Genomic DNA, 57,671 nt, shown 5'->3' with positions numbered 1-57,671 from the left:
CGCGCGTCCCCTCACCGCTGAACCCTCCTTCTCCGTACGGCCCACACGGCCCCGCCCCCGACGATCAGCGCGGCGACGGACGCGCCGAGCGGCACGAGGACACCGGAGCCGGTGGAGGCGAGAGCGCCGGTGGCCGTGGCCGGCGTACGGCCGCTGGACGGCGCTGCGGACGTGGGACCCGATGGTGAAGCGGACGGCTCCGCGCTCTGGGCGGCGCCGGGGCTCGAACTCGCCCTCCCCGACGGCGATTCGGAGCCGGACGCACCGACCGTGGGCGTCGCCGTGGCCTCGCTCCCCGCCCCCGGCGTCATCGTCGACGGATCGACGTCGTCGCCCACCACCCACGCGATGGTCGCCGTGTCGCTGACCTCCGTCCCGTCGGCGAGGGTCGCGCTCACGGTGAACTTCGTGCGGTAGACGCCTTCTTGGGTGAAGGCCCAGTACGAGTGGGAGTGCGCGTCGACGCTGTGATGGAAGCTGTCGGGCAGCCCGTCGCCGCTGTTGATCCAGAGGTCCCAGCCGCTGAGCGAGCCGCCCGAGAAGACGGCCATGGTGCCCGGGCCCTGCAACGAGTCCACCCGGTAGGTGACTTGGCCGTCGAGCGCGGACGGTTCCCACTCCTCGGTGTTCCAGCCCGGCCAGAGGATGCCCGAGACCTGGGCGAGCGGCAGCCACCAGACGGGGTCGCCCTCCGCGCCGAGGAAGGCCGTGTCGCTGGTGATCTTCTTCTTCGCGGCTGGGACGACATGCAGCACGACCTCGTCGGGCTCGTACCACTCGTAGTCGTACGCCGTGCCCTCCTTGATCTGGAACTGCAATCCGCCGTCGACGGGCCGGGCGGCGAGGTCCAGGTGCCCGTCGTCGATGACATGAGGGCCGGAGCCGGTGGGCGTGCTGGTCCCTGTAGGGCTGGGGTCGGCCGTCGGTGACGATCCGTCGCCCGGTAGTACGGCCGTCGGGTCCACGTTCCCGACCGCGACCGCGAGGGTCTCGGTGTCGCTGGAGACGGTGCCGTCGGCGAGGGGGGTGCTTGCCCGCAGGGTGAGCCGGTAGACGCCTTCGGTGCCGAACGCCCAGGTGGGGACTGCGTGTTCGGTGTTCTTGCCCAGCGTGTAGGAGGTGTTCGCGGCAGGGTCGGAGGCGAGGTGTACGTCCGGCGGGATGTCGTTGTAGGAGTCGTCCTCCAGCCAGTCGTAGAGGGCGAAGCCGCCCGGGCCCTCGAAGCCGGTGAGCGTCACCTCGGTGTCGGACCCGGCCTCCGTGCCGTTCCAGCCGGGTTCCAGGGCGAAGATCTGGTCCGCCTCCCAGCCGTTGAGGTACCAGGCGTCCATCAGACTGCCCAACGGCCCCTGGAGCGGGCCCTCGACGAACGACTTCGCCTCGGGTACGACGTGCCAGACGACCTCGGACGGCTCGCGGACCACCTCGGTGTCCGTCGTCCGGTCGTCGATCTGTAGCTGGAGTTCGCCGTCGACGAGCCGGGGCGTGAGATCGACCGCCCCCTCGTCGAGGACGACGGCGCCGGACGCGGCCCGGGCGGGCGGGGTGCCGCCCGCCACGAGCCCCGCCGCGCCGGTGAGTACCGCCGCCGCGGTGATCACCGCGGCGGCGTAGGTGTGTCCTTTACTCATCGGCCCGGATCAGCCCGACACGACGAAGGTGAGGGTCTGCTGCTCGGAGGTGACCGTGCCGCCGCCGACCGTGCCGCTCACGGTGAAGGTGACCTGGTAGGTGCCCGCCTCCTCGAAGGCCCAGTTGGGGTGGTTGTGGGCGCCGACGGTGAACGACTCGGAGCGGTTGGCGGTGCTGCCGCTGTCGAAGTAGCGGTTCACCGAGCCCGAGGCGTCGCTGTAGACACTGAAGTCCTCGGTGGTCGCGCCGTTGCGGGTCGCGCTCACCAGGGTGTAGGTGACGGTGTTTCCGGTGAAGGTGCCGGTGGTGAGGTGCTCGGTGGAGACGCCGGCGAAGAGCACGCCGGCCGCGGTGGCCTCGGCCTCCGTGTCGGGCAGCAGCCACACCTGGGTGCCGGTGCCGAGGAAGCCGTAGCCCGGGTTGGTGACCTTCGCCGCCGCCGGGACGGCCAGGGTCACATCGGCCGGCTCGTACTCGGTGTCGGTCACCTCGTCGTGCACGTGCAGGTGCAGGGCGCTGCCGTCCCACTCCGAGTCGAGTACGTCGACGTGGCCGGACGACAGCGTTGTCGCGGCGAAGGCCGACGTGTTGAGACCGGCCGCGGCGAGAGCGGCGGCGGCGACACCGGCAACGGTCAGCAGGCGCTTGCGGGTACGCAAAATAGACCCCCCTGAGTCATGTACATGCCCCCCATGGGCACGTAAAGACGATAATCATTTTCAGTAAAGGTGCGCAAGGGGGTCCTGTGAGAGGGGTGACCTGTTGTGCGCGGGGGAGTTGGCGGCTACCGCCGCAGCGACTGCCCGAAGCCCGCCGCGAGCGGCATCCTCAGCCCCAGTGGCGGAGGCGCGGCGAACGCGTCCTCGACCGGGCGTGAGAAGGAGCGCCCGAACAGCGCGCCCAGGACGAAGTCCTCGGCGAGAGCAAGGACTTCGCTCCGGTGCTGCTGCAGTGCGTGCCCGTCGGAGTGGACCTCGAAGCGGCAGATGTCGCGGTTGGCCTTCTTCGCGCGCGCCGCCAGACGGAAGGACAGTTCCGGGTCGGTGCGCTCGTCGTTCGTGCCGTGCACGATCAGTACGCGTCGCCCGGCCAGCTGCTTCACCGGTTCGGGTGGTGCCGCCACGTCCTCCTCGGGCAGCCAAGGGGCAAGCGCGAGAACGGAGTTGACGGCGCTGTGGCCGCCCGCGTGCAGCGCCGCACGGCCTCCCATGTCGACGCCGGCCAGGCACACGGGGACGTCTCCGTAACGGCGTACGACCTCGTCGGCGGCCCAGGACGCGTCGGCCGCCAGCTCCGCCTCGGGGCCGTTCCAGCCCCGGACCCGGTAGTGCACCACATGCGTGACCAGGCCCTCCGTGCGTCCCGCGCGGGTCAACCGGCGCCCCAGCGTGTGGACGGAGGCAGCCGCCAGCATCGAGGACGGTCTGCGGGCGGAGATCTCCTCGCCACCCGGGAGCAGCAGGACGACCCCGCTGACCGCCGTCGGCTCCGAGCCGAGCGCCCTCCCCAGCCGGGCTCTGCGAACCGGCGTCGCTTGGTGTGCCATGACAGAACAGTCTCAGAAGCGGCGGTGTACGCCACCCGTCCGCAGGGTCACCGTTACGTATCGACGGATCTGCCCGACAGGAGATCTACGCGCGTAGGGACTAGAGTGCGAAAATGACGAGCCAGATCCCGAACACCCCGAGCTCGGAGCAGATCCGCCGGGCGCCCAAGGTCCTGCTGCACGATCATCTCGACGGGGGCCTGCGCCCCGGGACGATCGTCGAACTAGCCCGTGACACGGGCTATTCAGGTCTCCCCGAGACCGACCCCGACAAGCTCGGCATCTGGTTCCGCGAAGCCGCCGACTCCGGTTCCCTCGAGCGGTACCTGGAGACCTTCGCCCACACCTGCGCCGTCATGCAGACCCGCGACGCGCTCGTCCGGGTCGCGGCCGAGTGCGCCGAGGACCTCGCCGAGGACGGCGTCGTGTACGCCGAGGTGCGCTATGCGCCCGAGCAGCACCTGGAGGGCGGGCTCAGCCTCGAAGAGGTCGTCGAGGCGGTCAACGAGGGCTTCCGGGAAGGCGAGCGGCTGGCCCGGGAGAACGGCCACCGCATCCGCGTGGGCGCCCTGCTCACCGCCATGCGGCACGCCGCCCGCGCCCTGGAGATCGCCGAACTCGCCAACCGCTACCGGGATCTGGGTGTCGTCGGCTTCGACATCGCAGGCGCCGAGGCCGGGTTCCCGCCCACCCGGCACCTCGACGCGTTCGAGTACCTCAAGCGCGAGAACAACCACTTCACCATCCACGCCGGCGAGGCCTTCGGGCTGCCCTCGATCTGGCAGGCGCTGCAGTGGTGCGGCGCCGACCGGCTCGGGCACGGGGTGCGGATCATCGACGACATCAAGGTCCACGAGGACGGCACCGTGCAGCTCGGACGGCTCGCCTCGTACGTCCGTGACAAGCGCATCCCCCTTGAGCTGTGCCCCAGCTCCAACCTCCAGACCGGTGCCGCCGACTCGTACGCCGCCCACCCGATCGGGCTGCTCCGGCGGCTGCATTTCCGGGCCACGGTGAATACGGATAATCGGCTCATGTCCGGTACCAGCATGAGCCGGGAATTCGAGCACCTTGTCGAGGCGTTCGGTTATTCGCTCGACGACATGCAATGGTTCTCCGTCAATGCTATGAAGTCAGCATTCATTCCTTTCGATGAACGACTGGCCATGATCAATGACGTGATCAAGCCTGGTTATGCCGAGCTGAAATCCGCCTGGCTGTTCGAGCAGACCGCTTCCACCAGCGGTTCTGTGGAGGATGAGGGCTGATTGGGCGTGGCGGGAAGCGGTCGGGTCTTCACTTGTTCTCCATGACTCGGCCGCTTTTCGATGTTTGCAGAGGGCCGCTTTACGTGTTTACGGTCTTGGACCGCTCACATCCCCGTCTCACGTATCCAAGGACGCATTCAAAATGAAGCAGTCTGCTGCCAAGACCCTCGGTGTCGCCGCTCTCGGTGCCGCCTTCGCCGCCGCGGGCGCGGGTGCCGCGAGTGCCGCGCCGGCCGTGCCGGACGCCTCCTCGGCGCTGGACACGGTCACCTCGACGCTGCCCGCGGAGAACGTGACCAAGGCGCTCCCCGGTGCGGGCGAGGCGATCGCCCAGGGGCAGGGCGCGCTCGGCGCGGGCGTGGCCGCGGCCCAGCCCGCCGTGGCGAAGGTGCTCGCCGACGGGCCGACCGCTCCGGTGGCCGGTCTGCTCGGCGGTCTGCCGGTGCAGGGCCTGCCCACCCACGGACTGCCGGTGAACGGTCTGCCGCTCGGCTGAGGCCGCTTGCACGGACGAACGCCGGTGGGGCGCACCCAAGTCGGGTGCGCCCCACCGGCGTTCCGTCGTGCGGCCGTGGTCACCAGGCCGTGGTGCGGGCCTTGTCCTCCGAGGGGAACAGGATCCACAGCGCTATGTAGAGCAGGAACTGCGGGCCCGGGAGCAGACACGACAGGACGAAGATCACGCGCATCGTGGTCGCGGAGGTGCCGAAGCGCTGTGCCAGCGCTGCGCACACTCCGCCGATCATGCGGCCGTTGGTCGGGCGGGCAATGGCGCTCATTCGGGGCTCCTTCGCGAACCGTCGGTCAGGCGACTTGTTCGCCTCGGTGACCGTGTCTCTGTGCCTTCAAAGCTACGGAGACGAAGCGGGCGAAGCGTCGCTCTACGGTGCGATCCCGACCCTGGGAATCGTCGGGGTCCGACCCTGAGCCGCGTCCTCCGGGCGGAGGGCGGCGCGTCGTCGCTTCTCCGCCCGGCGGCGGAACCCGGCCCGGGTGGCGGGCACGATCGCGAGGTGGGCCAGGGCGACACCGACGGTGTTGAGCAGCAGCGAGTCGACGTCCACCACCTGGCCCGGGACACCGGTCTGCAGCAGCTCGATGCCCAGCGAGAGCAGGGCGCCCGCGGCGATCGTACGGACGAGGGAGCCGAGCGGGGAGGCGGCGAGCCTGCCGCCCGCCATCGGGAGCAGGACGCCCAGCGGGGCCAGCAGGACCAGGCCCTCGCCGATGCGGCGGGCCGCTTCCCGGGGTCCCAGCGCGAGATCCGCCCTGATACCGGCGAAGGGCCGCAGGTTGGCGGCGCTCACCCAGGGGACGTCCAGGGGGCGCAGGGTGATCCAGGCGACGAGGGCGAGGTGCGCGAGGAGGAGGACACCTCCTGCCACACGGACACGGATCGCGGCACTGCCGCCGCCTGAGCCTTCACGCTGCACGTTCCCCAAGACGCGGGGTTCGGCGCGATCGGTTCCGGGTTGGTGGGGAGGTTGGGGCTGAGGGGTGAGGCATGCGCCACACGACACGCTCCACGCGTACAGCTGTACGAGTGGAGCGGGCTAGGGCCTGTCCGGCGGGTCAGGTCGGAGGAAATCGGCGGTGCCTCATTTGACGCAGGTGAGCGGGGCGTGGTGCGTCGAGCTGCAAGGCGGAGGAGGGCGACGACGCGGAGCGTCGGCAACCGACGACAACGCCGCAGATTGGCGTGCCACGCCCCGCGTCTCCGGCCTGATCCGCCGGACAGGCCCTAATCCTCAGGTGCCCTCGACGGCTGTCGAAGCCAGGGACTCCGTGCCCGGGCTGGAGCGGACCTCGGGTGTGCACTCGTAGCGGTTGAGGGGGCCGGCGGCGGGGCCGCCGAGGATGACCGAGCCGTCGTCCTGGGCGGCGGCGGAGTCGGCGAAGGTGCAGACGATCTGGGCGAGGGCGAAGCGGGTGAGGTCGCTCGGCGGGGTGCTCAGCCGGAGGGCGTCCTCGGGGTCCTTGGCGTGCGGACCGCTCACCGTCATGCCGCCGCGTACGTCCGTGGCGTAACCGGCCTGCCGCTCGGCCGTGGACGGCGTCTCGGCGAGCTCGTCGAGCAGCCCCTGGGCCACCAGGACGCGCCGCGCGGCCTCCTCCGTGCCGGCCGGGATGGTGACGGCCCTGTCGACCGTGACGAGCTGCGCGGAGCAGAGCAGGAAGACCTGGACCGGGACACCCCCGGAGGTCTGCGTGGAGATGTCCCCGGACAGGGCACAGGGGACCAGGGAGGGCGCGGGGCCGAAGTCCGTGGGCACCTGGGTGGAGCGGATGCCGCAGCCCGCGAGCAGCGCGGCCAGCAGGCCGACGGCCGCCCAGGAGCGGACGGAGCGGCGTCTTACGGTCGTCATCCGGCGGTCGCCTCCGTGCCGTTCCCGTTCTCGTGCTCGTCGCCGTCGTCGCCGTTCCGGTCGCGCGGGTCGTCGGCGAGCAGCACCGGCGCGTCCTGCGGGAGGCGGAGCGTGAAGACGGCGCCGCCCTTGGGCGCGTTCGCCGCGGTGATCTCGCCGCCGTGGATGTGCGCGTTCTCCAGGGCGATGGACAGGCCCAGGCCGCTGCCCTCGGAGCGGGGGCGGGAGGCGCTCGCCTTGTAGAAGCGGTCGAAGACGTGCGGCAGCACGTCCTCGGGGATGCCCGGACCGTGGTCCTGGACCTCGATCAGCAGCGCGTCGGCCTCCTTGCGCACCGAGACGCGTACCGGCGAGCCGCCGTGCTTGAGCGCGTTGCCGATCAGGTTCGCCAGGATCACGTCCAGGCGGCGCGGGTCCAGGCGCACCATGACACCCCGCTCGGCGTCCAGGTCCACCGCGTCCAGCCAGGCGCGCGCGTCGATGCACGCGGTGATCTGGTCGGCGATGTCCACGTCGTCCAGGACGAGCCGGGCGGTACCCGCGTCGAAGCGGGTGACCTCCATGAGGTTCTCGACGAGGTCGTTCAGCCGGCGGGTCTCGCTGACGACGAGCCGTACGGCCGGTTCGATCATCGGGTCGACGCTGCCGGTCTCCGCGTCCAGTTCCTCTTCCAGGATCTCCGTGACGGCGGTGATCGCGGTGAGGGGCGTACGGAGCTCGTGGGACATGTCCGCCACGAAGCGGCGGGAGGCCTCGTCACGGGAGCTCATGTCGGCGACGCGTTTCTCGAGTGCCTCGGCCGTGTGGTTGAACGTACGGGAGAGGTCGGCGAGTTCGTCCGTGCCGGACACCCGCAGGCGGGTGTCGAGTTTGCCCTCGCCGAGGCGGCGGGCGGCGATACCGAGGCGGTGCACCGGCTTGAGGACCGTGGTCGCGGCGGCCTGGGCCAGCAGCGCGGAGCCGATCAGGGCCAGACCGGTCGCGATACCCAGGGACCAGGCAAGGGAGTTGAGATCCTTCGCCTCGGGTTCGAGGGACTTGAGCATGTAGCCGGTCGTGCTGCCGCCGATGACCTTCGCGCCGCCCACGAGGTACGGCTTGTCGTCGTCGGTGACCCGCTGCCAGTACAGGTGGTACGCGGACTTGTTGTTCGAGGAGAGCGGCTGCTTCTTGTTCACCGCCGTCTGGAGGGACTTGGGTACGTCCTCCAGCGTGAAGGTGTCCAGGGCGGAGTTACCGGTGATCTGCTTGCCGTCCGCGGCCTCGGCGACCAGGAGCACGCTGAAGCGCTGGCTGCTCGCCGACATCTGCCCCGCTGTGCGCTGGAGTTCGTCCTGAGCGGGGTGCACCGGCAGCATGCTCGCGCGGTTGTTCATCTCCTGCTGGAAGTCACGCAGCACCGCGTCCTGCGTACGCGTCAGGACGGCCTCGCGGTTGAGCCAGTACGCGATGCCCGACGCCGACACGGCGGCCGTGAGCGCGACGAGCCCGAACACCACCACCAGGCGCAGCCGCAGACTGGTGAAGCGCAGGCCGGACAGTATCGCCTTGCGCGCCGCCGCCCAGCCGCGGAGCTTGTCCTGCGGTTTGGTCACTGAGGATTGTCCAGCCGGTAGCCGACTCCGCGCACCGTGCGGATGAGAGTGGGGGAGGAGGGTACGTCCTCCACCTTCGCGCGCAGCCGCTGCACACAGGCGTCCACCAGACGCGAGTCGCCGAGGTAGTCGTGCTCCCAGACCAGGCGCAGCAACTGCTGGCGGGACAGCGCCTGTCCGGGCCTGCGGCTCAGCTCCAGGAGCAAGCGCAGCTCGGTGGGCGTCAGTTGCAGGTCCTCGCCGTTCTTGGTGACCGTCATGGCGGCGCGGTCGATGACGAGGGAGCCGAACGACGCCGAGTCGTTCGCCTCGCGCTCACCACGCCGCAGCACGGCCCGGATCCGGGCGTCGAGCACCCGCCCCTGCACGGGTTTGACCACATAGTCGTCGGCGCCGGACTCCAGGCCCACCACCACGTCGATGTCGTCGCTGCGCGCGGTCAGCAGGATGATCGGCAGCTGGTCGGTGCGCCGGATGCGCCGGCACACCTCGAATCCGTCGATGCCGGGCAGCATGACGTCCAGCACGATCAGGTCGGGCCGCTGCTCACGCAGCAGCTTCAGACCGTCCTCGCCGGTGGCAGCTGTGGCCACACGGTGCCCCTGGCGCGTCAGCGACAGCTCCAGGGCCGTACGAATGGCGTCGTCGTCTTCGATCAGCAACAGGGAAGGCACGGACGTCATTCTGGCCCATCGAACGGTGGTGTATCGACCGTTGGAGCGCTCCCACTCATCTCCGGCACACGCGGAGGTCCCGCGCGAGCCCCCAAGTGGTCATCCGAGTAGTCGTACCGCTCTTCTCTGTGATCGCGCTGTGACCCTGCCGTGACGTGCCTGCGGGCGGGCCCTGTGACAGGTCTGTGACAGTCGGCGGACACCGTCATGAAGTGGCCCGGGCAAGCTTTTCGACACAAGCAAGACAGCACGGCGGAACGAACCGAAGAACCGGGATTCCACGACGGGGGGCGCGAGATGAACACGCTGCACAGCACCAGCACTAGCGCAGTAGTCACGCGTCTGCACGACGTCACAGTCTCCCGGAACACGGAGAAGTCCGGTGCCGTGAGCGGGCGGGGGTGCGCTCGCGGCACCGGGCGTCAGCACACCGGGTACATGACGGTGGTTGACGCGGGGGGACAGGCTCACGGGGGAGCCGCGTACGGGGAGGGCACGGGGGAACGGCGCTCGGTGTCGGAGGCGGAGTTCACCGCCTACGTCCAGGAGCGCCGGGCCTCCCTGTACGCAACCGCCTACCACCTGACCGGTGACCGCTTCGAGGCCGAGGACCTGCTGCAGAGCGCGCTGTTCTCGACGTACAAGGCCTGGGACCGGATCAGCGACAAGGCCGCGGTCGGGGGCTACCTCCGCCGCACCATGACCAATCTGCACATCAGCGCGTGGCGCCGCCGCAAGCTGAACGAGTACCCGACCGAGGAACTGCCGGAGACCGCCGGTGACACGGACGCGATGCGCGGCACCGAGCTGCGCGCCGTGCTGTGGCAGGCGCTCGCCCGGCTGCCCGAACTCCAGCGCACCATGCTGGTCCTTCGTTACTACGAGGGCCGCACGGACCCGGAGATCGCGGAGATCCTCGACATCAGTGTCGGCACGGTGAAGTCGAGCATCTGGCGGTCGCTCCGCCGGATGCGTGAGGACGAGGTCCTCAGCTTCGGACGTGACGAGGAGGAGTCCTTCGGGGAGCTTGTCGCCTGAAGGTCTGGGGGGAAGTAAAGGGAAACAGGTAACACGGGGGAGCGGTTCCGGGGGGAACCAACGGGTCGGGGGACCCACCACGGGGTCGGGGGACCACGTGGGAGCACGGGGGAAACGAGAAAGGTCCAGGCGGACTGGGGGGTCCGCCTGGGCCTCTTTTCGTTGTGTGCGTACGTCCGGGGCGCTACGCCGTTGCCGGGCGCGGGGTCGAGCAGCGGCCGGCCGCCGCCGCGGTCAGGCGGCCGAGGGCCTCGTCCTTGTCGCAGGGGTGCGCGCCGAGGGCGGTCTGGCGGGCCACGATGGAGCGCTCGGCGCGCATCAGGCGCCAGCCGCGGCGCAGCAGGAAGGGGACCGACTTGCGGCCCTCCTTGAGATCCCGCAGGAAGCGGCGGCGGAACGTCGTCACCGGGCCGCGCGACAGGCACAACGCGTCCGCCAGCACACCCAGTTCCCGGCAGCGCCCGACGATCTCGGCGGCGAAGATGCCCTCCGCGATGAACAGCGGAGTCCGCTCGATGTGTAGCGCCTCCGTGCCCGTACGGGCGCTCAGCGCGATGTCGTACACGGGGATGGTCGTACGACCCGTGCGGCACAGCTCCTCGATCGCGGTGACCGCGGTGTCCGCGTCCCAGGACAGCGGGTGGTCCCAGTCGATGTCCGCGCTGCCCTCCACCTGGGGCAGCGTCGGGTCCGTGCCCTCCTTGTAGAAGTCGTCGAGGCGGAGCACGGGGAGGCCGGAGTCGGCCGCGAGAAGGGACTTCCCAGAGCCGGAGGGGCCGCAGAGCAGCACCACACGGGTGGGTATCGGGGGATGGGAACCCAATTCTCAGTTCCTTCTCTGACTCGACCTGGCCTCGCCGCCTGCCGGCAACGTCCAGGACATTATCCCTGCCGCGGGACCCTTGTTCCGGTCAGTGGGGCGAGGGCTCCGTCACGGAAAAAACCGACGCGGAGTTCAGGGCGTCAGCAGCAGCTTGCCGGTGGTGGCGCGGCTCTCCAGGAGGCGGTGTGCCCTGGCGGCCTCGCCCAGCGGGAGGGACGCGTGGACCAGGGGCTTGAGGACGCCGTCCGCCACGTACGAGAAGACGGCGCCGCCCGCCGCGCGCAGGGTCTCGGCGTCGTACACGTGGTCCTTCATGGTCGGCCGGGTCGGGAACAGCGACCCGCCGTCGCGCAGCAGCTCGACATTCAGGGGCGGCACCGCGCCGCTGGACAGGCCGCACAGCGCGAGCGTGCCCCGGCGGCCGAGGCTGCGCAGGCCGGCGAGGTAGGTCGCGGCGCCCACCGAGTCGTACACGACCTGGGCGCCCTTTCCGCCGGTCAGTTCGCGTACGGACTCGTTGAACCTGTCGTAGCCGACGGTGTGTTGGGCCCCTGCCTCGCGGGCGATCCGCTCCTTCTCCGGGGTGGAGGTGACGGCGATGACGGTCGCTCCGCGGGCCACGGCGAGCTGGACCAGGAGTCGGCCGAGGCCGCCCGCCGCGGCCAGGACCACGACGGTCTCGCCCTTGGCGACCGGGTGCGTCTGGTGGGTCAGGTAGTACGCGGCGATCCCCTGGAGGGTGACGGCGCCGGCGTCGGTCAGGTCGACGCCGTCGGGGACGGGGATCAGCTTGTCCTCGGGCACCACGGTGTACTCGGCGTACGCGCCCAGCTGGGTGGCGTACGCGACGCGGGCGCCCGGAGTGAACGCCGTCACGCCTTCGCCGACGGCCTCGACCACTCCGGCGCCCTCCTGGCCCGGGGTGAAGGGGTATTCGGCGGGATAGGTGCCGTCGCGGTAGTAGACGTCGATGAAGTTGACGCCGGCGGCCGTGTTGCGGACCAGGACCTGGCCGCTGCCGGGGCGGGGCGGCTCAACCTCCTCCACGTGGAGTTCGGAGGCGTCGCCGGGCTTGGTCACGCGAATGGTCTGCATGGTCTCTGCCGACTGATCTTCTGTGTTTGTTTGTTCCTGGGACTGGCGCTGATATGCCTGTTGGGCCGCACAGGGGAATCAGCCGCCAGGACCGCCCGGAAGAGGACCCGAGTCAACTACTCTGCGTGTCAATCAAGTTGCTCTCCGAATAGGAAATGTGATGGCGCGACACGCAGACCAGCTGACCACCATGGCGCGCAGGACCGCGCGCATCGCCACCGCGGCCGGCGTGGTCGTTGCTGCCGGTGCGGCCGTCGCCGCCCCGGCCGTCGCGGACGCGGACCCCGTTGTGGACGTCGTGCGCACCCGGCCCACCTCGATCGGCAACATCGACCCTCAGGCGGGTCTGGGCGCGCTGACCGGCACGGTCGGGTACGTCACAGGGCCGGTCGCGGGGCTCAAGCCCAACCCGCTGGCGGGCACCGGCGTCGACCCCCTCGACAACGGGGTCGCCACACAGCTGGCCGACTTCAAGCCGCTGTCGTCGCAGGCTCTTACGGGGCCGCTGGCGCAGGCGCCGTCGGTGGGCAGCATCCCGGTGCTCGGGCAGGCGGCAGGGCTGCTGCGCTGAACGAGAAGAGAGCCGCGCTTCCCCTGGACGGAGGGGAGGCGCGGCTCTCTTGTTTGACTGAACCCTCAAGCCGTGCGGCCGAGGTGGGTGATCACGATGCGGATCACGTTGTGTTCGATGACGTACAGAACCCGGTAGTCGCCGACATGCAGCCGGCGGACGTCGGGTGATCCGTAGGGAATCGACGCAGCTGGCCGAGGGTCATGGGCCAGTTTGTCGATGGTGTCGAGGAGTAGAGCGAGACCACTCGGGTCTTCCTTCAGGAACCGCACTGCGGAGTCGAGGGCGCGCGGTTCGAAGATGATCTCGTAGGTCACTGCTGTTCAAGCCCCAGTCGCCTGCGGACCTCGGCCATGGGGATGCCCGGCTCAAGCGTTCCCTCGGCCTTGCGTCGCTGATAGTCGGCGAGGGCGAGGGCGTCCTCGAAATCCTCTATCACCTGAGGTGATACGAGGAGGGCGGCGACGTGGCCGTGGTCGGTGAGGGCGATGGTCTCGCGGCCGTGGGCGGCGCGGCGGACCAAGTCGCCGAGCTGGGAGCGGGCGGCGCTGATGGCGATCTCAACCATGTGCACATGGTGGCACGAGATTACTCTTGTGTGCAATTCATTCGACTGTATGTATATGCGGGCGTGGCTGCTGTGCAGGGATCCAGGCGTTCCGTCGAAACGGAAGGAACACCTGTCGGCTGCCGGGATAGCCTCGTCGGCGGCGGCGCTCGGAAGGGCGTGCCGTCTCGAATGAATTCATGAAGTCGGGGGGAACCCGTGGCGTACCCGGTTCAGGTCCGGAACCTGCGCAGGAAGCTGACTGATCGGTTCCGGTCGCTGGTCGACATGGAGGATGTCGCGGAGCGGCCGGATGAGGAGCACATGTTCCTGAGCCGTGCGGTGGCCGCGCTGGCGGTCAAGATCGAGACGGCATGTTCCGACGAAGAGGCTGCCCGATCCGTGATCGACAGCTCTACGGACAAGGGCATCGACGCGGTCGCGGTGCAACAGCGAGGCGACCGGCAGCAGGTCACCCTTGTGCAGGCGAAGTGGAGTGACAAGGGTGAGGCCGGCTTCGGCGAGCATGATGCCGCCGCGTTGATGCGTGGGCTCGACTACCTGCTGGAACTGGAGTTCCATCGCTTCGGCAGCAAGATCGACCGGCATTCGGCCGCCATAGACGCAGCGCTCAACAGCCCCTCGCCCAAGGTGACCCTGGTGCTGGCGCTCGTGACCGGCACCGATCTGCACCAGAACACCAAAGACTTCCTCAACGAGGTGGTCGACAAGCACAACCTCGATGACGACCTCGTGGAGCTCAAGGTCATCAACCTGCGCGATCTGCACCGGGAGATCCTGGGCGAGCATGCCGAGCGGAAGGTCGACTTGGACGTGCAGGTCGACGGCGTAGGGAAAATCGATTCCCCTTACACCGCCTACTACGGAACGGTCTCCGCCGAGGCGGTCGCCGGGTGGTACGACGATCACGGGCGTCACCTCACGGCGCGCAACATCCGCGACGCTCTCGATGTCAGCGACGTCAACGACAAGATTCGCGCCACCCTGGTCAAGGAGCCTGAACACTTCTGGTACTTGAGCAACGGGATCACGCTGCTCTGCGACCGGATCCGCAAGCACGGCAAGGGTGCCCCGGTGGCGGGGGCCGGTGCCGGCTTCCGGCTGGAGGGCGCCAGTCTCATCAACGGAGCGCAGACGGTGAGCGCCGTGCACCGCGCGATGCGGCAGAAGCCCGGCAAGGCCGCCCTTGGGCGACTTCTGGTGCGGATCATCTCCTTGGAGGACTGCCCCGAGGACTTCGGTGACCGTGTCACCGTGGCCGCCAACACCCAGAACCCCACCCAGGAGCGGGACTTCCGGTCGCGCAGGCCCGAACAGTTCGATCTCCGGCACGACTTCGCACTCTCGCTGGGCCTCCAGTACGTGATCAAGCGTGGGGAGCCCGACCCTGCCCACGACGAGGGGTGCACGATGGAGGAGGCGGCCATCGCCCTCGCCGCCGCCCACTCTCCCGCTCTCGCCGCTCAGGCCAAGCGGGACGCCTCGGCCCTGTGGGGAGCAAGCACCTACCGGCAGCTCTTCGGGCCGCAGCCGACCGCCCATCGGGTGTGGCGCTGCGTCCAGATGCTGCGCGAGGTGCGGGAGGCGCTGGAACGGGAGAAGGAGAGTGCCATCGGCCGCCTGGCGGGTGCCGCCTCCTACGGGGATCTGCTGATCACTCATGTGCTCTACCGGGCGATGGGCGTCGCGGACCTCGATGAGGAGAAGGAGGCGGACGTGGCGTGGGAGGCACGTCTCGCCGAGGTGCCGGACCGGGTGCGGCGCGCCCTCGCCTGGATGGTGATCGTCATCGACGGCGCGTACGGCCGCAACAGCCAGCTCGGTACGGCGGTCCGGGCTGAGGATCGTGCCCTGCTGGTGACCGATGGCCTGTACGCCCGGGTCCTCGGCAACGAGGAACCGCCCAGCGACGCGGAGTCCAGGCTGGACCAAGAGCCCGGAACCGGTGGGCGTGTGACCAACGCGGTATGGGTGATCGTCGACGCGGAGCACCTCCAGGACGGGACGGTCCTGGAGTTCCGTCCGGTGACCGGTCCGGAGCGCAGGCAGCTGCCCCGGTGGATTGAGGAGGACCCGACGAGGGCTCGGGCCACCTGGCAGAACAACAAGGTCAAGCCGCTCGTGTGGGCTGCGGACGGCAAGGCGTACGCCCCCTCCACGCTGGTGCGTCTGATGCGGCGGACGGCGATGGGCAACGATCAGCAGGTGCAGGGCACCCGGCATTGGCATGTGCCGGAGCTCGGGGCGCTGGTCGACATCGCGAAGGGGCTGAGGGAGAACGGCGGCGCCGCCGACTGACGCGACTGGCGGGCGTGACGGCAGGTGTTCGACGTGGAACGGAGAGGAACCGGTTCCGCGCTGCCCTAGTCTTGGGCGATGCCGCCGGATGACGCAGGCGGTGTGAAGCGTGGTGATACGGGACAAGGTGGACGCGGGCGCGATGAGTGAGGAACAGCTGGGCTTCGACATTCCCGGAGAGGGCGGGCGGAGGCCGGCGCCGTCGGCCAAGGCGAGGCCGAAGGCGTCCGGCAGGGGGCGTGCGCAGTCGGCGTCGGAGGAGAGCGCGGGGCCGCGCAAGCTCCAGGACGACGAGATCTTCGACTACATCTCCGGCGAGAAGGTCGTCAAGCACACCCCGATGGAGGAGGTCCGGCAGCGCATCGCCCGGGCGCTCGTCCATCAGTACGGCATCGACCCGCGCGACATGCGGGCCGACTTCCCGCTCCAGGTGGAGAATCGGAAGACCGGCCGCAAGTCGCGCAAGCGCGCGAGTATCGCGATCTTCGAGCACGGCTCGATCAAGCCCGGCACGGAGCCCAAGCGGGAGGACATCCGCCGGATCGTAGTCATCAAGCCGCCCCGCAACGACAGTCGTACCGTCTCCAAGATCCGCACGTTCGCGCGGGCCAAGGAACAGATCGACGAGGTCGCCGACCTGATGCACGCGGCCGGGCCCGAGTGCGTGTACGGCATGTGGACGGACGACAAGGACCTCTACTTCATCCGCCGCGACCCGAACCGCTTCGAGGACGAGTACCTGCCGCTGGCGAACTGGCCGCGCGGCGACGCCACCCTCTTCGACGCCCAGGGCAACATCTCCTCGCTCGGCATCATGCGCAGTGCCGACGAGACGATGCTCAAGTTCGCGTTCCGCCGCTGCCACGACTTCATCCACGGCAACGAGGGCCTGCCCAAGGACGCCGCGTTCTGGCAGTTCCTCTACGTCCTGTTCGCCAAGCTGCACGACGAGAAGCTGGTGCGGGAGGGACAGGACCCCCGCTTCTACGTCGACACCACGGAGCTGGTGGAGCTGGCGAAGAGCGACGCGGGCAACCCCGCCGTCGCCCAGCGCGTGAAGGACCTCTTCGAAGAGTTCAAGAAGGACCATACGGACGAGTTCAGCGAGTACGACCGGCTCACTCTCAACGAGGCCGCTCTCACCTTCATCGCCGGTGAACTGTCCACGTACACCCTGCTCGGCACCTCCCTCGACGCGCTCGGCACCGCCTACCAGGAACTCGTAGGCGATAACCTGCGCGGTGACCGCGGCCAGTACTTCACCCCGAACGTCGCGACCCGCTTCATGGTCGAACTGCTCGACCCCCAGCTCGACGAGACCGTTCTCGACCCGTGCTGCGGCACCGGCGGCTTCCTGCGCGAGACGCTGCTGCATGTCCTTCACCGGGAGGCGCTGCCCGACTTCGGACGAGGCCTCTCCGTGCAGGAGAAGGCCGAGGAAGAGACGAAGTACCGCCCGGAACTCGCGCGGTATGCCAAGGACCGGGTCTTCGGCATGGACTTCGACCCCTTCCTCACCCGCGCCGCCTCCTTCGGCCTGATGATGCTGACGGAGGCCAAGGGCAACACCTTCCAGGTGGACTCCCTCAGGTTCCCCCGCGGGAGCCAGGACAAGCCCGGCCACGGGCCCGCCATGGAGCGTGAGAACCGCGTCGGCATCGGACAGGTCGACGTCCTGCTCACCAACCCGCCCTTCGGCACCGACATTCCCGTCACCGGGTCGACCCTGGAGCTGTTCCGGACGGACGAGTTCGGCGGGGAGAAGCAGGCAAGCATCGCCTACGACTGGACCAAGGACAAGGAGAAGGGCGACGGCTCGCTCAAGCGCGGCAAGGAGGCATCCTCCGTCCCGCCCGAGCGGCTCTTCGTGCAGAAGTGTGTGGAGTGGGTCAAGCCCGGCGGGCGCATCGGGATCGTCCTGCCCAACGGCATCCTGTCCAACCCCGGCCCCGACGACGAGGCGGTACGGCGGTACATCCTTGAGGAGTGCTGGGTGATGGCCAGCGTCGAACTCCCCGTGGAGCCCTTCGTGTTCGGCGCCGGCGTCAACATCCTCACCACGATGCTGTTCCTGCGGAAGAAGACCGAGCAGGAGAAGACCGAGGAGCGGTTGTACGGCCCCGCCGACTATCCGGTGTTCATGGCCGTCGTCGAGAAGGTCGGCCACGACCGGCGCGGCAACCGGCTGTACGTCCGGGACGCGCGCGGCGAGTACGAGTGGCAGCAGTACACGGAGAACGACGACATCTACATCGGGAACGTCGTCGTCCCCCGGCAGATCGAGCGGCGCAAGCGGATCCCGGACAACGACCTCATGGCCCTGCGGGACCGGGGCGCGCAGGACGTCGTGCGGCCCAACGTGATCGACTCGTACCACGAGTTCTTGAAGGAGCATGGGCATGAGCTCCCCTGGAAGAAGGGGGAGACGGCGTGAAGGTCGCCGAGGCGGGGAATCCGGCGCGGCGGGGGTGGATGGTTCGGCAGGGGCTGCGGCTGGACGCCAAGCCCTATCTGTCGGGGGCGTTCACGACGCAGCGGCTGCTGGAGCGGCTACCGGTGGAGAAGGTTCCGTTGAAGGAGGTCACGGCGGGGCATGCTGGGGGCATCTTCAACGGGCCGATGTTCAAACGGGTGTACCTCACCGATCCCGGCCACAGCGTGCCGTTCATCGGTAGCAAGGACATGCTCGTCGCTGACCTGGGCGGGGTTCCCCGGCTCAGGAAGATCGATGCAGAGTCGAGGCAGCTGCATTATCTGAAGCTTGAGCCCGGGATGACCTTGATCGCCTGCTCGGGGTTCAACGCCGGGCGGAGAGCGTACGCGCGTCCGGACATGGCCGGTGCCTGGTCCTCGCAGCACGTCATCAAGGTCGCACCTGATCAGGACAAGATCCAGTCTGGGTACTTGTACGCCTTCCTCGCCAGTCGGTTTGGTGAAGTGCTCGTCAAGGAAGGGGTGTACGGATCGGCCGTCAAGCACATCGAGCCGCACCACATCGAGGACCTGCCGGTACCGCGCTTCGGGGACGCCGTGGAGAACGAGATCCACGAACTCATCCAAGGCGCGGCCGAGTTGAGGGCGGAGTCCCAGGCGGGGCTTGAGGTTGCGACGCGGGATCTGTTTCATACGGCCGAGATTGAGGATCTGCTGGACCTGCGGTGGCATGAGCGGGGGCGGGACCTAGGGTTCGCGCAGCCCGGCGTTACGGCGACGAGCCTGCGGGCGCTCAACTTCCAGCCGAGAGCCCGGAGGATCCTGGAGCGGTTGGAGGAGCGGGAGTGCGTGTCGTTGGGGGAGGTTTGTGAGGGGGGCATGCTGGGGTCCGGGGTGCGCTTCAAGCGCATCGACGCGGAGCCCGGCCACGGTGCCGTTCGGCTCATTGGTCAGCGCCAGGCGTTCTGGCTGCGGCCGGAGGGGCGTTGGATCAGTTCGGATCAAGCGCCGCCGGGCATCTTCGCGACGGACGAGACCGTGATGATCGCGGCGCAGGGAACGCTCGGCGAGAACGAGGTGTTCTGCCGTCCGTTCCTGGTAACGGGTTCCTGGCTCGACCACGCTTACAGCCAGCATTTCCTGCGTGTCATCCCGGGTGACCCGCGCTTTTCAGGTGCCTACCTGTTCGCGCTGCTCCGGTCGGAGCCGATGTTCCGGCTGCTCAGGTCCATGTCCGTCGGCGGTAAACAGCAGGACCTCCACGAGGAGCTGCGCAAGAACGTCCCTGTTCCCGTCCTCACCCAGACCGACCGCGATCGCATCGCCGCTACCGTCCGCGCCGCCTACAAGAAGCGTGACGAGGCCGACCGCAAGGAGGACTTGGCGCTCGCGAAGCTGGAGGAGGCCGTGACGGGCTGAGCGGCTCGCCGGGCTACTTGTTCCGAACGGGTCCTGGAACATCTTCAGGGCCCGTTCCGCGTAACCGCCTTACAGGGAGCCGCTCTTGATGTTGTCCACGAACAGCTGCCAGGCCGCGCCGCCCAGCACCAGGACGGGGCCAGCCGTGTTCTTGCTGTCGCGGACGGGGACCGTGCTGGGGAAGCCGTCGCAGACCTCGATGCAGGCGTCCCCTTGCTCGTTCCCGCTGTAGGAGGACTTGCGCCAGCGGACGGCGCTCAGGTCCGGGGTGGCTCGCATGGCTGGTACTTCTCCATCGTCGCTTCGATCAGCGCTGCGGACTCTCTTGGTGAAAGCGCGCTTGCCTTCATGTGATCGTACCCTCGCATACGCCGCATGACGGTGTCTCGGTCGTCGAAGGTCTCTCCGTACCCGAAGCCCTCTTGGTACACGGTGGTGGAGTTGTCCGGAAGCGTGAGAAGGACAAGCGTGCCGTTCATCAGAGCGAGCGCCCCCGCTTCGAACGGGGCGATCTGGATTGCCGTGTGGCGCGTTTTTACGAGCGGAAGCAGCGCCGAAAGTTGCTCACGCATCACCGCCGGACCACCGACAGCCTGCCGTAGGGCTGCTTCCCCGAGAATCCACCAGACGTCTGGTGAGTTGTCACGCCGCAGGACTTCCTGACGACCCAGGCGGGCGGCCACCAAGCCGTCAATTTCCTTGGGGGGCATTCCTGGGTTGCCTTCGGTGAACAGCGCGCGCATGTACGCCGGAGTCTGGAGCAGCCCGGGGATGACGCCCGCGCAGAACTCCTGAATCCGCACCGCCTTCGCCTCCAGCTCCAAGCAGTGATCGAACCGCCTCGGCGTGTGCTCCCGCTTAACCGTTCCCCACAACCCCTGGAACAACTCCCCCGTCCCAAACGCCGCATCCAGCTTCTCCGAGATCGGCGGCAACGGAAGCCGCTCCCCCGTCTCCACCCCATGCAGATGCGTCTTGCTGTAGTTGACGACGTCCGACAGCCGGTCCAACGACAACCCGGCGCACTGGCGTTGGCGGCGCAGTTCCACGCCGTACAGGTCGCGGGCGGAGCTCGCGGGTTCGAGGTCTCGGGTGGGCTGGCTCATGGTCGGTGCTCCCTCGCCGTGTGCCGTGCGGACGGGCGTGCCGTTCCGTTCCGTTCCGTGGTCCCGAGGGAACGGCGCCACCCCGTCCACGGTAGTCGCGGTCGGTGACAGTGCGGGCGCGAACGGTGAAAGAGGGCAGGTGGGGGCTGTTCCGTAACTCGGCTCGGAACACCGTCACCCTGTCCGACGGCGGCCGCCGACCGTTTCGCTGGGAGTACGCACAGCGAGAACGGAGACGCCTGTGGCATCCCGAGAACGTACGACGACCGGCGATACGGACGCGACCGCCCGCACACCCCGCCCCGACCGCGCCGAGCTTGAGGAGACCCGGCTCCCCGTCGGCCAACTCGCCCACGACACACGGCAGGAGAGGCGCGGGATCGTCATGGACCACCAGGACGGGCTCGTGTGGCTGCGCCCCGAAGGCGGCGGCACGGAGTGGACCGCGCGCCCCGGCGACGTGCAGCCGCTGAACGTCCGCGAGCAGGCGGCGGCCCTGATGTGGGCGCGGGTTGCCGACGCCAACGCCCGCAGCAGAGGGGAGGTTCTCTGAGCTTCGAGGCGGCTTCGAGTGACCGTCCGATGGCCCCGTGTGATCGATTCGCGACGCGTTGTCAGTGGGGCGTCCTAGAGTGTTCCGTGACACAGGTGTCGACGCATGTGCCGTGGGGATACCCGGGCACGGGCGTCGCGCGCTGGGACACGTACGGGGTGGAACGGGGAGCGGGGGCAGGCGATGGCGCGGATCATCCCGATCGGGGAGCCGGCCAACGAGGCCGAGCGCATGGTGCTGCGCCATCTGCGGGAGCGGGCGCCGGACGACTGGATCGTCGTGGCCAACTTCGAGTTGCCGTACGGGCCGGGTCGGCCGATGTTCGAGGTGGATCTCGCGATCATCGCCGATCACGCGGTCTACCTGGCCGATACCAAGGGCGTGCACGGCCGGGTCCAGGTGCGCGGCGGGCGCTGGTATCCGCAGGGCGCGCCGTTCCCCAGCCCGGCGCGCAAGATCCGCAACCACGCGCGCGTCGCCGGTGACCTGCTGGCGCGGTCCCGGGCGGCGAGTGCCGGGCTGGGATCGGTGTGGTGCGAGGGGCTGGTGATCCTGCCGTACCAGGGCGCCACGTTGCACGACCCGGACGGCCGCGACGAGGCGAGCACGTACCACCTCGACGATCTGGTGCCGTTCATCACGCGGCACCGCCCGCCCCAGCACAACAGGCGCCCCGGCGACGACATCTCCGCGCTGCGCGAGGACATCGCCCGCGTCTTCCAGGCGGAGACCCGGCCGCCGTCGGGGCCGCGCCGGTTCGGGCACTACGAGGTCGTGGAGGCCCTGTACGAGGCGTCCCCCGCCGACCTCGCCGACCAGGACGGCGATCCGGCCCGCCGGGTCTCGGTGTACCGGGTGCGGCTGGCCGACCAGCCCCGGTCGGGGACGCGCATCCTCCAGGCGCACTCCGTCGACCCGCTGTTGCCCGACGGCGAGCGGTCGACCGCTTACGCGCGCATCGGCAACCCGGTCCAGGCCCTCAGCAAGCTGCCGTCCAGCCCGTACATCGTGCCGTGCGAGACGTCCTTCCCGCTGGACGAGGGTGACGGGTACGCCGTGGTCCTCAAGGACGTGCTCGCCGAGGCGCTGCGGGTCAGGCTCGACGCCCGGGGACAGGGCGCGCTCGGCGCCGACGCCCGGCGGCGGGTCGTGGACGGGGTGCTCGGCGGTCTCGCCGTCGCGCACGCCCACCGGGTCGTGCACCGCTACCTCAGCCCGGACACCGTGCTCATCGGGCGCAACGGCACCGCCATGCTCACCGGCTTCGACTACGCCCACCCCGGTCCGCCGCGCCCGCGTGACGAGTCCCGGGGCATCGAGGCGTACGCGCACCAGTCGCCCGCCTACCTGGCCCCCGAGTGCCACGAGCGGCCCGGAATCTTCTCCCCGGCCACAGACCTGTACGCGGCCGGGGTGCTCTTCCACGAGCTGTACACCGGCGAGGAGCCTGCCCTCGGCTCGGGTGGCACCCCGCTCGACAGCCTCGACGACGCCGATCGGATCGACCCCGAACTCAAGGCGGTCATCCGGGAGTTGCTGTCCGCCGCCCCTGGCGACCGGCCGCCCGCTCGTGAGGCCATCGAGCAGCTCGCCCGCGCCGACACGCGTCGTGCCCGTGTCCGAGGGCCGGGCGGGGGAGGCGAGGAGTCCGGCGACCCGTTCGACTGGGACGACCCACACAGCTACACCGACCTACCCGAGGGGTTCCGCCTCACCGAGAGGTTCCGGGTGCGCTCCCGGCTCGGGCACGGCCAGTTCGGCGTCGTCTACCGGGTGTTCAACACCCTCGACGACACCGACGAGGTCCTGAAGATCATCACCAGGGACCGGGATTCCGTACGCGAACGCCTGGTGAGCGAGTACCGCATCCTTCGCCGGATCGCTCCGCACCCCAACCTCGTGCGGCTCATCGACGCCGAGTTCCTGCCCAAGGGCGACTTCCCCTACCTGCGCATGGAGTTCGCCGAGGGACAGGACCTCAAGCGCGTCCTCGACCAGGGCCGACCCCTGGGTCCCGCCGACGTGCGCAAGCTCCTCGACGACTGCCTGGCGGGCCTCGCTCACCTGCACGCGGGCGGGGTCTTCCACTGCGACATCAAGCCCAGCAATCTGCTGTGGACCGCTGACGGCGCCCGCATCCTCGACTTCAACGCGGCCGTCTCCGCCGACTCCACCCTCACCCCGACCCTCGGCTCGCCCCGCTACCTCGCCCCCGAGGCCACCCGCCTCACCCGGCCCAGCCGGGAGGAACTCACGGACCTCGACCTGTTCGCCCTCGGCATCTCCGCCTACGAGGCGCTCACCGGCGGCTACCCGTGGCAGGGCCGAGGCACCCCGCCGCGGGGCGGGCAGCCCCTCGACCCGCGTCGCCTGCCCGGCCTCGCCGACCTCGACCCGGATTTCACGGCTGTCCTGCTGCGCGCCCTCGCTCCCCGCCGCTACGAGCGCTACCGCGACGCCGACGAGTTCCGCGCCGCCCTTGGTGCCGTCCGCGAGGTGCGCCTCGTGCCGCCCGCTCCGGAGCAGGAGGAACCTCGGCGGCCCGCACCCGCCGAAGGCGACGCGGACGAGGCCAGTTCCAACCCGTTTGTCGGCCACCTCCAGACCCTGTACAGCCAGAGCGGTCGCACCAACGCGGGCACCCGCGGCCTCGACCCGGCCGCCTATCCCCTGTACGTAGCCACCGCCCTCGACGACCGGCTGCGCCCCGACGTCCTCGCGGGCCGCCACCGCCTCGTCCTCATCACCGGAAACGCCGGGGACGGCAAAACCGCCTTCCTCCAGCACCTCGCCGACGAGGCCCGTCGCCGTGGCGCCCGATTCGGTCAAGCACGCGCCAACGGTGACGACTTCACCCTCGACGGCCGTTCCTTCCACACCAACCACGACGGCAGCCAGGATGAGGGCGACACCGACAACGACACCGTTCTCGATACCTTCCTCGCCCCCTACAGCGGCGCCACCGCCCAGAACTGGCCTGCCGACGCCACCCGGCTCGTCGCCGTCAACGAGGGGCGCCTCGTCGATTTCGTCACTCGGCACCAAGAGCGCTACCCGCTGCTCGCGGACACCGTCCGGGATGGGCTGACCACCGGCCGCGCCGCCCATGGCATCGCCGTCGTCAACCTCAACGCCCGCGACGTCCTCGCCGACCCCGAAGGCACCGGATCGATCATGCACCGCATGGTCGCCGTCCTCACCGACGAACGGCACTGGCAGGCCTGCGGCTCTTGCGCGCTCGCCCCGCGCTGCTACGCCCTGCACAACGCCCGCACCTTCGCCCACCCCACCGCGGGAACCCAGGTCGCCGAACGCCTCGCCACCCTCTACCGCATGGCCCACCTGCGCGGACGCCTCCACATCACGCTGCGGGACCTGCGTTCCGCCCTCGCCTACACCCTCACCTCCGGCCGCGACTGCGCCGAGATCCACGCCCTGTATGCGCGCGAGGAGCCCGAGGCGGCCCAGGAGATCCTCGACAGCCTGTACTTCACGAGCTGGACCGGCATCCACACCGGTGGCCGCCCGGACACACAGGCGGCGTCCGGTGGCGGCACCCGCACTTCCGCCCTCCCCGGCCGGACACCCGCCGGCGCACCGCGACCGGATGAACGCGACCGCCTGCTCGCCCAGTTGCGCGACCTCGACGTCGCCGCCGTCCCCGACCCCCAACTGGACCGGCGGCTCGACTACACCGGCCCAGCCGCGGGACACACCCTGGTCTCCTTCGACCAGCGCGGCGACCTCGACGAACGCCTCCTCACCGACGCGTTCGAGGCCCTGCCCCGCACCCACCAGGCCGACAGCGCCCAGGTCACCGCTCACCGCGCCTACCTGGCAGCGGCCCGGCGCCGCTTCTACTTCGAGAGCCTCGACGACACCCGCTGGCGAAGCCTCCTGCCCTACCAGGCGGCCGACCGCTTCCTGCGCCTGCTCGCCGGCGGACAGCCGGGTCGGGAGGAACTGGCCAGGATCGTCGAAGCCGTCAGCCGCGGCGAGGGCATGCCGCGCGGACTCGGCCAGGCGGACGGCCGGGACCTCGCGCTGCAGGTGAGGGCCGTCCCCGGCGGCACAGTGCGCAGCCACCGGCTGTTCCCCGCCGAACACTTCACCATCGGCGTCGACGGCCCGCCCGCCTCGCCGTACGTCGAGACCGGTCCCCGCGAACTCGTCGTACGCCACCACCCCGAGGACGGCCGCGCCCATCGCGCCCAGCTGACGGTCCGCCTCGACCTGTACGAACTGCTCGACCGGCTGCACCGCGGCCACCAGCCCGGCGTCGAGGACCGCCAGGGCCAGAACCTCGCCCTGGCCGTCTTCAAGAACGCCCTGGCCGCCACCTCCTACCAGGAGGTCCTCCTCAACGCACCCGGTTCACCGCCCCACCGGCTGCGTCGGCTCCCGGACGGCGCCCTGCGCCTGGCCCCTGTCGCCCGACCCACGACACCCCCGGACACGGGCTCGGATCCGGCCCCAGAAGGAGCACGCTGATGGCACTGCGCCGCCGTGACACCGAGTTCAAGCATCTCGGCGTCTCCTACCTGGACTTCAAACGTGTGCAGATGGACCGGGTGCTGACCGGCTTCCTCATGCGGCTCAACCACAAGGGCCTCACCAGCCGCCTGGTGCGACGCAAAGACCTGTTCGTCAAGGAGTTCGCGGACGAGTTCACCGATCCCGTCAACGTCGACCGCTTCCAGGGCTTCGCGGAGCACCCCGAGATGGCCCGCCGCTGGGTGGAGACCCAGCTCCTGGACGTGGTCAACCGGGGCAAGCCCACCCAGGAGGTGGCCGGCCTGCGCCCGCTGCACGGACTCACCTACAGGTTCCGCAGCAGCCGACACTCCCGGCCCTACGGCGCCGATGCCCAGCTGTACGAGATGCTGCGGCACGCGCGCGGCCCTCTGGGGGCGCTCGCGCTGGAGCAACTTCGGGCGTTCTTCTTCACCGGACTCGGCGCGGCGGCTCCCGCCTCCGCGCAGAAGACGCCCGTGGACATCGAGACCCAGGCCGTACTGCACCTCAACAGTCAGGTGAAGGCGGACAGCCCGCACACAGTCAAAGGCTGGTACTCGGCACCCCCGCTGTGCGTGGGGCAGGCCGATCTCCTCGCTGACGACGTCGTACGGCTGCTGTCCCTGAAGGATCTGCTGCCGCGCATCACCATGGTCGAGTACCTGAAGATCCTCTTTGCGTTCCACCTCGCCCTCGGCCAGTTCAAGACCATGAAGCTGCTGCCCGTCGCCGTGGCACGGTCGGCGGCCGACCCGGCCTGCGGCCACGACCGCTGCCCGGCCTCCGCCACCGCGCAGGATCCGCTGGCCGGATGCCCCTTCCGCGTCGGGCTCTTCGTGGATGTCGCCGGAGTACCCGGTACCCCCGCGGCCGCGCTCGCCGAGCACAGCGCCGAACACTGGCTGCGCCGCATCCCCGACTTCGTGCGCGCCTCCTACACCGTCCGTAAGCTGGACGAGTTCGCGGAACACCTCGTCGGCCAGGGCAAGGAGCGCCGCCCCCCGCTCGGGCACTTCACGGTGCCCGAGCTCCTCCGCTTCGGCACGGACGACTACCGCAAGACGCGCGACGAGTTCTTCGGTTCCCGGCTCACCGCGATCCTCGACGACACCCCGGTCAGCGAGCAACCCGAGGAGGTCCGGCCCCTGCTGGACGAGTCCATGGGCCTCGCCCCCTTCGAGAAGTACCTCGAAGTCCTGATGGCCTACCGGGGGCCCTACCACCACAAGTACATCTTCCAGGCCATCGACTCCCTCCTGCTCAAGAACCGCCCCGGCGCCGCCATCGCGCAGCCCCACGGAGGCCGACGCCGCTTCGTCCTGGACAGCGCGCTGCTGGAGGTGCTCGTCCAGGTGGCGCTGCTGCGCCTCAACCCTCGCGGCGGCTCCTCCCCGTACACCCACCACACCGTCTCGCTCCGGCTCGACGAGTTCCTCGCCCTGCTGCGCGACCGGTACGGGCTGTACGTGGACCGGTTGCCCACGGCGGACGGATTCGGCCCGGCCGGTCTGGAGGAGGAGTCCGCTCTTCGGGCCAATGCCGAGGCGTTCACCACGCGGATGCGGGAGATCGGCTTCTACGACGACTTGTCGGACGCCTATCTCACCCAGGTGATCACCCCCAGGTTCTCCGTTACCGAGGACGGCACGGTGACCACGGGCGGACGGTAGGAGGAACGGCCCCAGAGTCGACAGGGACAGCAGCGGCAGGACAGGCGAGAGGCAGACGGGGGAGACGGCGGCATGACAAGCGGGACCATGAAACGCGGACTGGTGGAGATCACCGAGACCGACTGGCGGCGCGCGCTCGAACACGTCGCGCTGCCGGGCCTCGCCGACCTGCTGCGCACTCGCGAGGCCGGCCACTGCATGCGGGTCGGCGGGCTCGACGCCGAACTCGCCGCCCGCCTCTCCCGCGGCCTGCGTCAGGCAGTCCCCGACGCCCAGGTGCACGTTCTCGCGGCCGGCCCCGCGGACGGCGACGACACGTCCATCACCAGCACCAAGCTCGTCGAACTGCGCAACCCCGACGAACACGGCCGCCTCAGGCCGGTGCTCCTGGTGTTCGTGCCGCCCGGCACCAAGGCCAGCGCGGAGGACTCCTTCTCCGTCGCGACCTTCGAGGAGGTCTCCCTCCACGAGGTGCACGCCCGGCTGAGGCGCAACTTGCTCAAGGCGGTGCCCGAGTCCCTGCGCACCAGCGTCGAACGGCTGCTCGCGGAGACCTCCGACGCCTCGGATCGGGCCGCCGCCCGCTACCTGCTCACCCTGCGCGAGAACCAGCACGACCCGCAGGCCGCCGGAGCCGCCGTTCACCTGCTGGGCCTCATCCCGGACTTTCAGCTTTTCACCGACCCCTCCCTCCTGGTCACCAAGATCCAGCGCAACCGGCGCACCGTCGAGAAACTCACCGACGGCCCCGCCACCGACCGGCAGCGGGTCCTCGCCCTCGGTCTGCCTCGCAACTCCGAGGAACACCAGCGATTCCTGCGCCGCCTCGTCGACTTCGCCGCGAACACCGGCCTGTCCGACCCCGGGCACTGGTGCCGCGCCATCGCCGCCGATCCCGACAACTGGCCGCTCGCCTTCCACCACTGGCCGCAGGAGAACGACCCGGCCGACCAGACCGTACGCATCGAGGTCGACGACCTGACCGCGCTGCCCAAGGCCGGGGAGAACACGGAGGACCAGCGCAACCACCCCGCCCTCGACCGGCTCTTCGGCCAGCCCTACCTCCTGCCCGGAGGCCTTTCCTCCCTCCCCGTCACCTTCTCCGTTGACCGCGATCAGCGGGGTGTCACGGGCTTGAAGCGCTTCAAGGTCGAGATCTGCGCCGAGACCGGCGACGAGCCGGGAGACGAGGACGGCGGCGACGTGGGCGCTGCACTGGCCAGCCCAACCGGGCTGGCGGTGACCGTTCCGGCCGGTCCCCGGAACAAGCCGCAGCACAAGGCGAGCATCAAACTCCGCAAGGGGCGCCGGGCACCGGACTGGGAGGAAGGCTGGCACTTCGTCCGTGTCACCCCGCTCGACGGGAACGACGACCCCATGCCCGCTGCGGGCAGCGGACAGACGGCGGGCCGCCGCCCGTACGAGAGCGACCGCTTCTACGTCGTCCCCGAGGGCGAGTTCGACGAGCCGCCCACCCCACGCGGCCACCACGCGCCCGGCCTGGCCCAGGCGATCAACCGACTGCGTTTCACCGCGCTCGCCGAAGGCCGCGACCCAGCCCGTGTGCAGTGCCGCGAGACCGGCTGGGGCCCGCGCGGCAGCAGCGTGAAGACCCGCTCACTGCGCGCCTCCTTCGGACCTGCGGGACTGGTCACCATCGACCTGCCACGGCTCCTGGCCGAAGCGGAGCAGCACATCCTGCGGGCCCCGAACACCCTTCAGGGGCCGCGGATCGACGTGGACGCGGCCGGGGCCGCCCGGCTTTCCGTGCAATCCGGGGAGTGGGAGGACGGTCCACGGATTGAGGGACCCCTCTCCGGTTACCTCCACGCACGAGCGGCACTCTTCGGCCGGCTCGCCCTGCCGGAGGCCACGGACGGCGCGTCGGACGTCCTGGTCGTGGAGGGCGCGGATCCGCGCGCGCTGCGGGCAGCCGTCGAGGCGTACGCGGAGGCGTACCTCACCGCCGTCACCGCCTGCCTGCGGGCCCTGGACCGGCCGGGCGCGCCCGACACCGACCAGCGGCGGGCGCGGCTGCACAGCCTGCTGCGCACCGACACCCTCACCGTCCACCTGCACGACACGGACGGCAGTCGGCGCACCGTCGTCCTGGTCGCCCCCACCCATCCGCTGCGCATGCTGTGGTGGAGCGGACAGGCGGCCCTCGCCGACCAATGGCTCGAACAGCTCCACGACGCCCCGGCGGGCGTGGTCAAGGCACGGCTGGACAGTCTGGAACGGCAGCTGGCACCCCTGGGCTACCCACTCGCCGTACCGCTGGACTCAGGTGAACTCGCCTTCGCCAGCAGCCCGTTGACGGACTACTGGCAGGTGTGCCTGCCCAGCGAGGCCGACGACCCCCGAGAGGCCCTGGCCCGGGTGGCGGGCGCGCTCGGCGTCGACGCGGCGGCAGCGGCGGGCGGGGTGACCGGGACGGAACTCGCCGACCGGGTGGAGAAGTACATCCGCCTCCACCCCTACGCCGACAGCCTGGTGATCAACGCGCTCGGGGCCGGCCACGGCGAACTCCTCGCCGACATGCTGGTCGCGCTTCAGGAGCGCCGCCACCTGTCCCACCTCCACTACACGGTGCGGCTCTTCGCCGCCGCGCCGGACGACCCGTGGACCGGGTCCGCGCTCACCGACCTGATGGTTCCGTCGAGCGGTCCGCGTTCCGCCGCCGCGGAGGCGTTCGCGACGCAGGGGGATCCTCTGCGGCCCAAACTGTCGGTGGTGATCCGCGATGCGGAGGAACTCCTCAAGGCGGCCGACGACTTCCCGGCCCACCTCACCTTCCTGTTCAACCCCTTCGGCGGGGAGAGCCACGACATCGCGCCTGGCCACGACGGCACCGGACGGGTCGCCGTGCACGGTCTCGTCCAGGAGATGAGCGGCGACTACCGCGAGGACGACGACAGCGTCGAGTGGACCCGTCGGCCCCGGCACGGCGTCACCGACCCGCTGAGGGGCGCCGAGACGACCGGCGACCTGCTCGCGGCCCTGCCCCGGACCCTGTCCGCCGCCCTGGTCGCGGCCAGCGCGGGCGAACACCGGCCGGGCATGCTGCCGCAGATAACGGTCCGCCTCTCCCCGGACGACCGGGCCCTCCTGCACGACGTGCACCGGATGAGCGACTGGGTTGTCACCGTGGACCGCACCCTCGGAGCCGAGTATTTCGACCACGGGCGGCCCGGACGCACCGAGTACGTTATCGACCACACCACCACGTCCCACAGCGGGCTCGGTCACCAGATCGTCGTCTCCTCCCGGTCACTGGACGAGATGCGAGCCCTGCTCGGCCCGGTGCTCGCCGACCGGTCGCTCGGCATCCCCGAACGGCACGTGCGGACCTTCTTCGACCAGCTGCGGGAACTGTCCGGCAGCCTCGTGTTCAAACTCGCCGCGCTCGGTGAGAACCATCGTACCGAGGTCCTCGGCCTGGCCCTCGCCCGCCGGTACCTCGGTGCGCGCGACGCACTGCACGATCAGATCCTCGTCCCCCTCGACGCCCACCCCGAGCTGTACGCGGAGGAACGCGGCCGGGCGGCGGCCGGGGACACCGAGGTCCGGCTCCAGCGCACCGACCTCGCCCTGTTCGACCTCGACGCCGAGCGGCGCACCATCGTGTGCCGCCTGCTGGAGGTCAAGTGCCACACATGGGGCGGCCTCAGTGCCTACCAGAGCAGACGCCAGCACATCATCCGCCAGACTCAGAACACCGAGCGGATCATCGCCGAGCGGTTCGACCCGGTCCGAGGACGGACCGACCGCCCGTTGCAGAACGTGGCGCTGCGCACGCTGCTGGAGAAGTACCTCTCCCGCGCGGGCCGTTACGGCCTCTTCGGCGAGCGCGCGATGGCCGAGGCACGCTGGCTGCTGGACCGCCTCGACCACGGCTACCGCCTGGAATTCACCCGCACCGGCCTCGTGTTCGACCTCTCCAGTGACGGCTTCGACACCGATCACGAGGAAGGGGTGGCCTTCCACCGGATCGGCCGCGACCACGCGGTGCGGCTGCTCGATGACATCGAGACGGAGTACCGGCCCGCGGCGGAGGACTCCGCCGCAGGGAACGTCGCGACACACGAGCCCGTTCTACCGGGGCTGGAGGATCTCAGCGCGCACGACGGGGAGCCCGTCCCGGCCACGGCCACCGTCCAGCTGCGCCCGCGCCCGCGGACCCGGGACATTCCTGAGGAACCCGCTCCCCTGTCCGACGATCCCGACGACGACACGCCCGAACTCCCGGCGGTCGACGCCCCTTCGGCCGTCGACACCGGCGCCGTCGGCGGGACCGAGGCCGTGCAGGGCGACGCGCAAGCCGAGCCGGAGCGAGCCCCGGAGGCCGAAGAGGCTGCCGCGGAGGGTCCCGGCCCGGGGGAGAGGACGTCGGACAACTCGTCCGACGTCGCGTCCGATGCTCCGCAGACCAAGGACCCGGACATCGTCCTCGGCGTTTCGCGGCCATCGCAGCAGTTCGGCCTGCTCGGTATGAGTGCAGGGCGCACCGTCGCCCTAGACCTCAACGAAACCCACGCGATCAGCCTGTTCGGAGTGCAGGGCGGCGGCAAGAGCTACACGCTGGGATCGGTGCTGGAGATGGCGAGTCTGCCGATGCCAGGGGTCAACCGGCTGGCGAGCCCACTGGCGAGCATCGTCTTCCACTACAGCGAGACCTCGGAGTACGAGCCCGAGTTCCTGAGCATGATCCATGCCAACAACGACGAGGGGCAACGGGAAGCCCTGCACCGACGGTACGGGGCGCAGCCCGCCGCCCTGGCAGATGTCGTACTGCTCGTTCCCGAGGAATACGTGGAGGAGCGCCAGGCGCGGTATCCGGGCGTCCTCGTGCATCCTCTGGCCTTCGCCGCTTCCGAACTGAAGATCGCTCACTGGAAGTTCCTCATGGGGGCTGTCGGTAACCAGTCCGGCTATATCCGGCAGATTGGCAGGATCATCAAGGCGAACCGCTCCGACCTGACTCTGGACGCGGTTCGCCGTGGGATCGAGGAGTCGAGTCTCGACGAGCACTTGAAGAGAAGGGCACGGGAACGGCTGGATCTCGCTGGCGACTTCATCGACGATTCGGCGCGTATCAAGGACCTCGCGCGTCCCGGCCGTCTGATCATCGTGGACCTGCGCTCCGACGACATCGAGAAGAGCGACGCGCTGAGCCTGTTCGTCGTCCTGATGCACCTGTTCTCGGAGGCGACTGACCAGGGGCGCGCGTTCAACAAGCTGGTTGTCTTCGACGAGGCGCACAAGTACGCCGACAGTGGCGACTTGGTGGCGGGACTTGTGTCCAGCGTGCGCGAGATGCGGCACAAGGGAATGTCCGTGCTCGTGGCCAGCCAGGATCCGCCGTCCGTTCCGTCCGAGCTCATCGAACTCTCCACCCACATGGTGCTGCACAGGTTCACGTCGCCGGCTTGGCTGAAACACCTGCAGAAGGTCAACGCGGCGTTGTCGGGGCTCAACCCGGAGAAACTAGCGGCACTCAAGCCGGGTGAGGCGTATGTGTGGTCCGGGAAGGCCACGGATGAGGCCTTCGCCAGAGGAACAGTCAAAGTCTCCTGCCGACCGCGCGTGACGCGTCACGGGGGCGCGACACGGACTGCGTTGGGCCAGGAAGGGTGAAATCCCGGAAGTCCCTTTACTGGACATCTTGTTACGCTCCGGCTCCGCAGGCTGGCCGACTTCAAGCCGCTGTCGTCGCAGGCCCTGACGAGGCCGCTGGCGCAGGCGCCGTCGGTGGGCAGCATCCCGGTGCTCGGGCAGGCGGCAGGGCTGCTGCGCTGAACGAGAAGAGAGCCGCGCTTCCCCTGGACGGAGGGGAGGCGCGGCTCTCTCGTGAACGGGACCCCGGGGACACGGATCGGGGTCCCGAGTCGGCGGAGGGCGCCAAGATCCTCGTACGCCCTCGTTCGTTCTAGTAGGACGATCCGGAGGCGCCGAGCGCGCCCGTCGGGTGCCAGACCGTCTTCGTCTCCAGGAAGGCGGTGAGGCGCTCGATGCCGGGCGTCTCGGAGTAATCCACAGCCTGTGGACGGAGAACTCGCTTCAGGTTGTCCGCGGCCGCGATCTCCAGCTCCTTCGCCAGTACCTCGTCCGCGCCCGCGAGGTCGATCGCGTTGACGTCCTGGTGTGCGGCGAGCGGCGTGGCGATCTCCGCCGTCCTGCCGGAGAGGACGTTGACGACGCCGCCGGGCAGGTCGGACGTCGCCAGGACCTCGCCAAGGGACAGCGCCGGGAGCGGGGACTTCTCGCTCGCGATCACGATCACCGTGTTGCCGGTCGCGATCACCGGGGCGATCACCGAGACCAGGCCCAGGAACGAGGACTCCTGGGGGGCCAGGACGGTGACCACGCCGGTGGGCTCCGGGGTGGAGAGGTTGAAGTACGGGCCCGCCACCGGGTTGGCGCCGCCGATCACCTGGGCGATCTTGTCGGTCCAGCCCGCGTACCAGACCCAGCGGTCGATGGCCGCGTCGACGACCGCCGCGGCCTTGGACTTCGAGAGCCCCTCCGAGTCGGCCACCTCGCGTACGAACTGGTCCTTGCGGCCCTCCAGCATCTCCGCGACGCGGTAGAGGACCTGGCCGCGGTTGTACGCCGTCGCGCCGGACCAGCCGCCGAACGCCTTGCGGGCGGCGACCACCGCGTCCCTCGCGTCCTTGCGGGAGGAGAGCGGGGCGTTGGCCAGCCACTTGCCCTTCGAGTCCGTCACTTCGTACACCCGGCCGCTCTCGCTGCGGGGGAACTTGCCCCCCACGTACAGCTTGTAGGTCTTGAAGACGCTCAGACGGTTCTGCTCGGACTTCTCCGACTTCTCAGACATCGAGGTACGCCTCCAGGCCGTGGCGGCCGCCCTCGCGGCCGAAGCCCGACTCCTTGTAGCCGCCGAACGGCGACGTCGGGTCGAACTTGTTGAACGTGTTGGACCAGATGACGCCCGCGCGGAGCTTGCCCGCGACCGCGAGGATGCGGGAGCCCTTCTCCGTCCAGATGCCGGCGGAGAGGCCGTACTGGGAGTTGTTGGCCTTGGCGACCGCCTCGTCCGGGGTGCGGAAGCTGAGGACGGACAGGACCGGGCCGAAGATCTCGTCGCGGGCGATGGTGTGCGCCTGGGTGACGTTCGTGAAGAGCGTCGGGGCGAACCAGTAGCCGGAGGAGGGGAGTTCGCAGGGGGCGGACCAGCGCTCGGCGCCCTCGGCCTCGCCCTGCTCGACGAGCGTGGTGATGCGGGACAGCTGCTCGGCGGAGTTGATCGCGCCGATGTCCGTGTTCTTGTCGAGAGGGTCGCCGAGGCGGAGCGTCGAGAGGCGGCGTTTGAGCGAGTCCAGCAACTCGTCCTGGATCGACTCCTGTACGAGGAGTCGGCTGCCCGCGCAGCAGACCTGGCCCTGGTTGAAGAAGATGCCGCTGACGATGCCCTCTACGGCCTGGTCGATGGGGGCGTCGTCGAAGACGATGTTCGCGCCCTTGCCGCCGAGTTCGAGGGTGACCTTCTTGTTGGTGCCCGCGATCTGGCGGGCGATCGCCTTGCCCACGGCGGTGGAGCCCGTGAAGGCCACCTTGTTCACGTCCGGGTGCTCGACGAGGGCCGCGCCCGTGTCGCCGTACCCGGGGAGGATGTTGACGACGCCCTTGGGGAGGCCCGCCTGGCGGCAGATGTCCGCGAAGAACAGCGCGGAGAGGGGAGTCGTCTCGGCGGGCTTCAGGACGACCGTGTTGCCGGTCGCCAGCGCCGGGGCGATCTTCCACGCCAGCATCAGGAGGGGGAAGTTCCAGGGGATGACCTGGCCCGCGACGCCGAGGGGCCGGGGGTTCGCGCCGAAGCCCGCGTGGTCGAGCTTGTCTGCCCAGCCCGCGTAGTAGAAGAAGTGCGCCGCTACCAGGGGGAGGTCCGCGTCGCGCGTTTCCTTGATCGGCTTGCCGTTGTCGAGGGTTTCGAGGACGGCGAGCTCGCGGGAGCGTTCCTGGATGATCCGGGCGATGCGGAACAGGTACTTGGCGCGCTCGGAGCCGGGCAGGGCCGACCACTTCTCGAAGGCCTTGCGGGCCGCCTTCACGGCGCGGTCGACGTCCGCCTCGCCCGCCTGAGCGATCTCGGAGAGGACCTCTTCGGTGGACGGGCTGACCGTCTTGAAGACCTTGCCGTCGGCCGCCTCGGTGAACTCTCCGTCGATGAAGAGGCCGTAGGAAGGTGCGATGTCGACGACCGAGCGGGACTCGGGCGCCGGTGCGTACTCGAATGCGGATGCCATGGTGATCAGTCCACCGTCACGTAGTCGGGGCCGGAGTAGCGGCCGGTGGCCAGCTTCTGACGCTGCATCAGCAGGTCGTTCAGGAGCGAGGACGCGCCGAAGCGGAACCAGTGGTTGTCCAGCCAGTCCTCGCCCGCGGTCTCGTTGACCAGCACCAGGAACTTGATGGCGTCCTTGGTCGTGCGGATGCCGCCGGCGGGCTTCACGCCGATCTGCACGCCCGTCTGGGCGCGGAAGTCTCGTACGGCTTCCAGCATGAGCAGCGTGTTCGCCGGGGTCGCGTTCACGGCCACCTTGCCGGTGGAGGTCTTGATGAAGTCGGCGCCGGCGAGCATGCCGAGCCAGCTGGCGCGGCGGATGTTGTCGTACGTCGACAGTTCGCCGGTCTCGAAGATGACCTTGAGGCGGGCGCTGGTCCCGCAGGTCTCCTTCACGGCGGTGATCTCGTCGTACACCTTCAGGTACTTGCCCGCGAGGAACGCCCCGCGGTCGATGACCATGTCGATCTCGTCGGCGCCCGCGGCGATGGCGTCCCGCACATCGGCCAGCTTGACGTCGAGGGCGGCTCGGCCGGCCGGGAAGGCGGTCGCGACGGAGGCGACCTTCACGTCGGAGCCCGCGACGGCTTCCTTGGCGGTGGCCACCATGTCGGGGTAGACGCAGACGGCGGCGGTGCCGGGCGCCGTACGGTCCGTCGGGTCCGGGTGGACCGCCTTGGCGCCGAGCGCCCGGACCTTGCCCGGGGTGTCCGCGCCTTCCAGCGTCGTCAGGTCGACCATCGAGATGGCGAGGTCGATCGCGTACGCCTTGGCCGTGGTCTTGATGGAACGGGTGCCTAGCGAGGCGGCGCGCGCCTCCAGGCCTACCGCGTCCACGCCGGGGAGCCCGTGGAGGAAGCGGCGCAGCGTGCTGTCGGACGCGGTTACGTCGCCGAGAACATGTGCAGCGGGTGCAGTGGTGGGCATGGTCACAAGCCGAGCATATCTACGCGCGTAGCGGCTGTACAACCCCTCAGGCATCTCCCGGGCATCTGCGGGTGGTCGTCGAGAGGCGGCAAGGGTGGCGGCCCGCGGGGGCCCACCGCGCATGAGCGCCGGTCCGGGCGTCGGGCAGAATCGGGGCCATGACGACCCCGGATCATCAGTCACCCACGCCGGACGCCTCGCGACCCGAGTCGAAGGACCGGATCTACCGGTCGCCCGCCGGCATGGTGGGCGGCGCACTGCTGCTGGCCCTCGTGGGCTGGCTCGGCATCGACGCGCTGGTCTCCGGCGAGGACCGCACCCCCTGGCTGGCGCTCGCCGCGATGCTCCTCGTCGTGCCGCTGATCGTCGCGTTCACCCTGCGCCCGGCCGTCTACGCCAACGCCGACCGGCTGGCCATCCGCAACCCGCTCCGCCTCATCGTGCTGCCCTGGGGGCAGGTCGCCGGGCTGCGCTCCGGTTACTCCAACGAGGTCCTCGACCAGTCGGGCCGGAAGTTCCAGCTGTGGGCGGTGCCGGTGTCCTTGCGCGGACGCAAGAAGGCGGCCCAGCGTGAGGCACGGCAGGCCGCCGACGCGTCCGGGAAGCGGCGGGGCGGCGGCGGTGGGCTGGGGGGCTTCGGCGGCCTCGGCGGAGGCGCCGGCGGTCCGGCATCCCGACCGGCCGGGCCGGTGCGTGCGGAGGCCGACCGGATCATGGACGAACTGCGCGAGCTGCGGGAGACGCGGGGCAAGGCGGAGAGTGCGCAGGGCGAGGTGACGGTGCGGTGGGCGTACGAGGTGGTGGGGCCTGCTGTTGCCGGGGCGGTTTTGCTGGTGGTTCTGCTGGCGATCGGGTGAGTTGTGGCGCCGTGTGCGCGGTGGGTGGGTCGGGGCCGTACCGGAGCATCCGTCCTCGGTCTGGCGCGGAATGGGTTGCTCAAGAGGGTGGCGGTGTTGACGCGCCAGCCGCTGCGGGCGGACGTTCCGGCACGTCCCCTTGCGCCGGCTGGCGGCTGCGGGCCGCATCTCTTCCGGTTCCGGGGCCCCGGTACCCCGGTACCCCGGTCCGGCTGCGGGGTCTGGGACCCCGGCCGGGCGCAGGGACCTCTGATCCGGTGATGGGCCGGGGTGCCGGGGCCCCGGTCCGGCGACGCACCCAGGGGCCCCCGGTCCGGCGACGGACGGCCCCGCGCCCTGCCCATGCTCACCGGAGCCATGTGTAGGGGCAGCGGAGCCTCCGGGCCCGAACGGCTGTCCCTGGGTGTGGGGTAAGGACCGGAACGCCCGGCAGCGTGGGACGGTTCGCCTGGGCATGAGCCCCGCCGCCAGGGTTCATGCCCGATCAGTTCGCGGAACGGGAATGGTCAGACGACGTCGACGTAGTCGGCTTCCGAGACCGCGGCCGCGGTGGTGGCCGTGCCGGCGTAGGACCAGCGGTAGTCGCCGTCGGCGTATGCCCGAACGGTGGTGGAGACGGTGCCGTCGGCGGAGGTCGGGACGGTCTTGACGGTGGTGTATTCGGTGCAGCCCTTCTTGCGGAACTGCAGGGCCACGGGCCGGCCGGCCTCGGCGGCGGCATAGGTGCCGGTCGCCCAGGCGGCGTTCTGCACGCTGCCCGTGACGGTGAGGACCTTGCCCCACCTCACCGGCTCGGGGGTGGCGTCGGCGGTCACCCGGGTGTCGCGCTGCACGGCGAAGGTCGCCGCGCTGTCCAGGAAGTGGGCGTCGATGTCGGCGGAGACCGCGTAGGCGCTGACACTCCAGGTGCCGGCAAGGGAGTCGTTGGCCGGCGTGGTGCCGGGCTTGAGGACGAAGGTCAGGGTGCAGGTGGTGGTGGCGTCGGCCGTCGGACCGCAGGCCGCCGCCGAGGGCACGGTGGCGTCCTGGGCGCCGTACGCGCCGTGGTACAGCGTGGCGTTGATCTCCGAGAGGCCGGACGGGTCGGTCGCGGTGACCTCGACGGTGACGGTTCTCTCGGTGGTGCCGACGACGACGGGGTCGCCCCCGTTGACGACCACGCCGGTGATCTCGGTGTCGCCGAACTTCTCGTCCGCGTGCGCGGCCGGGACGGTGAGGGCGGACAGAGCAACGACGCCGCACGCGGTGGCGACAGCAGAGTAAAAGCGCATTCGAATTCCCCAAGTTGAATGCCACGACCTGCCAATTCCCTGCCGGCAGGCCCGAATTGGTGTGCAGCGTACTCATCCTGTGGAGATTTAGGAACGTTTTTCGCGCGAAAGTGATCGGGGTCGCCGATTTCCCGGCAAAGGAGCTTCGGGTGAATATCTGCTGCGTCGATTCCATGGAAAACCGAAGGGGAAATTCGACTCGAATTTCAGCGGACCTGGCGACCACCTACGCGTACCGCGGTCAGCGGGGCCCCGCACAGTCCCCAGGTTGTCCATTCGCCGATTGCGTGAACGAGGGGCAACTTTCACATGAAGCATGTCGAGGGCGCTTAAAGATGGCGATCGTGTTTCACTCCCGCCTCACTACTCTGCGTGTGCCGCGTGAACGATGAACCATCTTCGGCTCATGCGGCCTTCCTGAAGGCGGGAACACAGGGGTGGGGATGGATGGCAGCAAGACAGGGGGGCGCGGCCGTACCCGGCACGCGCTGCCAGATAGACATAGGCGCGGACGGCAGTTACCTGTGGCGACTCACCGCCACGAACGGGCGGGTGATCGCCGTGGCGGCGATGACGTACAGGAGCTACGGCGAGTGCCGTACCGCGTTCGAGCAGCTGTGTGCCGATGTCGGGGAATTACCGGGCGGTGTGCATCACACGTCCGAAGGCAATGGCTGGGTCTGGCGGCTCCGCGATCGCAGCGGCGGCGCCGTGGCCGTGTCCTCGCGTGCCTATGAACGGCACTCGACGTGCCAGGCCGCCTATGACAGGTTCCGGGCACTGCTGTCTGAACTCGGGTCGGGGGGACTGATCCCGTGGGACGACCTGGACTGAGTGGACTGAGTGGACTGAGTGCGCTGAGTGGACTGAGTACGTCGCACTGAAGGCTCGGCGCCGCACGCCAGGGGCCGGGGCCCACCGCACCGGTGGGCCCCGGCCTCTTGGCGTTCCCCTGGCGCCTGCTGCTCTCTTGCCGCATTGGCGCTCTCTTGTCGCCGCGTTCACGTCAATCCCGGAAGTTGCCTCTCGGGGTTGTCTCGTTCACGTTCACGTGCGCGGGCGTCCATCACGCGTCAGGAGCGTCGACTCATGTGACGACGCGAACATATGAGAGACCTGTGGCGCCCGGGGACGACCCTCCCAGACGCCTGTACGCCGATCAGGGCGTGCCCGACCGCGTGTTCAGGGGAATCCTGCGTGGCGGCGGCGGCCTGGTGCTCGCGATCATGCTGCTCGTCGGCGGCTTTCTGACGTACCGGGCCTGGCAGGCGCTGTCGGATGCGAAGTGGGACTTCGTCACCACCGAGGCGTGGGAGCCCGAGGCCCACAACTTCGGCATCGCGGCGGTGCTCGTCGGCACGATCCTGATCGCGCTGGTCGCCATCGTGTTCGCGGTGCCGCTGGCCCTCGGCACCGCGCTCTACATCTCCGAGTACGCGCCGCCGCGGATGCGCCAGACACTCATCAGCATCGTCGACCTGATGGCCGCCGTGCCGTCGGTGGTCTATGGCCTGTGGGGGCTGTTCTTCTTCCAGGGACACGTGGTCACCGTGTCGCGCTGGATCTCCACGTACCTCGGGTGGATCCCGCTCTTCAAGGTCGACGGCGCCGATCCGGACGACCCGCTCGCCACCGCGACGGTCTACACCTCGTCCACCTTCATCGCGGGCATGGTCGTGTCCCTGATGGTCGCGCCGATCATCTGCTCGGTGATGCGGGAGGTGTTCTCGCAGGCGCCGGTCGGTGAGCGGGAAGGGGCGTTCGCGCTCGGCGCGAACCGCTGGGGCATGATCCGCAGCGTCGTTCTGCCCTTCGGCAAGGGCGGCATGATCGGCGGCACCATGCTGGGCCTGGGCCGGGCGCTCGGCGAGACCATCGCCGTCTACCTGATCATCTCGCCGATCTTCGTGATCCAGCCGCACATCCTGCAGAACGGCACGAGCTCGGTCTCCTCGCTGATCGCCCTGCGCTACGGCGAGGCGAGCGACCTCGGCATGTCGGCGCTGATGGCCGCCGGTCTCGCGCTCTTCCTGATGACCCTCGTCGTCAACTTCGCCGCATCGTCGATCGTCGCCCGCAGCCGTTCCGGCGCGACGAGCGACTCCTGAGGAGACCGAGCCCGATGACCGTCACCACCGCCCAGAGCCCGCCCGGCGACAAGGAACAACCGTCCCCCGCGAGCCCGCCCGTGCCCGGCACCAGCCTGCCCGGACGCCGGACCGGCGGCAGCACCACGCTCGGAGAGTCCCGCCGCAACCTGGCCACCCTGCGCGCCACCGACGTGTACGCCCTGCTGGGCGCCAGCGCCGCGTCCCTCTCCATCACCTGGCTGATGTTCGACAGGATGCTGCCCTTCAACGGCGCGCTGGGCTTCTTCGTCATCGCCTACGCGCTCTTCCTCGGCCTGTACGCACTGCTCGTCTCCTTCGACGAGGACGGTCCCGCGGTACGCGACCGGGTGGCCGCCGCCATCATCCAGAGCCTCGGCCTGGTGATGCTGGCCGTGCTCGCCTTCGTGGTCGTCTACACCCTCTACGAGGGCCGCGAGGCGCTGCCGCACCTGAACTTCTACACCGAGTCGATGGCCGACGCGGGTCCGCTCGAACCCCTCGGCGTCGGCGGCATCCTGCACGCGATCGTCGGCACGCTGTGGCAGATCGGCATCGCCTTGGCGATCTGCATACCGTCCGGCCTGGTGTGCGCGGTCTTCCTCAACGAAGTCCCGGGCGCCTTCAGCCGGTTCGTCCGCACCATCGTCGAAGCGATGACAGCGTTGCCGTCCATCGTCGCCGGCCTCTTCATCTACGCCACCTTCATCCTGGCCCTTGGCTTCGACAGTTCCGGCCTCGCCGCCGCGCTCGCCATCTCCGTGATGATGCTGCCGATCATCATCCGCGCGGCGGACGTGGTGATCCGGCTGGTCCCCGGCACCCTGCGCGAGGCGTCGTACGCGCTCGGCACCTCGCGGTGGCGGACGGTGTGGCACGTGGTGCTCCCCACCTCCCGGTCCGGGCTGACCACCGCGGTCATCCTGGGCACGGCCCGAGGTGTGGGCGAGACCTCGCCGGTCCTGCTGACCGCCGGTTTCACCGCGGAGCTCAACACCAACCCCCTTGAGGGGCCGATGGTTTCGCTGCCGCTGGCGGCCTTCGAACTCGTCAAGTCGCCCGAGCCCACCTACATCGCCCGCGGCTTCGGCACCGCCGCGGTGCTTCTGGTGCTGGTGCTCGTCCTGTTCGTCGTCGCCCGCGTCATCGGCGGCCGCGGACCGGGACAGCTGACCCGGCGTCAGGAACACCGCCGGGTCAAGGCGTCCCGCCGTGACGCGCGGCGCTTCACGGTGCGCACCACCACTGACAAGACGTCACCCAGCCCCGCCAGTTCAGCCGGTTCCGCATCGACGAGGAGCACCCCGTGATACCCGCACCTGTCCGTCGTCCGCGCGCTACGCGCGTGTACCAGGCGCTGGCGCTGTTCGTCGCCGTGGTCTGCGCGCTGCTGGCCATCCATCCACCGGACGCCTTCGCGGCCACCTACACGAAGATCAGCGGCTCCGGCTCGACCTGGAGCGCCAACGCCATCGAGCAGTGGCGCCGCAACGTCCGCCAGCAGGGCATGACCGTGAACTACTCGGCGGTCGGATCGTCCGTCGGCCGGCAGCAGTTCAAGAACGGCACCTCCGACTTCGGCGTCTCCGAGATCCCCTACGGCCTCACCGACCTCGGGCAGCAGGATCCGCCGCCCACCCGCAAGTACGCCTACATGCCGATCGTCGCCGGTGGTACGTCGTTCATGTACAACCTGAAGATCGGCGGCAAGCAGGTCACCAACCTCCGCCTGTCCGGTGACGTCCTCACCAAGATCTTCACGGGCAAGATCACGCAGTGGAACGCGGCGGAGATCAAGGCGGACAACCCCAAGTTGACCCTCCCGGCCCGCCGTATCGTCCCGGTCGTCCGCTCCGACGGCTCCGGCACGACCGCCCAGTTCACCCTGTGGATGTCCAAGCAGTACGGCTCCCTCTGGAACGACTACTGCCGCCGGGCGGGCAAGCCCACGCCCTGCGGTCTGACCTCGTACTTCCCGGTGATCCCCGGCTCCGGCTTCGTCGCCCAGTCCAGTTCACTGGGCGTCGCGGGCTACACCAAGCAGTCGCAGGCCGAAGGCGCCATCACCTACGTCGAGTACTCGTACGCCAAGAACGCGGGCTTCCCGGTGGCCAAGGTCCTCAACAAGTCCGGCTACTACGTCGAGCCGACCGCCTCCAGCGTGGCCGTCGCCCTCACCAAGGCCCAGATCAACAACGACCCGCGCTCCGCGAACTACCTGACCCAGAAGCTGGACGGCGTCTACACGTACAGCGACCGGCGCACCTATCCCCTCTCCAGCTACAGCTACATGATCATCCCGACCAAGGAGGAGATGGGCTTCACCAAGGCCAAGGGCAAGACGCTCAGCGCCTTCAACAACTACTTCCTCTGCGAGGGCCAGCAACAGGCCGACCGGCTCGGCTACTCACCACTGCCGATCAACCTCGTGGAAGCCGCCATGGAACAGGTGCGCAAGATCCCCGGCGCCGTGGCGGAGGACATCAACATCAAGAACTGCAACAACCCGACGTTCTCCTCCGACGGGAAGAACCTGCTGGCCACGAAAGCCCCGTACCCGCAGGCGTGCGACAAGAAGGGGTCCGACCAGTGCGCGACCGGCACCGGCGGCAACAAGACCCCCACGACGATCAACGGGGGGAGTACCGGCGGCAGTAGCTCGGGCGGCTCCAGTTCGTCCGGCGGCACGAGTTCGACGGGCGGTACCGGTACGACGGGCGGGACGGGCTCGACGGGAACGGCCGGCGCGACCGGAGGCACCGCCGGTAGCACGGCGGGCAGCACCGGCGGCGCGGGCGGGACGTCCGGCGGCACCGTCGTCGACCCCGACACCGGCGAGGTGCTCGGTACCGACCAGGCCGCCGGCGACACCTCCATCGTCGCCAACCCGGTCGCCCTGGGCTCGGGCGACGCCCTCGGTCTGCGTACGGCCCTGATGGCGCTGTCGGCCGCTCTGCTCATCGGCGTCGTCGTCGGACCGCCGTTCGTCGCGCGCATGATGGCCAACCGGTCGCGCCGCAAGGGCGGTGCGGCATGACGACCACACTGAACCGGCCCCGGCCGCGCGTCTTCGTCGCCGTGGGCTCGCTGGTGGCCGCCGTCCTCGTGGCCCTGCTGCCGCTGCCGCCCACCACCTCCGCAGCTGCGGCGGACGGCGGCGCGGAGGACTCCGCGGTGACGCAGACGGGGAAGAAGGGGAAGTACGACGACTTCTCGGATCTGAGGGTGACGGTCGATCAGACCAAGGATCTGCGTGGGCAGGGTGTGCGGGTCAGCTGGGAGGGCGGGGCGCCGACGACGCCCGGCAGCGCGCGAGGCAACTACCTGCAGATCATGCAGTGCTGGGGGGACGACCCGGACGGACCCGACCGTGAGCAGTGCGTGTTCGGGGCCGGCGGTGTGCTTCCGGGCTCAAGTACCTATAGCCGAGCGGTCAGTTCGAGCGCCGATCCCGCGGAGACGCGGAGCGATTTCGTCCCCTTCCGCCCCGCCAATGGAGAAGCCCCGACCGCCGAGGCTTTCGACAACACCTATTTCGGGCCGCTGGACACCAACGAGCAGAATTTCAACCGCACTTTCGCCAACGGGACCGGCGAAGTGGAATTCGAGGTGCAGGACGGGATCCAGGCGGACTACCTCGGCTGCGGTGTGAACACGGCTCCCGCCGGTAGCACCCCCACTCCGCGCCCCTGCTGGCTGGTCGTCGTGCCGCGCGGCACCCACAAGCCGACCGGCGACGAAGTCGACCCGGACAACGTCAGTTCGACGCTCACCACCTCGCCCCTCTCCGCGACGGACTGGTCCCAACGCCTGGCCTTCCGCCTGGATTTCCTGCCGGTCGACAACTTCTGCCCGGAGGGCCGGGCGGAGCGGCCCGTGACCGGCTCCGAACTGGCGGCGGACGCGGTCTCCTCGTGGCAGCCGAAACTCTGCTCCTCCACGGACACCGCGTTCTCCTACGACCCGGCAGGCGAGGAGTCGGCCAGGATCGGCGTATCGAGTACGACCACCGATGCGCCGCTGCTGGGCGTCACCGTCGACCCGGTGACTCAAGTGGCGGGTCAACCGGACGTCGTGCACGCGCCGGTGGCGGTGTCCGGGCTGGCCATCGGATTCTTCATCGAGAGCCCGGTTCGCGGTGCGATGCCGGAACTGAAACTGACCCCGCGGCTCGTGGCCAAGATGCTCACCCATTCCTATGTGCGGACCGTGCCCTGGAACAATGGCAGCCCCACGCCGGAGCATGTGAAGGGGAACCCGCAGTCCTATTTCGACGACCCGGAATTCAAGGAATTGAATCCGGAGTTCGCCGAGTTCGCGAACGACGGGCAGCCTTCGGCGCAGTTGAGCCTCATGGTTCCGACGGGAAACTCCGACACCACGCGGCTGCTGTGGAACTGGCTCCAGTCGGACAGTGAAGCCAGGGATTTCCTCTCCGGAAAGCCGGATCCCTGGGGAATGCGGATGAACTCCTATTTCCAAGGGCTGGGTCTGGATGAGGACACCTCATTGTCCGACTTTCCGAAGAACGACCCGACCACAGTGCTCGGCGTCGGTGCCGAGGAAGCCACTGGAATCGACGACCTCCCCACCTACGGGATAACGGCTCTCGACCCGTTCACGGACGACCTGCACGACGGGGCCCTGCGAACCCGCCGTGGCAACAACAACAACAAGGTCTTGTACGACCCGACATCCGTCAACAGGACCGAGTTGAAGAACCTGCCCGGCAAGCGCACGGTCATGGCCGTCGTCGACGCCGTGTCGGCGGAGCGCTACGGACTCAGCACCGCGGCGCTGCGCAACGCGGCCGGCCAGTTCGTCAAACCCACCACCGACACGCTGCTGAAGGGCGTCGCCGCCATGCAGCCGTCGCCGGACAACGCCGGTGTGCTCAAGCCCGACCCGGCGCGAGCCAAGGGTCAGGCCTACCCGCTGACCGCGGTGACCTACGCCGCGGCCTCGGTGAACCAGGGCGCGACGGACCGCAAGGCGTACGCGGACTTCATCAGGTTCGCCGCGGGACCTGGCCAGACGCCGGGCCTTTCGGCGGGCGAGCTGCCCTACGGCTATGCGCCGCTGCCTGCCGACCTGCGCGAGCAGGCCGAGACCGCCGCCGACGACCTGGAGCGCGGAGCGGTCCCGGACGACGGCGACGACCCGGATCCGGACGATCCCGGGGGAGTGGACTCCGGCGGACCCGCATCCGGGGGCGACACCGCCGGAACCTCCTCGGGTACGGACGCGGGAGGTGTGTCCTCGGGCGGTGAAAGCGGCGGTGACAATACCAATGTGTCGGCGTCGGAATCCTCCGCCGGTAATGGCTCCGCTTCCGCATCCGGAGCCCAGCAGAATGTTGCCGATGCCAAGACCGGATTTACCCCGGGGGAAGTACTCGGAATCATCCGCTGGGTACTTCTCGTCGTCCTCTTCCTGGGTGGAGCGGCAGGCCTTGCAGGTCCGATAATGCTTCGTCTCTCCCAGCGTCGGACTCCCTAGGAGACACCTAGGAAGCCTTCTCGTAACCTTTCCCTCGTTGGGAATTGGTTGGCCATCGCTCGGAATGCTGGAATTGTATGCGGTGGCCGATCGACGGGTCGGCAGCACGAAAATCCGGATTCATCTTGAACGTCCAGTCTTCGAAGTTCCGAAAACGAGGAGTTCAGAAGTGAACGTCAAGTCTCGCGTCAAGGCCGGTGCTGTTCTCGGTACCGCGGCTCTCGGCCTCGGAATCCTGGCCGTCCCCGCTTCCGCCGACCCGAACCCGGCCACCGACACGCGCATCCTGGCGGGTGTCGGCTCGGACACCACGCAGTACGTCTTGAACGGCCTCGCCAACGGCACCACCGTCGTGAACTCCAGCGGCGCCAAGATTCTCGCGTCGTGGGACGCCATCCCGCCGTCCGGCACCGCCGACAACATCACCACCAAGACGGGCTGCACCTTCGCCCGCTCGACCGTGAACGGCTCCTCGAACGGCATCAACAAGCTGATCGCCGAGATCGACAACCCGGCTTCGCCCGACTGTGTCGACTTCGCCCGTTCCTCGCGCGGCGTGGCGACCGCCGGTACCAAGCTCACCTTCATCCCGTTCGCCAAGGACGCCGTCACCTACGCTTCCCGCCTGGGCAGCACGGTGCCGACGAACCTGACGCGGGCCGACCTGATCAAGCTCTACACCTGTGCGGCCGACCGGCCGGCGGGCATCAAGCCGCTGCTGCCGCAGGCCGGCTCGGGCACCCGGTCGTTCTGGCTGCAGTACCTGAGCGACGTGCCCGGCACGCCGATCGTGCCCGGCACGTGCGTCAACGAGGGCCTCGCGTCTGCTCCCCAGGAGCACGACGGCACCGCGCTGACCGCCAACGACCAGATCATGCCGTACTCGATCGCGCAGTGGATCGCTCAGGGCAAGAGCCTCCCGGACGTCCCGAACCGTCGCGGTCTGGCGTGGGTGCGCAGCATCAACGGCGTGGCCCCGACCACCGGCACGGGCACCGCCACCGCCCTCAACGCCACCTTCCCGGCGGCCCGTGAGGTCTACAACGTCGTCTCGACCGGCCGGCTCACCGACGCGGCGATCGCGGAGGCCTTCGTCGGCTCCGGCTCGGACGTCTGCTCGGCCGCGAGCATCGACGTCATCAAGAACTACGGCTTCGGCGACCTCGCCGCGGACGGCAACGCGGCCACCAACTGCGGTGACGCGACCAGCTTCAAGGGCAACTCGTAACCGTTGACCGCCATTTGACCTCCGCGTGACGGCCGGGCACCTCCCAGGTGCCCGGCCACCCGCGCTGTCCATCGATCCGTCCGACTACCGTCCCCCGGGGGCAACCGCAATGAGAGTGCTTCACCCATTCCGAAGAGTGGCCGCCATCATGGCGGCCTGTGCCGTGCTGGCCATGGGCGTGGTGGCCCTGGTGGCCGCCCAGTCCCAGCCTGCCCGGGCGGCGGACGTCGGGACGTTCACCATGACGCCCAGCAGTGGCAAGTTGAGCGATCCGCAGCCCATCGCCGGCTCCATAGAGATCCCCGGTGCCTGCCCGGACATCACCCTCGACCCCCTCAACTTCAACAGCGTCCTCAACCTCTACGTGGTCAAGGAGGGTTCCCCCGCGGGGGTCGCGCTGTGGGGGATCACCAACAGCGCGCCCTACACCGAAGCGACCTCGACGGTTTCGCTGGCCGCGGCGGACAACCCGGGGATGGAGGTACGCGGCCTGTCCGACCAGATCACGGGCGACGGGACGTACGAGCTGCGCCTGCAGTGCGTGGACCAGTTCGCCCTCCAGCCCCCCGACCAGTACGGGCTGCCGAGCGACCACTGGTCCCAGAAGATCACCGTCACCGGCGACAACTGGGTGGTCGGAGAGGGCGCGGAGACCACCACGGTCGCGTTGACGACCAGCCTCAATGAGCCCGAGCCCGGCAAGGACGTGAAGCTCACCGCGACGGTCACGCCGTCGGAGGCCACCGGCACCGTGACCTTCCTGGACGGCGCGACAACGCTGGGCACGGGCCCGGTCACCGTCGCCAACGGGAAGGCCGAGTTGACGACGTCGACGCTTGCGAAGGGCTACCACGACCTCGTCGCCCGGTTCACTCCGGCGAACGCCGCCGAGTGGGGCTCCTCCGAATCCGAGCCAGTGCGGGTGACCGTGTCCGAGCCGGCAGTCGAGATCCAGGACGAGGACGGTAAGCGACTGACCGGAACTCCCGGACCGGAACTGGAGCGCGGTCAGAAGGTGAAGGTCATCGTCCGGGGCTGCGAGGCGGGCGCTGCTCACTCGATGTCCCTGGTCAACCGCGAGGACTCGTTCCCCAGCGCCACCGCAGACGCCGACGGAGTGGTGACCTGGAACTCCCTCACCGTTCCGGAGGACATGGTCGCCGGCACCGCCTCGTGGACCTGGACGCCGTCCTGCACGTATCTGAACGGCGCGACGGTCAACGCGGTGTCGTTCACCGTGGCCGAACCGTCCTCCGAGTCCCCGTCGCCGAGCGACGACCCTTCGGGCGACCCCAGCGACGACCCGACGGACGACCCGACCGATGACCCGACCGCCGACCCGACGGGCGACACGTCCGGCACCACTGACGGCGGCACCACGTCCGGCACCACCGACGGCGGCAGCACGACCGGCGGAGACTCCACCACCGGCGGCACCTCGCCGACCGGCGGCCTCGCCTCCACCGGTAGCCAGATCGCACTGTTCTCCGGCATCGGCGCCGTCGTCCTCGTCACGGCCGGCTTCGTCTTCGTACGGTTCGGCCGCCGCAACGGGCTGCTGAACTTCGGCGACCCGCGCCCGTAACGGCCCGCGGAGTACGGGCGGCGGGTCCCCAGCCCCGCCGCCCGCGCCTCCATTTCTCCACTCCACACCTCTCCACAGGAGCGCTCCCCGTGACCGTGCTGTCCCCGCCCCCGCCGGCCGTGGCACCGCCGGCGTCGGCGCCTTCACCAGAGCCCGGGCCCGCCTCCCGGCCGCCCCGGGCGGAGCGCGTCGGCATCGCGTTCGCCGGGGCCGCGCTGTGCCTGCTCGCCGCCCTGCTGCTCGGCTTCGCCGCCAACCTCACGATCGTGGGCCACCTCCAGCACAGCCGCGACCAGCAGACGGCGTACGACGAGCTGCGCCGTCAACTCGCCCTCGGTATCGCCCCGGTGGGCCAGCAGACGTACGACGGCAAGCTCCTTGAGCCGGGCGCTCCCGTCGCGCTGCTGCGCATCCCGGCGCTGGGCCTGAAGGAGGTCGTCGGGGAGAGCACCACCTCCGGCGTGCTGATGTCGGGCCCCGGCCACCGCCGGGACACCCCGCTGCCGGGACAGGCCGGCACCAGCGTGATCATGGGCCGCCAGTGGGGGTACGGCAGCCCGTTCAACGACCTGCACCAGCTGCCCCCGGGCACCGAGATCCGGGTGACGACCGGTCAGGGCACCGCCACCTACGAAGTCTTGGCCGTCCGCCGCGAGGGCGACCCGCTGCCGCCCGCCCTCAAGGAGGGCGAGGGCCGGCTCACGCTCATCACCGCCGACGGCGGGCCCTACACCCCGTCCGGCCTGATCCGCGTCGACGCGACCCTGACGAGCGACGTGCAGCCCAGCCCGCCGCGCCCGCTGGCCACGGGCTGGATCGACGAGTCCGAACAGGCCCTGGGCAGCGAGAGCGCCGCCTGGCTCTCCGTCTTCCTGTGGTCACAGGCGCTGCTTCTCGCCGCCCTGCTCACCATGGCCGCCCACCGGGCGTGGGGCCGCTGGCAGACCTGGATCGTCGGCGTACCCGTACTGGCCGCCCTCGGTCTCGCCGTCTCCGGTGCCGCCGCCCGCCTGCTGCCCAACCTGCTCTGACCGACGAGGAGTTCAGCCCATCATGTCCGACACCACTGACACGACCGACACGACCGAGATACTCGTCGACGAGATCCTCGACCCGACGAGGAGGATGACGGCCATCAAGCCGGGTAAGCCCGGCGCCGCCACCGGGCCGAGTGATCCGGCCACCCTCGAGGCCGACGCCATCTCGGCCTGGTTCGGCGACCACAAGGTCCTGGAGCGCGTCTCGCTCACCATGCCGGCCCGCAAGGTCACCGCGCTCATCGGCCCGTCCGGCTGCGGCAAGTCCACGTTCCTGCGGATCCTCAACCGCATGCACGAGCTGGTCGGCTCCGCCTCCCTCGCGGGCCGGGTGCTGCTCGACGGCGAGGACATCTACGACCGCGGACGCCGCATCACCCACGCCCGCCGCCAGATCGGCATGGTCTTCCAGAAGCCCAACCCCTTCCCCGCGATGTCGATCTACGACAACGTCACCGCCGGCCTGAAGCTGGGCGGCATCAAGGCCGACCGCGACGGCAAGGACGCGCTCGTCGAGGAATGCCTGACCAAAGCGGGCCTGTGGAAGGAGGTCCGCGACCGTCTCCGGCAGCCCGGCGGCGCGCTCTCCGGCGGCCAGCAGCAGCGCCTGTGCATCGCGCGCTCGCTGGCCGTACGACCGCGGGTCCTGCTCATGGACGAGCCGTGCTCGGCCCTTGACCCGACGTCGACGCGACGCATCGAGGAGACCATCCACGAACTGTCCGAAGAGGTCACCATCGTGATCGTCACCCACAACATGCAGCAGGCGGCCCGCGTCTCCGACCAGTGCGCCTTCTTCCTCGCCGAGCAGGGCACCCCCGGCCTCATCGTCGAACACGGCACCACGGATGCGATGTTCAACAACCCGCAGGACCCGCGCACCACGGACTACGTGAACGGCCGCTTCGGATAAGGGGGGTGACCATCGCGGAGCCCGCCCAACTCGCCGCGCACCCCGGCAAGTTCATCTCCCCTTAGCCCCTAGGAGTCGGCCAGGCGCCCCGCCGCGGCCGCCCGCTGCCTAGCGTCTGGCGCGGTAACCGGAACAGACAACTCAGGCCCCGTGTGCCACCGAAGTCCCGACCGGCAGGAGTCTCCTCATGCCCCGTCCGCTCACCAGACCCTTCCGCCGCGTGAGCGCAGGACTGCGCACCCGGCGTGGCCTGCGCGGTGCTGCCGTCGCCACCTTCGCCACGGTTGCCGCGGCTCTGCTCACCGCCGGTTCCCAGGCGCCGGGGACCGTCGGTGCCGCCCGGGCCCCGGAGGGCGACGGCGTGCGCGTCCCCGGGGGATTCGTGGCGCCCGACGCCCCGCTGCCGGACGTTCCCTCACAGGGCGACGACTCCTACCACGTCGAACTGCCGCCCCTGGACGGCGTGTCGGGCGCCGAGAGGCTGTGGGGCGAGGAGGCTGCGAAGCCCTCGGTACAGCGGGCCACGGCCGAGGCCGGTCTGCCGGCGAGCGTGTTCGCCGCCTACCAGCGGGCCGCGGCAGCCGTCGGGCGCACCGACCCGGGCTGCGCCCTGCCGTGGGAGCTGCTCGCCGCGATCGGCAAGGTCGAGTCGGGGCACGCAAGCGGCGGCGCCGTCGCCGCCAACGGCGACACCCTCACCCGGATCACCGGACCCGCCCTCGACGGCAACGGCTTCGCGCTGATCCTCGACAGCGAGGGCGGCACCTGGGACGGCGACGCGGTGTACGACCGGGCCGTGGGCCCCATGCAGTTCCTGCCGACCACCTGGAAGACCTGGGGCGCGGACGGCAACGGTGACGGCATCTCGAACCCCAACAACATCCACGACGCCGCCCTGGCCGCAGGCCACTACCTGTGCGCCGGAGAGCGCGACCTGGGCACCGCGGCGGGCCTGGAGCGGGCGATCCTCAGCTACAACTACTCGCGCGACTACCTCAACCTCGTCCTCGGCTGGATGGAGTTCTACCTCCGCGGAGTGCACACCGTCCCCGACGGCACGGCGGTCGCCCCACACAGCCCGGGGGCGGGCAGCGACACCCCGGCCACGGAGCCGGTGCGCGAGGCGGGAGGCGGCGACGACGCCCCCGACGGCAGCCCCGCGCCCGCGCCCGCCACACCCACCCGGCCGGCGTCCCCGTCCCCGTCCCCGTCCGCGAGTACGAGCCCCACCCCGACCTCGACCCCCAGCGAACCCCCGGCCGAAACCGAACCCCCCGTCCCGACCCCCACCGAGACCTCCACATCCCCCTCCCCCGACAGCGGCGCCGACCCCGTACCTTCGCCTTCGGGGACCGCCCCGGCCGCCGAGCCGTCGACCGAAACCCCTGCGAGCCCGAGCGAATCGGCGACCCTCACACCCACGGAGACCCCCGAGCCCACCCCGACCGGCACACCCACGGGCTGACCGCGCGCTACGCGGGCGAACCGACACGGGGTTCAGTTGCCTGGGGGGCGCTCCGAACCCCGTGTCCGGCCCTTGCCTGGCGTCCCGCATTTCTGGTGAAAGGGGGCGCGGGACACCCGGTGGGCGGATGCGTCCAAAGGGGGGGAGGACCGCATCCGCACTCCCTTCCAGCGTGGGACGCACGGGAGCGGAGCAGGCAGCCGAGGAGCATGCGACAGCCCAACTCCCCGTGAATCAGGGGGCGCTCGGCCACACGAGAGCCATATAGGCACCGAAGTACGCCGCCCCGAGGACCGCCGCCGCCAGCGCGAGCACGCGGAAGCGGAGGGAGGCGCGGGCCAGGTGCAGCGCGGCGGGGAGCAGCAGCGGGAAGGCCGGCAGCAGGAAGCGGGCGCGGGGGAAGTAGACGCCGCCGCTGCCCAGCACGATCACCAGCAGCAGTCCTGTGAACAACAGCAGCGGCAGCGGTTGCCGGTCCCACGCCGACAGCGCGAACAGCAGCACCGAGGCGATCAGCGTGGCGGTCACCATCAGCAGGAACAGCTCGGGGGTCGAGTCGTACATCAGGTACTCGCGCATCCGCCGCAGCGTCGCCAGGCCGCCGTCGAACTCGTTGTGCCACAGCCGCTGTACGGCGAAGTAGCCGTCCCAGCGGCCGAGCCGCAGGCCCACCCAGCCGACGTACGCGAGCCACCCGAGCGGAGCGAGGACGGCGGCCGCGAGGACGCGGGCGTCGAAGCGGCGGCGCAGGGAGAGCAGGGCCGTGACGGTCACCGCGGCCGCGACGGCGACACCGGTCGGCCGGGTCAGCCCCGCGAGCGCGGCCAGCGCCCCCGCCCACAGCCAGCGGCCGCTGAGCACCGCGTACAACGACCAGGCGGCGAAAGCCGTGAACAGGGACTCGGTGTAGCCCATCCACTGCACGAGCCCGACCGGCAGCGCGGCCCACAGGACGGTGAGCAGGACGCCGACCCGCTGACCGTGCAACCGGTCACCGACCGCGAAGACTCCCCAAGCGGCGACTAGGGAGGCGACGACGGCGATCCCGAGGCCGGCGCCTGCCGGGCTGCCGGGCGTGAGCGCCGCGACCGCCCTGACGAGGACGGGGTAGAGCGGGAAGAACGCGAGATTGTTCGCGTCGAACGCCGTGCCCAGCTCCCGCGCGTACCCGTGGCCGGCGATCCCCAGATACCAGTCGGCGTCCCACTGCGTCGCCAGGACCGGCCAGACTCCGTGTCCCTGCCGGTGCGCCCAGCCGGCGAGGACCAGCAGTCCCACGGCCCGTACGGCGACATAGGCGAGGAGTGCGGGCGCGGCCCGGCGCAGGACACCGGGGGAGGCCGGCGCGGCGGACGGGGGTCGTGGCCGGGTGCTCGGAACGTGTCTGCCGGGGGCGGTGTCGGGGACGGTCGAGGACACGGCGGCGGCTCCAGTACTCGGCGGGCGGTACCGGTTCACCGTTTCCCGGAGAGGGCGGCCGGGTGTGGAGGTGCGTCAGCTGTCCCGCGGAAATCACCCGATGGGGTGGCCGGGGACGGCCGGTCCACCCCATCGGGTACGAGTACGCGTGCGGGTACGGGTCAGATGCCGGCGGCGGCCGAGAGGTCCCGCTTGATGGCGGCCAGCGACTCCGCCGCCTTCGTCCGCGCCGCGTCGAGCCCCTCGTGCGAGGCGACGGGCACGACGACCTCGAGGTAGCACTTCAGCTTCGGCTCGGTCCCGCTGGGCCGGACGATGACGCGCGCGCCCTCCAGCGTGTAGCGCAGCCCGTCCGTCGGGGGGAGCCTGTCGGTCCCCTTCGTCAGGTCCTCGGCCTTCGTGATCGCCAGGCCCGCGAGCCGGGTGGGCGGCTGCTCGCGCAGGCGCCGCATGGCGTTCGCGATCAGGGAGAGGTCCTCGACGCGGACCGAGAGCTGGTCGGTGGCGTGCAGGCCGTACTCGACGGCGATGTCGTCGAGGAGGTCGAGGAGGGTGCGGTTGCGGGACTTGAGCTCCGAGGCGAGTTCCGTGATCAGCAGAGCCGCCGTGATGCCGTCCTTGTCGCGTACGCCGTCGGGGTCGACGCAGTAGCCGAGCGCCTCCTCGTACCCGTACCGCAGCCCCTCGACCCGGGCGATCCACTTGAAGCCGGTGAGGGTCTCCTCGTACGGCAGACCCGCCTTCTCGGCGATTCGCCCGAGCAGCGAGGAGGAGACGATCGACTCGGCGAACGTGCCCCGCGCGCCGCGCTTCACCAGGTGCTGGGCGAGCAGCGCGCCGACCTCGTCGCCGCGCAGCATCCGCCAGCCGGCACCGTCCTTGACGGCCACGGCGCAGCGGTCCGCGTCCGGGTCGTTCGCGATGATCAGATCCGGCTGGGTCTCGTGGGCCTTCGCGAAGGCGAGGTCCATCGCGCCGGGCTCTTCCGGGTTCGGGAACGCGACCGTCGGGAAGTCGGGGTCCGGCTCCGCCTGCTCGGCGACGAGCACGGGCTCCGGGAAGCCGGCCCGCGCGAACGCCGCGAGGAGGGTGTCCTTGCCGACGCCGTGCATCGCGGTGTAGACGGTCCGGGCCGTACGCGGGGAACCCTCGGCGAGTACGGCGTCCGTGCGGGCCAGATACGCGTCCAGGACGCCCTCGTCGAGGGTCTCCCAGCCGCTGTCCGGGCGGGGGACGTCGGCGAGTGCGCGGACCGCGTCGATCTCGGCGGCGATCTCCGCGTCCGCGGGCGGCACGATCTGCGAACCGTCCCCGAGGTACACCTTGTAGCCGTTGTCCCGGGGCGGGTTGTGGCTGGCGGTGACCTCCACGCCCGCCACCGCGCCGAGGTGCCTTATGGCGTACGCGAGGACGGGGGTCGGGAGGGGGTACGGGAGTACGGCGGCACGGAGGCCGGCGCCGGTCATGACGGCGGCCGTGTCCCGTGCGAAGTCCGCGGACTTGTGGCGGGCGTCGTAGCCGATCACCACCAGGCCGTCCGTCTCGCCCTTGCCCTTGAGGTACGCGGCGAGGCCCGCGGCCGCGCGGATGACCACGGCGCGGTTCATCCGCATCGGGCCCGCGCCGAGTTCGCCCCGCAGGCCTGCGGTGCCGAACTGGAGGGTGCCGCTGAACCGTGCGGTGAGCTCCGCCGTGTCGCCGGCGTCGATGAGCTTGGCGAGCTCCTCACGGGTCTCCACGTCGGGGTCCTCGGCCAGCCACGCCTTGGCCCGAGCGATGAGTTCGTCCTGCACGTCCGGTGCGCCTCTCTGTTCGGTCGTACGTTGCTGTGTGCCCAGGGGTTTTCTCGCCCCCTCCGCCCCTACCCGTCCCGTACTTCCGGGCTACGCCCGGTTCAGCCCGTCCGGCGTTTGAGGACGAGGCCGTTCAGGCCGACAGCGGGGGTCTGGGGGCGGCAGCCCCCAGGAACGGGACGGGTAGGGGCGGAGGGGGCGAAAAAACTACAGCCGATCCAGCACCTGGGTGAGGAGCTCGCCCATGCGGGTGGCCGAGTCGCGGCCCGCCTGGAGGACCTCCTCGTGGTTCAGCGGCTCGCCCGTCATACCGGCGGCGAGGTTGGTGACCAGGGAGATGCCGAGCACCTCCGCGCCGGCCTCGCGGGCGGCGATGGCCTCAAGGGTGGTCGACATGCCCACCAGATCGGCTCCGATGACCCGAGCCATCCGGATCTCCGCAGGCGTCTCGTAGTGCGGCCCGGGGAACTGCGCGTACACGCCCTCCTCCAGGCTCGCGTCGATCTCCTTGCACAGGGCGCGCAGCCGCGGCGAGTACAGATCGGTGAGGTCCACGAAGTTCGCGCCGATGATCGGCGAGGTGGCCGTGAGGTTGATGTGGTCGCTGATCAGGACCGGCTGCCCGGGGCGCATGCCCTCACGCAGCCCGCCGCAGCCGTTGGTGAGCACGATGGTCTTGCAGCCGGCGGCGACGGCGGTACGGACACCGTGCGCGACGGCGGCGACACCGAGGCCTTCGTAGTAGTGGGTGCGGCCCAGGAAGACCAGGGCGCGCTTGTCGCCGATCTTGTACGAGCGGACCGCCCCGCCGTGGCCCTCGACCGCCGGCGGGGGGAACCCGGGCAGCTCGGTGACCGGGAACTCGGCCTCGGGTGAGCCGAGCGCGTCCACGGCCGGCGCCCAGCCGGAGCCCATCACGAGGGCGACGTCGTGGGTCTCGGCGCCCGTGAGCTCACGCAGTCGCGTGGCGGCGGCGTCGGCGGCCGCATGGGGGTCGCCCTGGATGTCGTCCGGAAGAAGAGATGCGTTCACGCGCATGAGGGTAGCTGGTCCAGGCCTACGCGCGTAGATGACAGAGCTCACGGTCTTGCGATCGTTGTCTTGTCGTTTCCAACAAGCGGAGGAGGCGCGTTTCCCACAATGGGGTGGGCAAATGGTGCAGAAAGGGACGGAAGTGAGGTGCCCTCCCTCAGCAGGGCCGCTTGCGCAGCTCCATCACATAGTCGTGCGGCGCCCCGGCCGATTCGGCGGCGTCGGCGAGCTCCCCCAGGTACCGCGCCGACGGGAGTCCCCCCTCGTACCCGTTGAGTACGTACACCCACGCGGCTTCCTCGCCCTCCAGCGTGTGCACCCGCACCCGCATCCGGCGGTAGATGTCGAGCCCGACACCCTCCCACCGGTCCATGGAGTCCTCGTCCAGGGGCGCGATGTCGTACAGCGTCACGAAGACCTGGGACCGCGGTGCCTCGACGATGGTCGCCAGCGCGCCTTCCCAGCCCATGTGCTCGCCCCCGAACGTCAGCCGCCAGTCGTTCAGCCAGCCGGTGGCGCGCAGCGGCGAGTGCGGTGCGCGGCGCGTCATGAGCCGCGGGTCGAGATTGCCGGCGTACGCGGCGTAGAGCGACATGGGGTCGAGGGTACGGCAGTGAAACGTGCGTCTCTCGCGTAACAGAAGCAGCTCGAATACCCCTATGGCGCCCCCCAGGGCGGAAGCACCTTGAAGCGTGCGGGACAATGGAGTACGTGACTCGGATCGTGATCATCGGTGGCGGACCCGGCGGATACGAGGCGGCCCTCGTGGCCGCCCAGCTCGGCGCGGAGGTGACCGTCGTCGACTGCGACGGTCTGGGCGGGGCGTCGGTGCTCACCGACTGCGTGCCGTCGAAGACCCTTATCGCGACGGCCGAGGTGATGACCACCTTCGATTCGTCGTACGAGGAACTCGGCATCATCGTCGCCGACGACACTCCACACATCGACGCGCCCGCGCGGGTGGTGGGCGTCGACCTCGGCAAGGTCAACCGCCGAGTGAAGCGCCTCGCGCTCGCCCAGTCGCACGACATCACCGCCTCCGTGACCCGCGCCGGCGCCCGT

The 57,671-nt window shown here is 69.9% G+C and carries 46 protein-coding genes (2 of these 46 running past the window's edge); 23 read left to right on the top strand and 23 right to left on the bottom strand.

The genetic code is table 11. From position 1 onward, the window contains the following. The 4 genes from OG266_RS16315 to OG266_RS16300 all read right to left on the bottom strand — a co-directional run. Window positions 1–15: the beginning of an anchored repeat ABC transporter, substrate-binding protein gene (locus OG266_RS16315; RefSeq protein WP_371546427.1), read on the bottom strand. 1,470 nt of this gene lie to the left of the window's left edge; only the first 15 of its 1,485 coding nucleotides appear in the window; it begins with the start codon at window positions 13–15; its stop codon lies beyond the left edge, outside the window. After that, entirely contained in the window at window positions 12–1,631 is a 1,620-nt protein-coding gene (locus OG266_RS16310) for a choice-of-anchor M domain-containing protein (RefSeq protein WP_371546425.1), read from the bottom strand. Before OG266_RS16310 ends, OG266_RS16315 begins: the two co-directional genes overlap by 4 nt. Before the next feature lie 9 nt (window positions 1,632–1,640). Then, the gene (locus tag OG266_RS16305; protein WP_266455393.1) at window positions 1,641–2,291 is read right to left on the bottom strand and encodes a choice-of-anchor M domain-containing protein; all 651 of its coding nucleotides are present in this window, start codon (window positions 2,289–2,291) and stop codon (window positions 1,641–1,643) included. A gap of 125 nt (window positions 2,292–2,416) precedes the next feature. Further along, window positions 2,417–3,178: an alpha/beta hydrolase gene (locus OG266_RS16300; protein WP_371546423.1), complete on the bottom strand. Its 762-nt coding sequence runs from the start codon at window positions 3,176–3,178 to the stop codon at window positions 2,417–2,419. A gap of 113 nt (window positions 3,179–3,291) precedes the next feature. On the opposite strand from OG266_RS16300, the gene OG266_RS16295 reads away from it, so the two are divergent. Continuing rightward, complete coding sequence (locus tag OG266_RS16295; protein WP_371546422.1) at window positions 3,292–4,446, top strand: adenosine deaminase; 1,155 nt, start codon at window positions 3,292–3,294, stop codon at window positions 4,444–4,446. Window positions 4,447–4,588: 142 nt separating this feature from the next. After that, window positions 4,589–4,942: an ATP-binding protein gene (locus OG266_RS16290; protein ID WP_371546420.1), complete on the top strand. Its 354-nt coding sequence runs from the start codon at window positions 4,589–4,591 to the stop codon at window positions 4,940–4,942. 79 nt (window positions 4,943–5,021) lie between these two features. Here the strand turns inward: OG266_RS16290 and OG266_RS16285 are convergent, their stop codons facing one another. The 5 genes from OG266_RS16285 to afsQ1 all read right to left on the bottom strand — a co-directional run bounded on the left by OG266_RS16285 (window position 5,022) and on the right by afsQ1 (window position 9,081). Then, window positions 5,022–5,225, bottom strand: a complete 204-nt coding sequence (locus OG266_RS16285; RefSeq protein WP_266455385.1) for a PspC domain-containing protein — start codon at window positions 5,223–5,225, stop codon at window positions 5,022–5,024. A gap of 102 nt (window positions 5,226–5,327) precedes the next feature. Then, window positions 5,328–5,879 (bottom strand): VanZ family protein, encoded by a 552-nt coding sequence (locus OG266_RS16280; RefSeq protein WP_266455383.1) that lies wholly within the window; start codon window positions 5,877–5,879, stop codon window positions 5,328–5,330. Between the two features lie 315 nt (window positions 5,880–6,194). After that, window positions 6,195–6,812: a hypothetical protein gene (locus OG266_RS16275; RefSeq protein WP_371546418.1), complete on the bottom strand. Its 618-nt coding sequence runs from the start codon at window positions 6,810–6,812 to the stop codon at window positions 6,195–6,197. Continuing rightward, window positions 6,809–8,407, bottom strand: a complete 1,599-nt coding sequence (locus OG266_RS16270) for an ATP-binding protein (RefSeq protein ID WP_371546416.1) — start codon at window positions 8,405–8,407, stop codon at window positions 6,809–6,811. Before OG266_RS16270 ends, OG266_RS16275 begins: the two co-directional genes overlap by 4 nt. Further along, on the bottom strand, window positions 8,404–9,081 hold the full coding sequence (afsQ1, locus tag OG266_RS16265) for a two-component system response regulator AfsQ1 (protein WP_037625670.1): 678 nt from the start codon (window positions 9,079–9,081) through the stop codon (window positions 8,404–8,406). The genes OG266_RS16270 and afsQ1 overlap by 4 nt, the downstream gene beginning before the upstream one ends. A gap of 297 nt (window positions 9,082–9,378) precedes the next feature. Here afsQ1 and OG266_RS16260 point away from each other — a divergent pair, with 297 nt between their 5' ends. Beyond that, the gene (locus tag OG266_RS16260) at window positions 9,379–10,119 is read left to right on the top strand and encodes a SigE family RNA polymerase sigma factor (RefSeq protein WP_266455371.1); all 741 of its coding nucleotides are present in this window, start codon (window positions 9,379–9,381) and stop codon (window positions 10,117–10,119) included. Window positions 10,120–10,303: 184 nt separating this feature from the next. Here OG266_RS16260 and OG266_RS16255 read toward each other — a convergent pair whose 3' ends face one another. Together OG266_RS16255 and OG266_RS16250 are read right to left on the bottom strand one after the other, a co-directional pair. Further along, window positions 10,304–10,942: a uridine kinase gene (locus OG266_RS16255; RefSeq protein WP_266455368.1), complete on the bottom strand. Its 639-nt coding sequence runs from the start codon at window positions 10,940–10,942 to the stop codon at window positions 10,304–10,306. A 132-nt stretch (window positions 10,943–11,074) separates the two neighbouring features. After that, window positions 11,075–12,037, bottom strand: coding sequence for a quinone oxidoreductase (locus OG266_RS16250; protein ID WP_371546412.1), 963 nt, complete (start codon window positions 12,035–12,037; stop codon window positions 11,075–11,077). Window positions 12,038–12,197: 160 nt separating this feature from the next. Between OG266_RS16250 and OG266_RS16245 the strand changes: the two genes are divergently transcribed. Then, window positions 12,198–12,608 carry a hypothetical protein gene (locus OG266_RS16245; RefSeq protein ID WP_266455366.1) on the top strand — a complete coding sequence of 137 codons (411 nt, stop codon included), beginning with the start codon at window positions 12,198–12,200 and terminating at the stop codon, window positions 12,606–12,608. 65 nt (window positions 12,609–12,673) lie between these two features. On the opposite strand, the gene OG266_RS16240 is transcribed toward OG266_RS16245, so the two are convergent. Both OG266_RS16240 and OG266_RS16235 read right to left on the bottom strand, forming a co-directional pair. Beyond that, complete coding sequence (locus OG266_RS16240; protein WP_371546409.1) at window positions 12,674–12,925, bottom strand: type II toxin-antitoxin system RelE/ParE family toxin; 252 nt, start codon at window positions 12,923–12,925, stop codon at window positions 12,674–12,676. Then, complete coding sequence (locus OG266_RS16235; protein WP_371546407.1) at window positions 12,922–13,176, bottom strand: type II toxin-antitoxin system Phd/YefM family antitoxin; 255 nt, start codon at window positions 13,174–13,176, stop codon at window positions 12,922–12,924. Before OG266_RS16235 ends, OG266_RS16240 begins: the two co-directional genes overlap by 4 nt. A gap of 198 nt (window positions 13,177–13,374) precedes the next feature. On the opposite strand from OG266_RS16235, the gene OG266_RS16230 reads away from it, so the two are divergent. From OG266_RS16230 to OG266_RS16220, 3 genes are all read left to right on the top strand, one after another. Next, a complete protein-coding gene (locus OG266_RS16230) occupies window positions 13,375–15,474 on the top strand; it encodes an AIPR family protein (RefSeq protein WP_371546405.1) in 2,100 nt (699 codons plus the stop codon). A 142-nt stretch (window positions 15,475–15,616) separates the two neighbouring features. Next, the gene (locus OG266_RS16225) at window positions 15,617–17,908 is read left to right on the top strand and encodes an N-6 DNA methylase (protein ID WP_371546403.1); all 2,292 of its coding nucleotides are present in this window, start codon (window positions 15,617–15,619) and stop codon (window positions 17,906–17,908) included. Continuing rightward, window positions 17,905–19,326, top strand: a complete 1,422-nt coding sequence (locus OG266_RS16220; protein ID WP_371546401.1) for a restriction endonuclease subunit S — start codon at window positions 17,905–17,907, stop codon at window positions 19,324–19,326. Before OG266_RS16225 ends, OG266_RS16220 begins: the two co-directional genes overlap by 4 nt. A gap of 69 nt (window positions 19,327–19,395) precedes the next feature. Here OG266_RS16220 and OG266_RS16215 read toward each other — a convergent pair whose 3' ends face one another. Both OG266_RS16215 and OG266_RS16210 read right to left on the bottom strand, forming a co-directional pair. Next, the gene (locus tag OG266_RS16215; protein ID WP_371546399.1) at window positions 19,396–19,605 is read right to left on the bottom strand and encodes a DUF397 domain-containing protein; all 210 of its coding nucleotides are present in this window, start codon (window positions 19,603–19,605) and stop codon (window positions 19,396–19,398) included. Then, complete coding sequence (locus OG266_RS16210; protein WP_371546397.1) at window positions 19,584–20,432, bottom strand: helix-turn-helix domain-containing protein; 849 nt, start codon at window positions 20,430–20,432, stop codon at window positions 19,584–19,586. Before OG266_RS16210 ends, OG266_RS16215 begins: the two co-directional genes overlap by 22 nt. A gap of 241 nt (window positions 20,433–20,673) precedes the next feature. Here OG266_RS16210 and OG266_RS16205 point away from each other — a divergent pair, with 241 nt between their 5' ends. From OG266_RS16205 to OG266_RS16190, 4 genes are all read left to right on the top strand, one after another. Continuing rightward, the gene (locus OG266_RS16205; protein ID WP_371546396.1) at window positions 20,674–20,985 is read left to right on the top strand and encodes a hypothetical protein; all 312 of its coding nucleotides are present in this window, start codon (window positions 20,674–20,676) and stop codon (window positions 20,983–20,985) included. Between the two features lie 183 nt (window positions 20,986–21,168). Beyond that, window positions 21,169–25,476, top strand: a complete 4,308-nt coding sequence (locus OG266_RS16200) for a protein kinase (protein WP_371546394.1) — start codon at window positions 21,169–21,171, stop codon at window positions 25,474–25,476. Further along, on the top strand, window positions 25,476–27,170 hold the full coding sequence (locus OG266_RS16195; RefSeq protein WP_371546392.1) for a hypothetical protein: 1,695 nt from the start codon (window positions 25,476–25,478) through the stop codon (window positions 27,168–27,170). The genes OG266_RS16200 and OG266_RS16195 overlap by 1 nt, the downstream gene beginning before the upstream one ends. Window positions 27,171–27,242: 72 nt before the next feature. Next, window positions 27,243–32,807 (top strand): hypothetical protein, encoded by a 5,565-nt coding sequence (locus tag OG266_RS16190; RefSeq protein WP_371546391.1) that lies wholly within the window; start codon window positions 27,243–27,245, stop codon window positions 32,805–32,807. A gap of 292 nt (window positions 32,808–33,099) precedes the next feature. On the opposite strand, the gene OG266_RS16185 is transcribed toward OG266_RS16190, so the two are convergent. The 3 genes from OG266_RS16185 to deoC are packed head-to-tail and all read right to left on the bottom strand — an operon-like array spanning window position 33,100 to window position 36,402. Further along, on the bottom strand, window positions 33,100–34,008 hold the full coding sequence (locus OG266_RS16185; RefSeq protein WP_371546389.1) for an aldehyde dehydrogenase family protein: 909 nt from the start codon (window positions 34,006–34,008) through the stop codon (window positions 33,100–33,102). Continuing rightward, window positions 34,001–35,437 carry an aldehyde dehydrogenase family protein gene (locus tag OG266_RS16180; RefSeq protein ID WP_266455361.1) on the bottom strand — a complete coding sequence of 479 codons (1,437 nt, stop codon included), beginning with the start codon at window positions 35,435–35,437 and terminating at the stop codon, window positions 34,001–34,003. Before OG266_RS16180 ends, OG266_RS16185 begins: the two co-directional genes overlap by 8 nt. A 5-nt stretch (window positions 35,438–35,442) precedes the next feature. Further along, a complete protein-coding gene (gene deoC / locus OG266_RS16175) occupies window positions 35,443–36,402 on the bottom strand; it encodes a deoxyribose-phosphate aldolase (protein WP_371546386.1) in 960 nt (319 codons plus the stop codon). A 158-nt stretch (window positions 36,403–36,560) separates the two neighbouring features. Here deoC and OG266_RS16170 point away from each other — a divergent pair, with 158 nt between their 5' ends. Continuing rightward, window positions 36,561–37,259: a PH domain-containing protein gene (locus tag OG266_RS16170; RefSeq protein WP_371546384.1), complete on the top strand. Its 699-nt coding sequence runs from the start codon at window positions 36,561–36,563 to the stop codon at window positions 37,257–37,259. 506 nt (window positions 37,260–37,765) lie between these two features. Here OG266_RS16170 and OG266_RS16165 read toward each other — a convergent pair. Continuing rightward, window positions 37,766–38,530, bottom strand: coding sequence for a calcium-binding protein (locus OG266_RS16165; protein WP_266455353.1), 765 nt, complete (start codon window positions 38,528–38,530; stop codon window positions 37,766–37,768). Between the two features lie 447 nt (window positions 38,531–38,977). On the opposite strand from OG266_RS16165, the gene OG266_RS16160 reads away from it, so the two are divergent. The 10 genes from OG266_RS16160 to OG266_RS16115 all read left to right on the top strand — a co-directional run bounded on the left by OG266_RS16160 (window position 38,978) and on the right by OG266_RS16115 (window position 52,365). Beyond that, window positions 38,978–39,364, top strand: coding sequence for a DUF1508 domain-containing protein (locus OG266_RS16160; RefSeq protein ID WP_266455350.1), 387 nt, complete (start codon window positions 38,978–38,980; stop codon window positions 39,362–39,364). 332 nt (window positions 39,365–39,696) lie between these two features. Further along, window positions 39,697–40,638: a phosphate ABC transporter permease subunit PstC gene (gene pstC / locus OG266_RS16155; RefSeq protein ID WP_371546382.1), complete on the top strand. Its 942-nt coding sequence runs from the start codon at window positions 39,697–39,699 to the stop codon at window positions 40,636–40,638. 14 nt (window positions 40,639–40,652) lie between these two features. Further along, window positions 40,653–41,948, top strand: coding sequence for a phosphate ABC transporter permease PstA (gene pstA / locus OG266_RS16150; RefSeq protein WP_371546380.1), 1,296 nt, complete (start codon window positions 40,653–40,655; stop codon window positions 41,946–41,948). Further along, the gene (gene pstS / locus OG266_RS16145) at window positions 41,945–43,675 is read left to right on the top strand and encodes a phosphate ABC transporter substrate-binding protein PstS (protein WP_371546378.1); all 1,731 of its coding nucleotides are present in this window, start codon (window positions 41,945–41,947) and stop codon (window positions 43,673–43,675) included. The genes pstA and pstS overlap by 4 nt, the downstream gene beginning before the upstream one ends. After that, window positions 43,672–46,137: a hypothetical protein gene (locus OG266_RS16140; protein WP_371546376.1), complete on the top strand. Its 2,466-nt coding sequence runs from the start codon at window positions 43,672–43,674 to the stop codon at window positions 46,135–46,137. Before pstS ends, OG266_RS16140 begins: the two co-directional genes overlap by 4 nt. Window positions 46,138–46,306: 169 nt before the next feature. After that, window positions 46,307–47,365: a hypothetical protein gene (locus OG266_RS16135; RefSeq protein ID WP_371546374.1), complete on the top strand. Its 1,059-nt coding sequence runs from the start codon at window positions 46,307–46,309 to the stop codon at window positions 47,363–47,365. Between the two features lie 136 nt (window positions 47,366–47,501). Then, complete coding sequence (locus OG266_RS16130; RefSeq protein ID WP_371546372.1) at window positions 47,502–48,950, top strand: Ig-like domain-containing protein; 1,449 nt, start codon at window positions 47,502–47,504, stop codon at window positions 48,948–48,950. A gap of 89 nt (window positions 48,951–49,039) precedes the next feature. Beyond that, complete coding sequence (locus OG266_RS16125; protein ID WP_371546370.1) at window positions 49,040–49,981, top strand: sortase; 942 nt, start codon at window positions 49,040–49,042, stop codon at window positions 49,979–49,981. Between the two features lie 94 nt (window positions 49,982–50,075). Continuing rightward, window positions 50,076–50,900: a phosphate ABC transporter ATP-binding protein PstB gene (gene pstB, locus OG266_RS16120; protein WP_371552809.1), complete on the top strand. Its 825-nt coding sequence runs from the start codon at window positions 50,076–50,078 to the stop codon at window positions 50,898–50,900. 187 nt (window positions 50,901–51,087) lie between these two features. Further along, the gene (locus OG266_RS16115; protein ID WP_371546368.1) at window positions 51,088–52,365 is read left to right on the top strand and encodes a hypothetical protein; all 1,278 of its coding nucleotides are present in this window, start codon (window positions 51,088–51,090) and stop codon (window positions 52,363–52,365) included. Window positions 52,366–52,599: 234 nt separating this feature from the next. Here the strand turns inward: OG266_RS16115 and OG266_RS16110 are convergent, their stop codons facing one another. The 4 genes from OG266_RS16110 to OG266_RS16095 all read right to left on the bottom strand — a co-directional run bounded on the left by OG266_RS16110 (window position 52,600) and on the right by OG266_RS16095 (window position 57,204). Further along, window positions 52,600–53,784 carry a glycosyltransferase family 39 protein gene (locus OG266_RS16110; RefSeq protein ID WP_371546366.1) on the bottom strand — a complete coding sequence of 395 codons (1,185 nt, stop codon included), beginning with the start codon at window positions 53,782–53,784 and terminating at the stop codon, window positions 52,600–52,602. A gap of 161 nt (window positions 53,785–53,945) precedes the next feature. Beyond that, entirely contained in the window at window positions 53,946–55,577 is a 1,632-nt protein-coding gene (locus tag OG266_RS16105; protein ID WP_371546364.1) for a phospho-sugar mutase, read from the bottom strand. A gap of 207 nt (window positions 55,578–55,784) precedes the next feature. Next, window positions 55,785–56,609, bottom strand: coding sequence for a purine-nucleoside phosphorylase (locus tag OG266_RS16100; protein WP_266455312.1), 825 nt, complete (start codon window positions 56,607–56,609; stop codon window positions 55,785–55,787). Between the two features lie 157 nt (window positions 56,610–56,766). Further along, the gene (locus OG266_RS16095; protein ID WP_266455309.1) at window positions 56,767–57,204 is read right to left on the bottom strand and encodes a gamma-glutamylcyclotransferase; all 438 of its coding nucleotides are present in this window, start codon (window positions 57,202–57,204) and stop codon (window positions 56,767–56,769) included. A gap of 107 nt (window positions 57,205–57,311) precedes the next feature. Between OG266_RS16095 and OG266_RS16090 the strand changes: the two genes are divergently transcribed. Then, window positions 57,312–57,671, top strand: partial view of an NAD(P)H-quinone dehydrogenase gene (locus tag OG266_RS16090; RefSeq protein ID WP_266455306.1) — the start only. It continues 1,089 nt past the right edge of the window; the window shows 360 of its 1,449 coding nt (coding positions 1–360); it begins with the start codon at window positions 57,312–57,314; its stop codon lies beyond the right edge, outside the window.

Origin of the sequence: Streptomyces sp. NBC_00554 (assembly GCF_041431135.1) — a bacterium.
Lineage (GTDB): Bacteria > Actinomycetota > Actinomycetes > Streptomycetales > Streptomycetaceae > Streptomyces.
Note: the sequence above shows the minus strand (reverse complement) of the source record. Positions and strands in the feature narration are given on the sequence as shown.

Bases quoted from the DNA above. Each gene is read 5' to 3' on its own strand.
- OG266_RS16115 (WP_371546368.1), top strand. From the start codon at position 51,088: ATGCCCCGTCCGCTCACCAGACCCTTCCGCCGCGTGAGCGCAGGACTG.
- OG266_RS16295 (WP_371546422.1), top strand. From the start codon at position 3,292: ATGACGAGCCAGATCCCGAACACCCCGAGCTCGGAGCAGATCCGCCGG.
- OG266_RS16170 (WP_371546384.1), top strand. From the start codon at position 36,561: ATGACGACCCCGGATCATCAGTCACCCACGCCGGACGCCTCGCGACCC.
- OG266_RS16190 (WP_371546391.1), top strand. From the start codon at position 27,243: ATGACAAGCGGGACCATGAAACGCGGACTGGTGGAGATCACCGAGACC.
- OG266_RS16165 (WP_266455353.1), bottom strand. From the start codon at position 38,530: ATGCGCTTTTACTCTGCTGTCGCCACCGCGTGCGGCGTCGTTGCTCTG.
- pstA (WP_371546380.1), top strand. From the start codon at position 40,653: ATGACCGTCACCACCGCCCAGAGCCCGCCCGGCGACAAGGAACAACCG.
- OG266_RS16180 (WP_266455361.1), bottom strand. From the start codon at position 35,437: ATGGCATCCGCATTCGAGTACGCACCGGCGCCCGAGTCCCGCTCGGTC.
- OG266_RS16250 (WP_371546412.1), bottom strand. From the start codon at position 12,037: ATGCAGACCATTCGCGTGACCAAGCCCGGCGACGCCTCCGAACTCCAC.
- pstB (WP_371552809.1), top strand. From the start codon at position 50,076: ATGACGGCCATCAAGCCGGGTAAGCCCGGCGCCGCCACCGGGCCGAGT.
- OG266_RS16200 (WP_371546394.1), top strand. From the start codon at position 21,169: ATGGCGCGGATCATCCCGATCGGGGAGCCGGCCAACGAGGCCGAGCGC.
- OG266_RS16245 (WP_266455366.1), top strand. From the start codon at position 12,198: ATGGCGCGACACGCAGACCAGCTGACCACCATGGCGCGCAGGACCGCG.
- OG266_RS16260 (WP_266455371.1), top strand. From the start codon at position 9,379: ATGAACACGCTGCACAGCACCAGCACTAGCGCAGTAGTCACGCGTCTG.
- OG266_RS16210 (WP_371546397.1), bottom strand. From the start codon at position 20,432: ATGAGCCAGCCCACCCGAGACCTCGAACCCGCGAGCTCCGCCCGCGAC.
- OG266_RS16185 (WP_371546389.1), bottom strand. From the start codon at position 34,008: ATGTCTGAGAAGTCGGAGAAGTCCGAGCAGAACCGTCTGAGCGTCTTC.
- OG266_RS16275 (WP_371546418.1), bottom strand. From the start codon at position 6,812: ATGACGACCGTAAGACGCCGCTCCGTCCGCTCCTGGGCGGCCGTCGGC.
- OG266_RS16235 (WP_371546407.1), bottom strand. From the start codon at position 13,176: ATGGTTGAGATCGCCATCAGCGCCGCCCGCTCCCAGCTCGGCGACTTG.
- OG266_RS16195 (WP_371546392.1), top strand. From the start codon at position 25,476: ATGGCACTGCGCCGCCGTGACACCGAGTTCAAGCATCTCGGCGTCTCC.
- OG266_RS16215 (WP_371546399.1), bottom strand. From the start codon at position 19,605: ATGCGAGCCACCCCGGACCTGAGCGCCGTCCGCTGGCGCAAGTCCTCC.
- OG266_RS16160 (WP_266455350.1), top strand. From the start codon at position 38,978: ATGGCAGCAAGACAGGGGGGCGCGGCCGTACCCGGCACGCGCTGCCAG.
- OG266_RS16310 (WP_371546425.1), bottom strand. From the start codon at position 1,631: ATGAGTAAAGGACACACCTACGCCGCCGCGGTGATCACCGCGGCGGCG.
- OG266_RS16140 (WP_371546376.1), top strand. From the start codon at position 43,672: ATGACGACCACACTGAACCGGCCCCGGCCGCGCGTCTTCGTCGCCGTG.
- OG266_RS16300 (WP_371546423.1), bottom strand. From the start codon at position 3,178: ATGGCACACCAAGCGACGCCGGTTCGCAGAGCCCGGCTGGGGAGGGCG.
- OG266_RS16285 (WP_266455385.1), bottom strand. From the start codon at position 5,225: ATGAGCGCCATTGCCCGCCCGACCAACGGCCGCATGATCGGCGGAGTG.
- deoC (WP_371546386.1), bottom strand. From the start codon at position 36,402: ATGCCCACCACTGCACCCGCTGCACATGTTCTCGGCGACGTAACCGCG.
- OG266_RS16225 (WP_371546403.1), top strand. From the start codon at position 15,617: ATGAGTGAGGAACAGCTGGGCTTCGACATTCCCGGAGAGGGCGGGCGG.
- OG266_RS16290 (WP_371546420.1), top strand. From the start codon at position 4,589: ATGAAGCAGTCTGCTGCCAAGACCCTCGGTGTCGCCGCTCTCGGTGCC.
- OG266_RS16095 (WP_266455309.1), bottom strand. From the start codon at position 57,204: ATGTCGCTCTACGCCGCGTACGCCGGCAATCTCGACCCGCGGCTCATG.